General features: G+C 32.0%; 58 protein-coding genes, 1 pseudogene and 1 riboswitch (2 of these 60 cut by a window edge). Of the genes and pseudogenes, 6 read left to right on the forward strand and 53 right to left on the reverse strand.

Going from position 1 to position 57,671, the window contains the following annotated elements:
- The 29 genes from fliS to EV214_RS07835 all read right to left on the reverse strand — a co-directional run.
- On the reverse strand, window positions 1–176 hold the 5' end (the start) of the coding sequence (fliS, locus tag EV214_RS07695; protein WP_207669652.1) for a flagellar export chaperone FliS. Its footprint begins 202 nt before the window's first position; the window shows 176 of its 378 coding nt (coding positions 1–176); it begins with the start codon at window positions 174–176; the stop codon falls past the left edge of the window.
- Window positions 177–208: 32 nt separating this feature from the next.
- On the reverse strand, window positions 209–1,861 hold the full coding sequence (fliD, locus tag EV214_RS07700) for a flagellar filament capping protein FliD (RefSeq protein ID WP_132244408.1): 1,653 nt from the start codon (window positions 1,859–1,861) through the stop codon (window positions 209–211).
- Window positions 1,862–2,259: 398 nt separating this feature from the next.
- The gene (locus tag EV214_RS07705; protein WP_132244410.1) at window positions 2,260–3,411 is read right to left on the reverse strand and encodes a polysaccharide pyruvyl transferase family protein; all 1,152 of its coding nucleotides are present in this window, start codon (window positions 3,409–3,411) and stop codon (window positions 2,260–2,262) included.
- Window positions 3,404–4,966 (reverse strand): glycosyltransferase family 2 protein, encoded by a 1,563-nt coding sequence (locus EV214_RS07710; RefSeq protein ID WP_132244412.1) that lies wholly within the window; start codon window positions 4,964–4,966, stop codon window positions 3,404–3,406. The genes EV214_RS07705 and EV214_RS07710 overlap by 8 nt, the downstream gene beginning before the upstream one ends.
- A gap of 17 nt (window positions 4,967–4,983) precedes the next feature.
- Window positions 4,984–5,805, reverse strand: a complete 822-nt coding sequence (locus EV214_RS07715; RefSeq protein WP_132244414.1) for a radical SAM protein — start codon at window positions 5,803–5,805, stop codon at window positions 4,984–4,986.
- Between the two features lie 31 nt (window positions 5,806–5,836).
- Window positions 5,837–6,664, reverse strand: coding sequence for a radical SAM protein (locus tag EV214_RS07720; protein WP_132244416.1), 828 nt, complete (start codon window positions 6,662–6,664; stop codon window positions 5,837–5,839).
- 13 nt (window positions 6,665–6,677) lie between these two features.
- A complete protein-coding gene (locus EV214_RS07725; protein ID WP_132244418.1) occupies window positions 6,678–7,481 on the reverse strand; it encodes a radical SAM protein in 804 nt (267 codons plus the stop codon).
- Window positions 7,478–8,587, reverse strand: a complete 1,110-nt coding sequence (locus EV214_RS07730; RefSeq protein ID WP_165916296.1) for a Coenzyme F420 hydrogenase/dehydrogenase, beta subunit C-terminal domain — start codon at window positions 8,585–8,587, stop codon at window positions 7,478–7,480. Before EV214_RS07730 ends, EV214_RS07725 begins: the two co-directional genes overlap by 4 nt.
- A gap of 2 nt (window positions 8,588–8,589) precedes the next feature.
- The gene (locus tag EV214_RS07735; protein WP_132244422.1) at window positions 8,590–9,210 is read right to left on the reverse strand and encodes an acyltransferase; all 621 of its coding nucleotides are present in this window, start codon (window positions 9,208–9,210) and stop codon (window positions 8,590–8,592) included.
- Window positions 9,207–10,259, reverse strand: coding sequence for a glycosyltransferase family 2 protein (locus EV214_RS07740; protein ID WP_243116594.1), 1,053 nt, complete (start codon window positions 10,257–10,259; stop codon window positions 9,207–9,209). Before EV214_RS07740 ends, EV214_RS07735 begins: the two co-directional genes overlap by 4 nt.
- Window positions 10,260–10,292: 33 nt before the next feature.
- The gene (gene rfbF, locus EV214_RS07745) at window positions 10,293–11,069 is read right to left on the reverse strand and encodes a glucose-1-phosphate cytidylyltransferase (RefSeq protein ID WP_132244424.1); all 777 of its coding nucleotides are present in this window, start codon (window positions 11,067–11,069) and stop codon (window positions 10,293–10,295) included.
- 189 nt (window positions 11,070–11,258) lie between these two features.
- On the reverse strand, window positions 11,259–13,595 hold the full coding sequence (locus tag EV214_RS07750) for a glycosyltransferase (RefSeq protein ID WP_132244426.1): 2,337 nt from the start codon (window positions 13,593–13,595) through the stop codon (window positions 11,259–11,261).
- A gap of 88 nt (window positions 13,596–13,683) precedes the next feature.
- Window positions 13,684–14,451 carry a flagellin N-terminal helical domain-containing protein gene (locus tag EV214_RS07755; RefSeq protein WP_132244428.1) on the reverse strand — a complete coding sequence of 256 codons (768 nt, stop codon included), beginning with the start codon at window positions 14,449–14,451 and terminating at the stop codon, window positions 13,684–13,686.
- Between the two features lie 191 nt (window positions 14,452–14,642).
- Window positions 14,643–14,816: a carbon storage regulator gene (locus tag EV214_RS07760; protein ID WP_132244430.1), complete on the reverse strand. Its 174-nt coding sequence runs from the start codon at window positions 14,814–14,816 to the stop codon at window positions 14,643–14,645.
- A gap of 427 nt (window positions 14,817–15,243) precedes the next feature.
- Window positions 15,244–16,482 carry a flagellin lysine-N-methylase gene (gene fliB, locus EV214_RS07765; protein WP_132244432.1) on the reverse strand — a complete coding sequence of 413 codons (1,239 nt, stop codon included), beginning with the start codon at window positions 16,480–16,482 and terminating at the stop codon, window positions 15,244–15,246.
- 85 nt (window positions 16,483–16,567) lie between these two features.
- A complete protein-coding gene (locus EV214_RS07770; RefSeq protein ID WP_132244434.1) occupies window positions 16,568–17,335 on the reverse strand; it encodes a flagellin N-terminal helical domain-containing protein in 768 nt (255 codons plus the stop codon).
- Window positions 17,336–17,470: 135 nt separating this feature from the next.
- Entirely contained in the window at window positions 17,471–17,698 is a 228-nt protein-coding gene (csrA, locus tag EV214_RS07775) for a carbon storage regulator CsrA (RefSeq protein WP_132244436.1), read from the reverse strand.
- Window positions 17,699–17,710: 12 nt separating this feature from the next.
- A complete protein-coding gene (gene fliW / locus EV214_RS07780; RefSeq protein ID WP_207669653.1) occupies window positions 17,711–18,148 on the reverse strand; it encodes a flagellar assembly protein FliW in 438 nt (145 codons plus the stop codon).
- 59 nt (window positions 18,149–18,207) lie between these two features.
- Window positions 18,208–18,774, reverse strand: a complete 567-nt coding sequence (locus EV214_RS07785; RefSeq protein ID WP_132244440.1) for a DUF6470 family protein — start codon at window positions 18,772–18,774, stop codon at window positions 18,208–18,210.
- A gap of 20 nt (window positions 18,775–18,794) precedes the next feature.
- Complete coding sequence (gene flgL, locus EV214_RS07790; protein WP_132244442.1) at window positions 18,795–19,769, reverse strand: flagellar hook-associated protein FlgL; 975 nt, start codon at window positions 19,767–19,769, stop codon at window positions 18,795–18,797.
- 13 nt (window positions 19,770–19,782) lie between these two features.
- Window positions 19,783–21,588 carry a flagellar hook-associated protein FlgK gene (flgK, locus tag EV214_RS18935; protein ID WP_207669654.1) on the reverse strand — a complete coding sequence of 602 codons (1,806 nt, stop codon included), beginning with the start codon at window positions 21,586–21,588 and terminating at the stop codon, window positions 19,783–19,785.
- Between the two features lie 12 nt (window positions 21,589–21,600).
- A complete protein-coding gene (locus tag EV214_RS07800) occupies window positions 21,601–22,098 on the reverse strand; it encodes a flagellar protein FlgN (RefSeq protein WP_132244444.1) in 498 nt (165 codons plus the stop codon).
- Window positions 22,099–22,163: 65 nt separating this feature from the next.
- Entirely contained in the window at window positions 22,164–22,439 is a 276-nt protein-coding gene (locus tag EV214_RS07805) for a flagellar biosynthesis anti-sigma factor FlgM (RefSeq protein WP_207669655.1), read from the reverse strand.
- Between the two features lie 89 nt (window positions 22,440–22,528).
- A complete protein-coding gene (locus tag EV214_RS07810) occupies window positions 22,529–22,939 on the reverse strand; it encodes a TIGR03826 family flagellar region protein (RefSeq protein ID WP_132244446.1) in 411 nt (136 codons plus the stop codon).
- A 23-nt stretch (window positions 22,940–22,962) separates the two neighbouring features.
- On the reverse strand, window positions 22,963–23,706 hold the full coding sequence (locus EV214_RS07815) for a ComF family protein (RefSeq protein WP_132244448.1): 744 nt from the start codon (window positions 23,704–23,706) through the stop codon (window positions 22,963–22,965).
- A 109-nt stretch (window positions 23,707–23,815) separates the two neighbouring features.
- Window positions 23,816–24,112 (reverse strand): hypothetical protein, encoded by a 297-nt coding sequence (locus tag EV214_RS07820; RefSeq protein WP_132244450.1) that lies wholly within the window; start codon window positions 24,110–24,112, stop codon window positions 23,816–23,818.
- A gap of 61 nt (window positions 24,113–24,173) precedes the next feature.
- Window positions 24,174–26,396, reverse strand: coding sequence for an SF1B family DNA helicase RecD2 (recD2, locus tag EV214_RS07825; protein ID WP_132244452.1), 2,223 nt, complete (start codon window positions 26,394–26,396; stop codon window positions 24,174–24,176).
- A gap of 75 nt (window positions 26,397–26,471) precedes the next feature.
- Complete coding sequence (metK, locus tag EV214_RS07830) at window positions 26,472–27,662, reverse strand: methionine adenosyltransferase (RefSeq protein WP_132244454.1); 1,191 nt, start codon at window positions 27,660–27,662, stop codon at window positions 26,472–26,474.
- 99 nt (window positions 27,663–27,761) lie between these two features.
- Window positions 27,762–27,862: riboswitch (SAM riboswitch) on the reverse strand.
- A gap of 67 nt (window positions 27,863–27,929) precedes the next feature.
- A complete protein-coding gene (locus tag EV214_RS07835; protein ID WP_132244456.1) occupies window positions 27,930–28,400 on the reverse strand; it encodes a COG2426 family protein in 471 nt (156 codons plus the stop codon).
- Window positions 28,401–28,749: 349 nt separating this feature from the next.
- Here EV214_RS07835 and EV214_RS07840 point away from each other — a divergent pair, with 349 nt between their 5' ends.
- Both EV214_RS07840 and yyaC read left to right on the forward strand, forming a co-directional pair.
- A complete protein-coding gene (locus EV214_RS07840; protein ID WP_132244458.1) occupies window positions 28,750–29,463 on the forward strand; it encodes a tRNA 2-thiocytidine biosynthesis TtcA family protein in 714 nt (237 codons plus the stop codon).
- 66 nt (window positions 29,464–29,529) lie between these two features.
- Window positions 29,530–30,072: a spore protease YyaC gene (gene yyaC, locus EV214_RS07845; RefSeq protein ID WP_132244460.1), complete on the forward strand. Its 543-nt coding sequence runs from the start codon at window positions 29,530–29,532 to the stop codon at window positions 30,070–30,072.
- 158 nt (window positions 30,073–30,230) lie between these two features.
- Here yyaC and galU read toward each other — a convergent pair whose 3' ends face one another.
- Both galU and EV214_RS07855 read right to left on the reverse strand, forming a co-directional pair.
- Window positions 30,231–31,100 carry a UTP--glucose-1-phosphate uridylyltransferase GalU gene (gene galU, locus EV214_RS07850; RefSeq protein ID WP_132244462.1) on the reverse strand — a complete coding sequence of 290 codons (870 nt, stop codon included), beginning with the start codon at window positions 31,098–31,100 and terminating at the stop codon, window positions 30,231–30,233.
- A gap of 21 nt (window positions 31,101–31,121) precedes the next feature.
- The gene (locus EV214_RS07855; RefSeq protein ID WP_132244464.1) at window positions 31,122–31,700 is read right to left on the reverse strand and encodes a hypothetical protein; all 579 of its coding nucleotides are present in this window, start codon (window positions 31,698–31,700) and stop codon (window positions 31,122–31,124) included.
- A 495-nt stretch (window positions 31,701–32,195) separates the two neighbouring features.
- On the opposite strand from EV214_RS07855, the gene pyrB reads away from it, so the two are divergent.
- Window positions 32,196–33,125 (forward strand): aspartate carbamoyltransferase, encoded by a 930-nt coding sequence (gene pyrB, locus EV214_RS07860; protein WP_132244466.1) that lies wholly within the window; start codon window positions 32,196–32,198, stop codon window positions 33,123–33,125.
- 1 nt (window position 33,126) lies between these two features.
- Complete coding sequence (locus tag EV214_RS07865) at window positions 33,127–33,555, forward strand: aspartate carbamoyltransferase regulatory subunit (protein ID WP_132244468.1); 429 nt, start codon at window positions 33,127–33,129, stop codon at window positions 33,553–33,555.
- Window positions 33,556–33,699: 144 nt separating this feature from the next.
- Here the strand turns inward: EV214_RS07865 and EV214_RS07870 are convergent, their stop codons facing one another.
- The 7 genes from EV214_RS07870 to EV214_RS07900 form a co-directional block, all read right to left on the reverse strand.
- Window positions 33,700–34,683 carry an acyl-CoA dehydratase activase gene (locus EV214_RS07870; protein WP_132244470.1) on the reverse strand — a complete coding sequence of 328 codons (984 nt, stop codon included), beginning with the start codon at window positions 34,681–34,683 and terminating at the stop codon, window positions 33,700–33,702.
- Window positions 34,658–35,767, reverse strand: a complete 1,110-nt coding sequence (locus EV214_RS07875; RefSeq protein WP_132244472.1) for a 2-hydroxyacyl-CoA dehydratase — start codon at window positions 35,765–35,767, stop codon at window positions 34,658–34,660. The genes EV214_RS07870 and EV214_RS07875 overlap by 26 nt, the downstream gene beginning before the upstream one ends.
- Entirely contained in the window at window positions 35,721–36,725 is a 1,005-nt protein-coding gene (locus tag EV214_RS07880; RefSeq protein WP_132244474.1) for an acyl-CoA dehydratase activase-related protein, read from the reverse strand. Before EV214_RS07880 ends, EV214_RS07875 begins: the two co-directional genes overlap by 47 nt.
- 139 nt (window positions 36,726–36,864) lie before the next feature.
- On the reverse strand, window positions 36,865–37,095 hold the full coding sequence (locus EV214_RS07885; protein WP_132244476.1) for a glutaredoxin family protein: 231 nt from the start codon (window positions 37,093–37,095) through the stop codon (window positions 36,865–36,867).
- Between the two features lie 80 nt (window positions 37,096–37,175).
- Window positions 37,176–37,685 carry a 4Fe-4S binding protein gene (locus tag EV214_RS07890; protein WP_132244478.1) on the reverse strand — a complete coding sequence of 170 codons (510 nt, stop codon included), beginning with the start codon at window positions 37,683–37,685 and terminating at the stop codon, window positions 37,176–37,178.
- Between the two features lie 602 nt (window positions 37,686–38,287).
- Window positions 38,288–38,887 carry a hypothetical protein gene (locus EV214_RS07895; RefSeq protein WP_132244480.1) on the reverse strand — a complete coding sequence of 200 codons (600 nt, stop codon included), beginning with the start codon at window positions 38,885–38,887 and terminating at the stop codon, window positions 38,288–38,290.
- A gap of 257 nt (window positions 38,888–39,144) precedes the next feature.
- Complete coding sequence (locus tag EV214_RS07900) at window positions 39,145–40,740, reverse strand: NAD(P)/FAD-dependent oxidoreductase (RefSeq protein WP_132244482.1); 1,596 nt, start codon at window positions 40,738–40,740, stop codon at window positions 39,145–39,147.
- 226 nt (window positions 40,741–40,966) lie between these two features.
- On the opposite strand from EV214_RS07900, the gene EV214_RS07905 reads away from it, so the two are divergent.
- Entirely contained in the window at window positions 40,967–41,140 is a 174-nt protein-coding gene (locus tag EV214_RS07905; protein WP_132244484.1) for an H-type small acid-soluble spore protein, read from the forward strand.
- Window positions 41,141–41,235: 95 nt separating this feature from the next.
- Here EV214_RS07905 and EV214_RS07910 read toward each other — a convergent pair whose 3' ends face one another.
- Both EV214_RS07910 and EV214_RS07915 read right to left on the reverse strand, forming a co-directional pair.
- Window positions 41,236–41,622 (reverse strand): VOC family protein, encoded by a 387-nt coding sequence (locus EV214_RS07910; protein ID WP_132244486.1) that lies wholly within the window; start codon window positions 41,620–41,622, stop codon window positions 41,236–41,238.
- 12 nt (window positions 41,623–41,634) lie between these two features.
- Window positions 41,635–42,582 carry a sugar kinase gene (locus EV214_RS07915; RefSeq protein WP_132244488.1) on the reverse strand — a complete coding sequence of 316 codons (948 nt, stop codon included), beginning with the start codon at window positions 42,580–42,582 and terminating at the stop codon, window positions 41,635–41,637.
- A 168-nt stretch (window positions 42,583–42,750) separates the two neighbouring features.
- Here EV214_RS07915 and EV214_RS19645 point away from each other — a divergent pair.
- Window positions 42,751–42,840: pseudogene (locus EV214_RS19645) on the forward strand (hypothetical protein); the annotation flags it as partial.
- Window positions 42,841–42,906: 66 nt separating this feature from the next.
- Here the strand turns inward: EV214_RS19645 and EV214_RS07925 are convergent.
- From EV214_RS07925 to pglX, 13 genes are all read right to left on the reverse strand, one after another.
- Entirely contained in the window at window positions 42,907–44,394 is a 1,488-nt protein-coding gene (locus EV214_RS07925) for a UxaA family hydrolase (RefSeq protein ID WP_132244490.1), read from the reverse strand.
- A complete protein-coding gene (locus EV214_RS07930) occupies window positions 44,394–45,839 on the reverse strand; it encodes a tagaturonate reductase (RefSeq protein WP_132244492.1) in 1,446 nt (481 codons plus the stop codon). Before EV214_RS07930 ends, EV214_RS07925 begins: the two co-directional genes overlap by 1 nt.
- Window positions 45,840–45,856: 17 nt before the next feature.
- Window positions 45,857–46,879, reverse strand: a complete 1,023-nt coding sequence (locus tag EV214_RS07935) for a zinc-binding alcohol dehydrogenase family protein (protein WP_243116595.1) — start codon at window positions 46,877–46,879, stop codon at window positions 45,857–45,859.
- 37 nt (window positions 46,880–46,916) lie between these two features.
- Window positions 46,917–47,573 (reverse strand): GntR family transcriptional regulator, encoded by a 657-nt coding sequence (locus EV214_RS07940; protein ID WP_132244494.1) that lies wholly within the window; start codon window positions 47,571–47,573, stop codon window positions 46,917–46,919.
- A gap of 242 nt (window positions 47,574–47,815) precedes the next feature.
- Entirely contained in the window at window positions 47,816–49,105 is a 1,290-nt protein-coding gene (locus tag EV214_RS07945; RefSeq protein WP_132244496.1) for a TRAP transporter large permease, read from the reverse strand.
- A 2-nt stretch (window positions 49,106–49,107) separates the two neighbouring features.
- Window positions 49,108–49,611, reverse strand: coding sequence for a TRAP transporter small permease (locus tag EV214_RS07950; protein ID WP_132244498.1), 504 nt, complete (start codon window positions 49,609–49,611; stop codon window positions 49,108–49,110).
- A gap of 65 nt (window positions 49,612–49,676) precedes the next feature.
- Complete coding sequence (locus EV214_RS07955) at window positions 49,677–50,708, reverse strand: C4-dicarboxylate TRAP transporter substrate-binding protein (RefSeq protein WP_243116596.1); 1,032 nt, start codon at window positions 50,706–50,708, stop codon at window positions 49,677–49,679.
- 253 nt (window positions 50,709–50,961) lie between these two features.
- Window positions 50,962–51,987, reverse strand: a complete 1,026-nt coding sequence (locus EV214_RS07960) for a sugar kinase (RefSeq protein ID WP_132244500.1) — start codon at window positions 51,985–51,987, stop codon at window positions 50,962–50,964.
- Between the two features lie 12 nt (window positions 51,988–51,999).
- Entirely contained in the window at window positions 52,000–52,641 is a 642-nt protein-coding gene (locus tag EV214_RS07965; RefSeq protein WP_132244502.1) for a bifunctional 4-hydroxy-2-oxoglutarate aldolase/2-dehydro-3-deoxy-phosphogluconate aldolase, read from the reverse strand.
- 268 nt (window positions 52,642–52,909) lie between these two features.
- Window positions 52,910–53,584: a FadR/GntR family transcriptional regulator gene (locus EV214_RS07970; protein WP_165916297.1), complete on the reverse strand. Its 675-nt coding sequence runs from the start codon at window positions 53,582–53,584 to the stop codon at window positions 52,910–52,912.
- Window positions 53,585–53,752: 168 nt separating this feature from the next.
- Window positions 53,753–54,523 (reverse strand): acyl-CoA dehydratase activase, encoded by a 771-nt coding sequence (locus EV214_RS07975; RefSeq protein ID WP_132244506.1) that lies wholly within the window; start codon window positions 54,521–54,523, stop codon window positions 53,753–53,755.
- 232 nt (window positions 54,524–54,755) lie between these two features.
- A complete protein-coding gene (locus tag EV214_RS07980) occupies window positions 54,756–55,862 on the reverse strand; it encodes an amidase domain-containing protein (protein WP_165916298.1) in 1,107 nt (368 codons plus the stop codon).
- Between the two features lie 68 nt (window positions 55,863–55,930).
- Window positions 55,931–57,671: the 3' portion of a BREX-1 system adenine-specific DNA-methyltransferase PglX gene (gene pglX, locus EV214_RS07985; protein WP_165916299.1), read on the reverse strand. The gene runs 1,487 nt beyond the window's last position; the window shows 1,741 of its 3,228 coding nt (coding positions 1,488–3,228); its start codon lies beyond the right edge, outside the window; it ends in the stop codon at window positions 55,931–55,933.

The raw sequence follows: 57,671 nt of genomic DNA on the forward strand, positions 1-57,671 counted from the left end.
TCTTGGGCTCTCATAAGTACATTATGCGATTTTTGTATATTTTTCTCATCCATAAATAATTTAGCTTGATTAATAAACTTGATTGCGCCATTATACAACATCAACGTTAATTCTTCCGGACGTGCTGCCATAATAGCGTTATTTTGATATTTTTCATAAGGATTCTTCAAAGCCACCAAATCACCTTCTCTCTTTGCTTTTTTTACATTTAGCCCAACATAGAAGCTAGAGATGCACTCTGTGACTGCATATTAGCTATAGCCTTTTCCATAGCAGTAAACTTTTTCCAATAACTATTTTCTAGCTTTGTTAAACGATTATTCATGTCACTTATTTTTTTATTTACACTAGTTATATCTTTATCAATCATACTGATACTACTATAATTTTTTACAAAATCAAGGAGCATATTTGACTGAACATTTCTATATAATGTAACATCATCTCCCGTTCCTGCTTTATTGATGACTTCCTTCATTCCATCTATCATGGTATCATAGAGCCTCGTTACTAACCCACTATTCTGTCCAACTGCCTTTTCTTTCTCTGCATCAGTCATCACATCATAACCAGCTATTGATGAAGTATCTGCTTGTTTAAATAAAAGATCTAATACGCCATCTGCATCGTTTCTTATTGCTTCTTTTAAATCCTCTTCATCTATTTGAAGCTTTCCACCTACTGTGCCAGTAGCATATTTTTCTGTCGTGATGCCTATATCAAATAGATTTTCATAGCTTCCAGATACACCCTCTACAGCTTCATAAAGTCCGATTCTCATATTAGACATAGTCCTTGTATATGTATTATCACTTCTTAAAAGACCACTTTTAGCCTTGCTTTCCCATCTCTCAACGTCCTTGTCTGAAAGTTCTTTTTTCTGATCAGCAGTTAATGGCGCATAATCTCTGTACTTTTTCTCAACTAATTTTTTCCCTGTTTTGTCAATCAAAGCATTATACTTTTCAACAAAACTACTTATCTTTGCATATATCGCATCCACATCTGTATCCGTCTTCACTGTAATACTTCCCGTACTCTTTAAATTTAGATCTATTCCATTGATCGTGAATTGATTGGATGATTGGGTTATATTGGTAGCAGCACCAAAATCTATTAGTGCATCTTCCCCTAATTTTTGCGTATTATTTTCAAGATCCGTTAAAACGCCCCCGTTATCATAAGCAAGCTTTAATCTATCATTTATAAAATTCTTTCCGTCTATAGAAGTAGTATCATTTATCTTAATCCAGTTTTCAGATCCAGTCTCCTCTGTTTGAATAAAAAATCTATCTATACTACTATCGTAAACTGCTGTTACTCCTAAATCAGCATTGTTGATTTCCTTTACAATATCATCCATAGATTTTGTTGTAACATCAAAAGTAAATGTTTGAGGTGTTCCTTCATTTTTTTGAGTTTCTATGCTAAATGTTACAGTACCAGTCGTTATATCACTAAACTGATTTGCAATAGATGTTTTGTCTGTACCTGTAGTAATATTACTTTTACTAGCTGCTGAGAAAGTATCTGCCAATTTATGTACAGTTATATTATATGTACCATCTATCGCATTTGCCGCTGCACTTGCAGTAGCTATACTTTCATTAGATGATGTAACCCCCTTCACCCAATCTAGATTGCTTACAGATGTAGTCGTGAGTCCAAAGTCCTTCTTCGTATCTAATATAAAGTTTGCAAAATCTTTATTTAAATCATTATACGCTTCTTGTCTCCATAAAGTCAGCTGTTTAGATTGTTCTACCTTATCTACCTTCGCACTTTCAGCTTTCATGAGCTCTTTTACCATTGTCTCCGTATCCATCCCCGAAGCCATTCCACCTATTCTTATACCACTCATTTGTTTGTCGACCTCCTTTGTGCAATATATGCACGCCTCTAAAATATGCTTCTATTTATTTTATCGGCAAAAATTTATGTAACTTTAGATGTTGTTTAAAATCTAATACTGAACACTTGCTACCATGGTAAGATCCACTCCCACACGAATGCCAATTTAAAAAAATAACGACTAATCAAATCACTGATATCCGCTACTTTTAAAATCTGTCCCACACTGTAGCCATAATTCTTTATTTGACTTGTAGTTCATGAAAAAATACACCTCCTAATGTTTCTTTCGGTGTATTATCTCATACTATCAATATTTCTGATATATAGGTATAATTTGACGCTTATATTTGAAATTTAATAAATAATACATGGCAAATATTTTAAAAAAATTACACTTATCGAAAGTTATTTCTGAACATCTAGAACCTTTTGAAAAGGATTAATAGGAATCACAGAAACTCTAGTTTTTATATCTTGTATCTTTTCTCTCAAGATTTCCTTTATTTCAATTTCATTTCTTTCCATTCTTTTTATCATCGTTACAATATCGTCCTTTTTTCTTATATTTTCAATGGGTAAAACATATTCACTAAGACCCAAATCTTTAGCAATTCCTCTTGCTTTTATAGAATACCCGATTGCTAGTGTAGGAATAAGCGATGAATATGATGCTATTGACGCATGCGTTCTTGAACAAATACTAAACCTACAGTTTGAAAAAATATATTTGTATTCTGCTGCCTCTAAACCATCACTTATTATAGTTACTCGATCTGGTCTATGTACCATCTTATATATCCGATTTAACACTTCAAAATCATTATCTGTTGGCATCACAACATGCGGTATTAAAGCAATATTCATTGAAGTATTTTCAATAATATACTCAATTGTGTATATTATATTTTCAACAACAATTCCACTTTGTTCTTCTCTTCTCATTACTAAAGGGCTTACATTTATTGCCACAGTATCTCCGCTTTTTATAAGTTTATTCAATTTAATTTCTTTTGGTTGTAACATAAAAGCTATATCTGGACACAAAACCAAATTTGTCAATCCATTTTCTTTAAGCAACCCATAAGTCAAGCTTTCTCTTACTGTAATTAAATGATGACTACTTAGTACTTCTATCATTTCATCATTTAACAATGATGGATCAATGGAACACCCCCATAGAATACTTTTTGCACCACATTCTATTGCATATTCATGTATTATTTTCCACCGATGCCAATTATCATAACAATAATTATCTCCCCCTACTGATACGCAGATTGTATCTTTATCAATTACTTTCAATGTATCTGCATATATTTTTTTATCATTTATTCCTTTTCCTTTTGTCTTTTTATCATATACCAAAAGTTCATAATCAGGTTCGCAATATTGATTTACTGGCATACCAAACAAGCAATCTTGTTTTTTAAAGTGTGTAGATAATATAATATATGCATTTGAGTCAAAGGCTTTAATCCACTTAATTGTCTCTTTAGTTATTGCCTCTGCTCCGTGATTATACGATCCTCCATGTCCATATAATAAATACTTATTCATACATTGAACCCTCCCAAACGTTTTTAAAATTAATTACATCTTCATCATCTGGGCACATATCCATCAAATCTCCTAACACAATCTTTGCTTCCTCATATTTTTTATTTTTTAAATAGTAATCACATTGAATTTTTTTAGCATAAATAAAAAATTCTTCATTTTCAACATAAGCAGCAGTGTTCACAAAAAGAAATAGTAGTTTTTCTTCATCTTGAACTTCTTTATTCCTTGAAATATAATGATACATCTTCTCTAGGGCAAATACATTTTTATATTCAAACAATTCAAAAATAAACTCACGATATCGTACAACAAACGATTTACTATCAATCCAACCTAACAAAGTATATTTGCTAAATATTTCTTTGATAGATTCCCATAACACTTCTCCTAACAATTCATCCTCTAATAAGTTAATCGATGTTTTAAATAGTGATTTGTTATCAAAACTTATTGTCTCAACTAAAAAATTCTTCTCTTTTAAATACAATTTAATTGTTTGCGTATTAACAAATTCTTTATAGTTATTATTTAATAACAATAATAAATCAACTACTGTCTCGATTGGAATTTCTTTAGTTAACAGTTGCGTATTTATCTCAAATACTAACTGCATTATTTTTACTTTCGTTGTGTTAAGTCGTTCGCTTTCATGAATAGCTCCAATAACTAGACGAGACAAATTTTCTTTTAATATTCTATTGATTTCTACTATTTTATCTGCATTGGATAAATTTGAACGCAAAACAACTTCAAGAGAATCAATCATGGCATTCATATATACTAAGTATACAACGCTATAATTTTCTACACTTATTTCCCCAAATTTTTTTAGATAATTTTCAGCCTTTTTAAATAAAAAAACATCAGATTTTACTCTATTATTATTAAACATAGACGATGTGGATCGCCTTCTTACTAAATAATGATGTAAAACTTTATCTGTAATTCCTATGTGGTTTGTTAGTTCTAATGCATCAAAACAGTAAACTGTATCACCACCATAGCCAGTTTTATAGATTTCTTCAAAATCAGAAAATTCAATTTCTTTAATGATGTTCATTCGGAATACTTTCCCCCATACAGTTCTCAAAAATTGATATAAAACTCCAAAATGATAAGTCATTGTACTTTGATCTATCGTTAACTCACTATCAATTTTCCTGTATCCTTTTTTACCTATTTCTTCATAGTGAAAACATGATCCGGCTACTGCAATATCTATTTTTTCTCTTTCCATAAAACGAATAAGCACTTCCAAAAAATCATTTTCAATCCAGTCATCTGAATCCAAGTTTGTAAAATATTCGCCTTTTGCTTCCTTCTTTACAAATCCAGGCCAAAACCCTCTTATATTGTCTTCAAAGCGAATCGCTCGAATTCTACCATCTTGTTTTGCATAGTCTTGAATAATTTTTTTAGTTCCATCAGTAGAACCATTATCTACAATAATATACTCGAAATCATCAAGTGTTTGATTCAAGACACTTTCTATACAGCGAACTATATAATCTTCGGTATTATATGCTTGAGTAAAAATCGTTACTTTTGGCATTCTTTTTCTCCCCAATTCTATTCAAGTTGCTCCGCTGCACGAAATCTCAGGGAATCCTCACACATACCATTACAAAAAGCACATGCTTGCAATGACTTTAAATTTTGCATTTTACAAATTCTTTGTTGCTTTTCATGAATCGATATATCTTCAAATAAATCCACATATTCTTCTGGTATTTTTTTAATCTTGCCTAATTCAATACATCGATATGAGGGCCCACAAGGATGAATTTCGCCCTGTTTAATTGTAAAACAAAATTTCATTTTTTGAGGAATAGCACATTTTTCGAATAATTTTTCTTTCTCTTCATTTGTATATAATTTCTGACTGAAATCACCAAAATCAATCCATCCACCACAATGACCATCTTCAGTCACATGATTTCTAACCTGATATTGTATTTTAAGTTCATCAAATATATTACTTATTTCATCTACTTTAATTGATAAATCTTTGCCATAATCATCTATTAAAAACTTAATTTTACTTCTTTTTTCCATAATCGCATCAATCAACTTTTCATTTGGTACAACCGTACCGTTTGTAATAATCTCGATAAAACCGATTTTCTCAGAATAACGTATAGTATGGCTTATTATTGAATCTAACTCTTTATGAACCATCGGTTCTCCACCTGATATCGTAAACTTTTCAACATAATCAACAATTTCAAAGTATTTATCAATTGATTTTTTAAGTTCTTCAAAATTAAAATGAGGGGGTATTTCGTAATAAGGCGAATATGCAGTACATAGTTTACACCTTAAATTACATCGATATGTGATGATGATTCCACACCTATGCATCTTAAATAATCCACTTTTTTCTATGTTCAAAAAAACACCTCCATACTTGAGTATTATTCCATTACTCACTTAATTGTTCAGCTGGTACAAACCTTTCTGAATCATCACATAATCCATTGCAGTAGGCACATGCAGACAAATAACTTTTGTTAAGAATTGAAATAAACTTCTGTCTTTGTTCCTCAACAGATACTTGTTCATCAAACAAGTCAATATATTCACTTTTATCTTTCTTAATAATTCCTAATTCCATACATCTTCTAGATGGTGTACATGGATGAATTTCTCCATTCATAATTGAAAAACAAAACTGGAGCTTTCTTGGATATGCACATTTATTAAATTTTTCAATAGTTTCTTCTTCTGAATAATGTTTGCGACTAAAATCACCAAAATCCACCCAGCCTCCACAGTGTGGATTCTCTTTACCATAATTTCGGATTCTATAAGAAATCTCTTTTTTATCAAAGCAAGCCTTAATATCTGCTACTTTTTTTGACAAATCACCATATTCATCAATCATGATATTGACCTTTTCCTTAAATTTAGCCATCGTTCTTATTAACTTATCATTTGGTATAATTGTGCCATTAGTAATTATTTCAAAGATATCTATCCTATCAAAATAGTTTGAAATATGTTCAATAATTAAATCAAGTTCTTGATGCAAAAAAGGTTCCCCACCTGATATTGTGAACTTTCCAACATGATTGACTATCTCAAAATATTTATCCACTGTTCTCTTTATTTTATCAACAGTAAAGTGCAGTGCTGGATTATAATAAGGAGAAAACGTACAGCACAATTTACATTTTAATGAACAACGCAACGTACTAGTCAATCCTGTTCCTTTTAGATTAAGCTGATGATTCGTATTAACATGTTCCATTAATTCTCACTCCTTATAGTTGTTCTGCCGATGGGAATCGTTCTGAATCCTCACACAAACCATTACAATAGGCACATGATGTAGTACTCACTGATTCATACATCCTATTAATTCTTAGCCTTTTCTCTTCAATTGATACTTTCTTATCATTTAAGTCAACATATTCATTTGGATTCTTAGGGATAATGCCTAACTCCATTCTTCTCATAGATCTTCCACAACTATGCAGTTCCCCATTTATAACTATTGAAACCTTCCTATTCCTGATAGCACATTTTCTAGCTTTTTCATCAATTTCTTCTTGTGTAAAGTGTTTCTTCTTATGATCTCCATAATCTACCCAACCATCACAGAAAGTATTATTACCACTATATTCTATAACTCTATATGATATATTATTTTTTTCTAATTCATTAACTATATGATCTACTTTAGATGACAATTTACCATAGTCACTAATAGTTACATGACACTTTTTATTGCTTTTTATTACATTAATAACATCATCAGAAAACTCTATAGTTCCATTTGTTAAAATTAAAATTCTTCCAATTTGATCACTATATTCAATAACACTTTTTAGAATTTTATCTAAATCTTTATGTAATAAAGGCTCTCCACCTGTAATTGAAAAATCTTCAACATAGTTTATGATAGAAAAATAATTCTGAACCGTTTCTTTAATCTCTTCATATGAAAAATGTGGTGGAATAGCATAATATGGTGCGTAACCACCACATAATTTGCACTTCAGCGTACATCTAAGCGTAATAACTATACCACTTCTTAATAAGTTTAATTCATCCTTTTTATTCATTGTTTTGCCTCCATATCAGTTATCTTATTAATCAAATCTAAAAAATCAGTTTCTTTTACTTTTTCAAAAAAGTAATTGCGATATTGACCAGCTTTTGTTGATTCTATCGCGCAAAGATTGTTAGTTATTGCCTCTTCTAAAGAACTTTCTTCTAAATAAATATTACTTTTAATTTCATCAATTATTTTTAGGGCCTTCTCACTATGAGCAATAATCAACGATGTCCCTTTTTCTATATCTAAAGACTCGTCCCGCAATTTAACTCCCCAATAGTCTGCAAGTGTTATATCCGAATTTCTTTCAACCGACTTAAACTTACATTGATGACAAGATGGCCGCATATAAAGATTATGTTTTAAATATCCCACCATAAAAGGATCTTTATATCTGTCAGCGAAATAGTATTCCCCATTTAAAAAATCAATCTTCGTTCCAAATTTATTCCATCCATTTTTCTTGTTCTTAAACCAAACTCTTTTTATTTCAGAGTCATACTCATTCATTAAGCTTTCTAAGTAACATTTGAATGCTTTTCCTGAATTAACACCTCTACAGATAAAATCTACTAAAATTAAATTATCATATTTCTTTGTTAAATAGTTAGATAATCCTACTACTTGACATGGTGTTCCAACAAAAAGAACCCACCTATCCTCTTCTAACTTTTTCTTAATTAATCGATATATATAGCCAATTTCACTTTGAACATATTTTGACTGCATTAGTTGATGAAGTTCACTTTCAATATTAATCAAATCATGTTTAACAACAAACCCTTTAGTATATTTTGCTCCTGAAACACAACCACCCTTTTGTAAAACTTTAAGCGCTAATTCAGAAAAAATACCCCCCGAGGTACTTAATAGTCGTATTTCATTATTGTTTGACCATGCGGCAAATGTTCTTAATCGTGAAGTTTTTTGTTCTTTTTGTTCATTGATTACTGGGCAAACTTTTAGGCATTGTTCACATTTTATACATATCGTACTATCAAAAAAAGGATATAAAAACCCTTCTTGATCATAATCCATTTTTATTGCGTCTACTGGACAAATATTACTACAAGCTGCACACCCATTACATATTTCTGACTGAATATTAATCATATTTAACCCCATCTTTGAATATATTTTATTATTTTAGCTGGTACACCTGCTACTATAGTATTTGGTGGAACATTTTTTGTAACCACAGATCCAGCTGCAACAATTGAACCTTTGCCAATATCAACTCCTTTCAATATTACCGAGTTTGTTCCTATCCAAACATTTTCACCAATAAATATTGGCTTCGAAGGATTCAATGTATTGCCTTTGTCATCTTGTATTTTATGATGATCTCCATCATATATATATACTCCTCTTGCAATCGTTGCTCCATCACAAATACAAATGTTTTTACTACAAGCAATAACAGAATTTGAATTAATATATCCTTTTCCAATAGTCAATTCAGCATCTTTAAATATTTGTATGGTGGAACCATAGAAAACTTTAAATTCACCATTAACATGCAACTTAGAATTTTCATGCATCTTTAAATAGCCTTCTGCCTTCGAACCTTTAAAATGGTACATATTCATGTGCAAATCAGCATTTAGATCAATCTTAGCTGTGCTATGTAAATCTAGCTTCGCACCTCTATATATTTTTAACTGCCCATTTTTACAATTTAAATTTCTTGAAAACGAATTAATTAAGCATGTCTTAATCAAACTATAGTCTTTCATTTTCTACCTCTAGGAAAAGTATTTGTTTCATCCATACAATTATTAACAACATAAGCAAGTTGATTTTTGGAGTAATTTTCATATTTAAAATCTCTAGTCTTTTCCAAATATTCATCACCTCTAATATACATATTCATCAATTCTTTTTCAAAATCTTCAATAAACTCACTCTTGTAGAGTTTATCAAAGTTTTGAGCAAGAGTTTTTTTAACATACTTTAATTGTTCTGAACACTGAACAAGCCTATTTCTAGTAATTTTATTACACATTGAAATCATATAGGACCATTCTGTATATTGTACAAAATCAGCAATTTCAGGAAGTTTATTAGAAAGATATATAGTTCTTTCTCGAAAGACCTTAAAATATTCCTCCAGTTGATTAGGCGTAATATATAGATCATTAGTGGTGAATTTAGAGTTATTGTTTGCGTGTCTTAGAATAAGATACTTTGGTTTTCCATATGCCACAACCAAATTAGAAGAAGCAACTAATTTGTATCCAATTGCAATATCGTCATATTTACTCAACTCATTAAATCTAATTTTATCAAATAAATCTTTTCTGAACAACTTTGTAGGCATGCCTACACTATATTTCTTTCGTTTCAACATCTCAACAACAGCCTGAGCAGCATTCATGACTAAATACTCATCAAAAACATAATTGAATAATATTTCGCCATTTACCTCCTTCATTGAGCCACATATTGAAATTTCAGCATTATTATCTAGAGCAAGTTTATATAAAAATTCTAGCATATCTGGTTTCGCAACATCATCATCATCAATAAAAGTTATATACTCTCCTTTTGCATTATCCAAACCTGTATTTCTACCTGTACCAATATTGCTTTTTTTTATATTAACTACCTTGATTCTACTGTCCCGTTTCGCAAATTCTTTAGCTATTATACCACTCTTATCTGTTGAACCATTATCAACAATAATAAACTCAAAATTTTTAAATGTTTGTCCAATAATTGATTCTATCGCTTTATCTACATAATTTTCTCGATTATATGTAATCATAATTACACTTATTTTCAAAACTAGTCCTCCTTTCAACAGCTATCTATCTTGCTACCAAACCTTCCATTTTGCATTATTTTCTGCCCATAATCTTTCAAGCAATGCTTTATCTCTTTGAGTATCCATACATTGCCAAAACCCATAGTGCTTATATGCATTTAGCATTTCTTTTTTTGCCAAATTTTCTAAGGGTTCCTTCTCCAATATAATAGTATCCCCTTCAATGTAATCGAAGATTCCTGGTTCTAAGACCATATACCCACCATTAATCCAACCACCATCTTCTTTCGCTTTTTCTACAAAAGATTTAATTGTTGTATTATCATCTTCTATATCTAATACACCAAATCTTCCCCCTGGCTGTATTGCTGTTAGTGTTGCTGTTTTTCCAATTTGTTTATGAAACTTTAACAAATCAGTAATATTTATATCAGATACACCATCCCCATATGTAAGCATGAAAGTTTCATTTCCTATATATTTCTTTACTCTCTTTATTCTTCCACCCGTCATGGTGTGAAGTCCTGTATCTACCAAAGTAACCTTCCAAGGTTCTGATAGATTATTGTGAATCGTCATTTTATTTTCATTTGAAAAATCAAAAGTCACATCTGACATATGCAAATAATAATCTGCAAAAAATTCTTTAATCATATAGCCTTTATAGCCAAGACAAATAATAAAATCATTATATCCATAATAACTATAACTCTTCATGATATGCCATAAAATTGGTTTGTCTCCAATTTCTATCATAGGCTTTGGTTTCAAATGACTTTCCTCGCTTATTCTTGTTCCAAATCCGCCTGCTAAAATGACTACCTTCATGTGCTCATCTCATCCTTTATATTTTTTATAATTTACACCAAGTATAAATTATCGTCAAAAAGTTTAATTCCTATCATCTATATTAAAAAAATAAAACACCACTATCATTAATTTTCTGATTTAAAACACTTTTTTCATACTCTTTTATGTATTTTTCTCCGTTATCGACCATAATAGTTATCGTTATTACTAGTACTCTTTTATATGCTTTCCTTGTTCATTTTTATATGCTCTAACAGCTTCTATCTTTTCTAATTCTTCTATTTTTTTTATAACTTCATCTATCATTTCTTCATTTGCAACTTTGATAATCTTTTTATACTGTTTATATGCTTTTATAAATTTTTCTTGTGCTTCATATACATAAGCAAGGTTATATAACACATCACAATGAAAAGGTTTTAACTCTAACCCTTCCATTAAAATCTGCTCAGCTTCATCTAAATCATTGACCATCATAGCGATTACTGCTTTTATATTAATAATTTCAATATCCGCACTTACTAATTTTTCATATTCAATGATGATACCTTTGGCTTCTATCAGATTTCCTTCTTCAACAAGTTTTTTAATACTCCTTTTGATTTTTGTTTTATATGCTCCAAACTCTTTATTTGCTCTAATTTCTTCATTTTTCAGTTCATTTATTTCCTCTATTATTATTTCTACTCCTTCACACATATCTGGATATACTTTCAAACTTTTTCTTATGTATTGTATATATTTAACTTGATCACAATTTTTATATCTTTCTGCTATAGTCATGTACATAAAAAAAGCATCTTCATCATTTCGTGCATTATAAATTAATTCATGCTCAAGAATATACTTGCTGTATATTTGTTGTATATAATTAGTTCCTTGTTCTATATATTGTTTGAAAACATATTTATAATCTTCTTTCTTTAATTTTCCTAAAACCAATATATTTTTTTGTAAAACCTTATTTATTCTTAATATATTTAGGTCATTTGATATTTCTTGATTATTTAAATGTATTAAAATATAATGACTCAATTCATCATACTGCTCTGATAAATAGGTTATAAAGTTTTGTATTTTATATTCTGGTACCTTTGATAATATATTGGTTAATAAATATTTTTCCTTTAATAGATAATATATAACATCACCATAGTAGAATGGCAAAGTGTTAAAGTCAAGGTTTTTTATTTTTGTTAACAGTGTTTCTCCTAAATCTTTTTTGTGATTTATCATTTTCATTCTTATTTGATTTAAAATCGAATAATTTTCTTCTCCATCACTAAAAATCTTTATGATTTCTTTATTTTCTTTTTCACTAAGATTTAATCTTATATGTTCTAGACTCATTAAAAATTCATTGATTACATCTTTATTTTGGTTCAAAATTTCTCTATCATATTTGTTTTTTAAATCCCTATATTTGTCTAATTTTATATATGCTTTTATAATCTGTGAGAATACTTTTTTTGAATACCTACTATCTTTAATTTTAGAAGCATATAATAAAACCTTATCATATGCTTCTAACCGATCGTACAATCTAGTTAGTTCAGCATATGCATGATCACTAAACCCTATTGAATAAGCTCCTGAAGGAATATTTTTCATACCTTCAGATTTATAATGATCTAGCATTTTAAAATATATATGATAATTTTTCACTGCTTCTTCATTCTTAAAATTTTTCATCTGTGCTTTTGCTAAAAAGAAATACAGATCTATATGTCCACCACTTTCTTTTATTGCTTCTTCACATATTTTTTCTAATTCTTCATACTGACCATTCCAAAAATATGCTGATACTAACTGTATATAAATATACATACTTTTATTCAACTTTCTTTTTTCTTTCGCTACTTCATAAGCTTTCAAAGCATATTCTAATGCTTTTTCATATTCTTCATAAGCTACATATGATTGTGACAATTGAAACCAATAATAGTCATGCTCAGGATTTTCTTTTAATTGCTCTTTAAGAAGAGATACATTCCTTTCAAACTTTCTTTTTATTTGTTCTTTATCGGTTTTTATATACCCATAATGTGTAAACTCCGTTTTCAATCTATATACTGGCTTTTTAAATACTGGTTGTTCATGGATAACCCCTTCATACTTTAATTCGTCATCTTTTTTAAATAATCGAATCAGTGAAACTGTTATATATTTCAAATTTTTATTTTCATCTGAAATGCTTTTTATAATCACAGATGCTGAATTGTATTTTTTGTATTGATCTGTTTTAAAAAAGGAAATCATTTCGCTCGGGTCATTTACTATTTCATCTGCATCAAGAATCCATACCCATTCCCCTGTAGTATAACTGATACTTATATTTCTCATCTCTGCAAAATTATTATTCCATGGTTGAAAATAGACTTTATCTGTATACCTTCTGGCTATTTCTACCGTATCATCTTTTGATCCTGTATCTACTATAATCAACTCAGAATCTATCTCATCCATGATAGGCTGTAAGCTTTTGAGACATTGGTCTAGATATTTTGATTCATTCTTTACCATCATTGCTATACTTAATTTCATGTCATCACCCCTTAGCCACTATAATAAAAATATCCTTTCTTATAAAAAAAGAGAGTGGAACCATCCACCCTCCTCTTCTTATTTTTTATTATCTTAATAACTGAATTACTCCTTGAGGAGCTTGGTTTGCTTGTGCAAGCATTGCTTGAGAAGCTTGAAGTAATATATTGTTCTTTGTTAATGTACTCATTTCCTTTGCCATGTCTGTATCTCTGATACGTGATTCTGCAGCTTGTAGATTTTCTGCAGTTGTGTTTAAACTCTCTACTCTATGCTCTAACCTATTTTGATGTGCACCAAATGTTGATCTTGCTGTATTAATAGTATTAATTGAAGTTTCTACATTTGCAGTAGTTGATGTAGATGTTAAAGTTTGACCAGCTACATTGATTCCAACAGCAAGCGCATCTGTATCATCATCACTTACTACTACGCTGATCGTTCCAGCAAACACCTTTGTACCGTTGAATTCTGTTTTACTGATAATATCATCAATTTCAGTTCCAAGTTGTGTCATCTCAAGCTCTAAGTTTGTTTTATCATCAGCATTATATGTTCCATTCGCCTTTTGTACTGTAAGTTCTTTTAATCTTGTCAACATAGAACTAACTTCATTCAATGCACCCTCAGCAGTTTGAATATAAGATACACCATCTTGTGCATTTTTTGAAGCTTGCTCTAAACCTCTGATTTGTCCTCTCATTTTCTCTGAGATAGAAAGTCCTGCAGCATCATCTGCGCCTCTATTGATTCTTAAACCTGATGATAATTTTTCCATACCCTTTGAAGCACTGTTTGTAGCTACACCCATTTGTCTGTGCGTGTTGATTGCCATTAAGTTGTTGTTAATTCTCATTGTTTATTCCTCCTTGAGTTTTGTTTTTGTGAGCTTCCATTCTCACATTTTATATAATAAACATCACAACTTATAAGTTGTTAAGATGCTTATTGGTAAAATAAAAGGACGAGCTAATTTATATGACCCTATCTGAGCATCCTGCCCCCATAGTCATAAAAATCAACTCGTCCCTGAGCTAAAATTTTCAATTATCTTGCTTGTTGCATATTTTTTTCTTCATAGAGCTCTCCACGAACAATTCTTATGTCTCTTGGAGCATCTATCGCAAGTCTTAAATCTCCATCCTTGCTTTTTACTACCTCTACTTTTATGTTGTTGTTGATCATAACATATTCTCCCGGCTTTCTGCCGATTACTAACATAATATTTCCTCCTCGAAACATAACTCCTTAATATATTTAGCACTAAAAGACTATATACATAATAACATATCTTTGTGTCGAACCATGTAGAATTTTGGTTTTATTTCATTATTTTTCTTTATTTTATATATATTTACAAATATAAAATATTTATTTCTAAATATTCTATACCAAAAGACGAGTTAGCAATTCTTGTTTTATGCATTTGCAAAAACAAGAATTGCCAACTCGTCCCTGAGTTGAATAATCATCCATGATTGTTTGTTGTTCATATATTATATCGGCTGTTTTATAATTATACTTTAGTAGTAATTTAAACTTTTTTTCATTTTTATGTTAAAAAATATTCATATGATATTTTATGTTTGCTCTCATTAAATATATCGACCCTTTTGTTACTATACTTTAGTCTTACTTAAAATTTCCCTTAGTTTTTTATTAAAAGAAGCAGATACGTTAATGTTAAATATTTATTTTCTTTTAAAAACTCCATGATTTCTCCTAAAAACGCTTGATCATGCTCTACTACTTTAGAAAATGATTGTATGAGTTTCACCACATACTCTGTACAAAATGCATTCTTATGAAAAGCTGCCATTCCGACAAGATACATTTTTATCAGTGCATAATGTATGATCATCAAGGTATACTCTTCAAATAAACTTTTGTTTTTAGAAAATGGAAACAATAAACGAAATACATAATTTACCAAATAATTTTCTAAAATATATTCCTGCTTGTTCATATATGGATGATAATATAATTCATAAGCTTCCTTATAATGCTTGATTATTTCATTTTCATCATTTTGTTTAAGCTCTTGTACAAATTCATTATGACATTCAATAAATCTTTTATTACTAAAACCTTTTTTCGTTCGTTTATTCATAATCTCCTTTAACAATTCAATCTGAATATTCTCATTCACAGGAATTTCTTCTAATAATGTATCAAATATGCCTTTTTCAATTCCTTCTATATACTCTTCAATCAACATAGGAATTTCTTCAATCTTATTTTTTTGAATAATCTCTTCTATTCCATGATAAAAATTTCCTAAAATAATCAATCTTTCCCATAATTCATATTCTCTTGCTTGCAGCACTTGGATGGTAAATATTCTAAGCTCCCAAAAGTATTTTTGTTCCTTATTTTTACAGCTATGATTATTGGTATTGACTATTTTTCCATGAACTTTTTCAAGATCTATTTCTTCCTCTACTTGCTCAAACTCCATTTTTGCTGGATTTAACAATGCAAGACGGACAACTTCAGGGCAGGATGTTTCACCAGATTTTTCTATGACGCCATTCACCATACTATATTTTCTTGGGTAACCGGTGCAGGTATTACAAAGATATTCTTCCCCTAGTTTAGCATGTATGTTGCACCATCCATCTTGCGTTAAAAATGTGCATCTACCCTCTTCTGTTAATTTGAATTGGGCATAACTATAATCTGTAGGTTCTTTACGGTTTCTAACTATATTTTTATCAAATTCTTTTTTCAATTCTGACTGACTGCATTTTTTATATTTCTTATATGCTTTTTTATCTATTGTAATTCCCCATCCTGCACAACATGTATCTTCGCAATCAGATCCTATACATTTAAATTTCTCCATATACTGTGGCATTAATTGGGTTATTTTTTTCACATTTGTCATTATGCTTTCACTTCCTTTAGAAAACTTTATGCGTCTTATTATAGGAAAAGAGTCAGAGAATAATTCCCTGACTCCTTATATATCATTATCTCAATAACTGAAGTACTCCTTGAGGAGCTTGGTTTGCTTGTGCAAGCATTGCTTGAGAAGCTTGAAGTAATATATTGTTCTTTGTTAATGTACTCATTTCCTTTGCCATGTCTGTATCTCTGATACGTGATTCTGCAGCTTGTAGATTTTCTGCAGTTGTGTTTAAACTCTCTACTCTATGCTCTAACCTATTTTGATGTGCACCAAATGTTGATCTCGCTGTATTAATAGCATTAATTGAAGTTTCTACATCTGCAGTTGCTGATGCAGATGTTAAAGTTTGAGCAGCAACCACAGCTCCAACAGCAAGCACATCTAGATCGTCATCGCTTACTACTACATTGATTGTTGCAGCAAACGCGTTTGTACCGTTGAATTCTGTGTTAGCGATAATATCATCAATTTCAGTTCCAAGTTGTGTCATCTCAAGTTCTAAATTTGTTATATCATCAGCATTATATGTTCCATTAGCCTTCTGTACTGTAAGTTCTTTTAATCTTGTCAGCATAGAACTAACTTCGTTCAATGCACCCTCAGCAGTTTGAATATAAGATACACCATCTTGTGCATTTTTTGAAGCTTGTTCTAAACCTCTGATTTGTCCTCTCATTTTCTCTGAGATAGAAAGTCCTGCAGCATCATCTGCGCCTCTATTGATTCTTAAACCTGATGATAATTTTTCCATGCCCTTTGAAGCACTGTTTGTAGCGATACCCATTTGTCTGTGTGTGTTGATTGCCATTAAGTTGTTGTTAATTCTCATGCTAATTCCTCCCTGAATTATATTTTTTGGCATCCCTGCCATTTTTTTATTAAAACAATACTTTTTCGGCCGATAAAAAGTATTATTTTCTTATATTATAGTTATCGGACAAAACAATTTCTACTTTATAGTTTTTTATTTATTTTTTAATTTTTTTTTTAAGTCTCCAAGGTTTATTTGAATATTTGTCGCATCCATATTTTCTTTTTGAATTTCAACATATACTTCTTTTCTCAATATTTCAATATCCTTAGGCGCTTTGATGCCTAGTTTCACTTTTCCATCAGCGATTTGTAACACTTGAATTTCTACTTTCCCATCAATGATAATGCTTTCTTCTTTTTTTCTTGTCAGTATTAGCAAATCAACGCCCTCCTAACCTTTTTTTTCTTGAAAGATATAATATTTCAGTGGATAGCGTTCATCCTCTAATACGAATTGTTTTCCTATTTTTTTATGAATATTGATAATAACAGGTGCTTTAAGATTTGCCGTGATCTTTTCAACATTTTCGGGTATCACTATAATAGATAAAATCATCACGTCTTCATATTTTTCTATTTGAAGCTGTTTTACAATCCTGTCAGGTATTTCAAAATCATAATCCTCTTTGATTTCAAAAGGATTCACCACTACAAATGTTAAATCTGAATTATCTACGCACTGTAGCCAGTGAAAGTCATTTTCTGTATCTGGGTTTTTGATCACCACATATTGCTTAAAATCCTCAAATGCTGGTATTCCTTCTGGAAAATTTATAATGGTTTCATCTTTTATTTCTATTTCTCCAAAATGTCTTGTTTGAATGATCAATTTAAACCACCTCTCCATACATTAAGGCCATTATAAAAATCATATAATGACCTTAATGATTAAATTTTATGATTTAGCTTTTTGCCAACATATTCAATGTTTATGCTGTTTTTTTGTCTTAAGTATACTTCTACATTTCCTCTAGTATAGTTAAGCGTAGGTTTATTTACTTTCACCTGTAGATTGACTTTTCCTTCAACTACATTGATTTCCACATTTCCACCCGTAAAGTCAATATTAGGCCTACTTTTAGGAACACTCCCAAAGTTAAATTCTTTATCAAATAAATGATACGCATTTTCCTCTGCCTGTTCTGCGACAGCATCAGTTTTGTTTTGAATCGCTGCAAATTGATTGCCTTGCCTTACAATCCGTTCAATTCCCTGCATTGCCTTTTGTTTAGCAAAGACTGCTGTATCCTTTAATAAATCTATATTATTCTTTAGCCCTTCTTCTGCACGACAAGGATATTGATCGATTTGTACTTTCCCTTGTTCTGTATGGATTTCTAATTTGGGCTGTTCTATGTTCATCTGCATATCTGCTTGTTGCTGATGCAGTTCAATCTTTGCTGAATTTGTTTGGATTCCTATTAATGCTGGCGTTGTGGTAATGCGTAAATCCATTTTTTCACCTCCAGTAAAAACTACCTTATAAAGTCAACAAGACTCGGCTGAATCACTTTTGCTCCTGTTGAAAGCGCAGCTCTATATACATTTTCATCATTTTTAAACTTCATAATCACTTCTGCCATATCCGCATCTTCATTTTTAGACAATAGTGCAGTAAAGTTTATAATATCTTGCTCAATTCTATCGATGCTCATTTCCATCCTTCTCGTTTTTGCTCCGATTTCACCTCTGACACTTAAGACATTATCCAAATGCTTTTCTATTCTTCCTATCGACTTTCCTATATCCGTTTGATTGTCATCTCCTAATGCCTTACTTAAGGCTTCAAAGACTCCAATAAGCTGTGCTGTTTCTCCTGCATTTGCGCCATCATTAGGTGTAGTCCCACCCGTATTTACTGTATCTAAATCTGCTGGATTTGGTACATTTGGTGCTATCCCAAATAATTTATGTCCCAATGTATTTACATCAATAGTATCTCCAATACTTACTTGATAGTCCATCTTTTCTTTGTTTTTTATCTCATTGATATACTTTCCATTTTCATCCAATAATTTTTGTTCTGTTCTATAACCTGAAAAAACATGTTTTCCTGAATAGCTAGTATTCGATAAATTGACAAGTTCCTCTGTCAATTGATCAATCTCAACCTTTATCTTTTCCTTATCCACCTTTGATTCTAACCCATCTGCACTAACAGCCAATTCTTTTGCTCTGAGTAGTATATTGCTTACCTCTGCCACTGCAGTCTCTGTAATTTGAAACCACGATGTAGCATCTTCTGCATTTTTCTTGTGTCTCTCTAGCTGTGCTACAGCTGTATTAAGCGCTAAACTCTTAGATACCCCTATTGGATCATCTGAAGGCATAGAAAACTTCTTTCCTGTAACCATTTGTGTGTTTCCTTTATTCATTCGTCTTAAACTATTATTTAAATTCATAAGCATAGTACTGCTCATCATAGAATTTGTAATTCTCATTTCAATCATTCACCTCTCTCTTTTATCTTCCTACTACACCCATTCCATTGATAATCTTATCTAGCATTTCATCAGCAACAGTAATCATTCTTGCACAAGCATTATATGTTTGCTGGTACTTGATCATATTCGTCATCTCTTCATCTAGCGATACACCCGATATTGATTGACGTGTATTATCAATTTGCGTAACCAATGCCAGTTGATTGTCTGTCATTCTTTGTGCTTCTTGCCCATCTACACCAAGATTTGAAATCAGAGATTTAAAATAGTCATCTGGTGTTCCCCAAGAAAATATATCCTCATCATTTCTCAGCGCGTTTAAAGCCAATGCATTGCTTCCATCTCCTGCTAATGCACTATCTAAAATGCCATCAGGAGGATTACTGCTGTCATATCCTTTTTTACCTGCTGCAATATTGTTTAAATCCTTATGAATTTCATCAGAAATATCGATATCTCCAGCTTTCACCATTTTCACCTTAAGCCATATACTTCCAGATGCTCCTTCTGCCTTAAAAAGCGTATATCCTTTGTTCTTCTCTTCAAATTTCTGAATAATATCTGTATCTGTGGTTCCACCTAAAGCAGTTATATCCGCATTTGATACAGGTTCCATGCCGCCATCACTTAAATCTTTAGTTATATAGAAGTTTCCATCTTTATCTTGAATTTTAGTTCCAGCTGTATCTGTAAGATATTTATATCCTGTTGGAACAGGTGTTGGTGTTGGTGGTATTGTTGGTGGATCAGTCTCAGGTACCTTCATTAAATAAGCACTATTAAAAAACGGAATACCTGTTCCTGCTCCAGCTAATCCATATCCCGAGCCATGCTGCATATTAAACTCAGCTGCAAATACTGTAGTAAATTTATTGAGTTTATCCATATAGTATGGGATTCCTTTTTCTTTTCCATCTATATTGTCCCTCATATCTAAAAGACCTTTTAATTTACCTGATTTGCAGTGAAACATGTCGCCATTTTCCCATTCAATCTCCAGAAGTTTTGGGTTATCTACATAATTTTTCTCCTCGCCTACTTCTCTAGACGTAGTTTTTAAAGCATTATAATTTTCATGAGAAACCAATATATTCCCACCAAGCATAATTTTCATTTTAGAAGATATATTCCCTTCATCCCCAACAGGTGTTTCCGTTACTTCAATATTTACCAAATTAGACAGTTCATCAATCAATAAATTTCTCTGATCTCTTAAATCATTCGCATTGCTACCATCTAACTCATATGTAAATATTTGCTTGTTTAATTTTGAAATTTGCTTTGTATATCCATTAATTTGATCTACGGTTGTCTCAACAGCAAAATCTGTATTTTTCTGCATATCTTTAAATTGATTGTACATCTTGTTTAAAGTCTTTGTTAAAGCAATTCCTCTTTCCCTTACTTGTGTTCTTACTGTAAGATTATCTGATTTTTCTCCTTCACTTAATTCCTGTATGGAAGAAAAAAATTCATCCATGACCTTTCTTATTCCACTATTAGAAGGTTCATTAAAAGTTGCCTCTAGCTGCTGTAGTGATTCTAACCTTGTTTCCCATTCTCCGCTGGTTGTAAATTCTTTTCTAATCTTAAAATCCAAAAATTCATCCCGAATCTGTCGTATACTTGTAGTATCAACACCTGATCCTAGCATACCTTGTCCGCCAGATAGTGTCATTGGGTTTGATTCTGTAACATTTAATCTTTGTCTACTATATCCTGGTGTACCCGCATTTGCGATATTATGTCCAGTTACATTTAACGCTCTTTGACTGGCAAACACTCCCGATTTTGCAATATTTAATCCAAAAAAAGCTCCACTCATCTTTATCCCACCTTATATTTTTGCATCAAATAAATTTGGCCTTTGTTTTAAATCTTTGTCATCTGCCTTACTCCCATAAGTGTTTCCTTTTAACTCAACACTTGTCAATAAATTCACATTAAAATCAATATAATCTAAGGATTGTTGGATCAGTTTGCTATTAAATTCATTTATATGCTTTATTTCTTGTAAAAGTATTCCTAGGTTTTCTTTTAAATTTATTAGTTCTGTTTTTGATGATTCATCAAAATAGTTCGTCAATTCTGTTATATTTTCTACCCAATCTATTTTTTCCTCAAATAAGATATTCCCAATAATGGTTATCCTAATTTTCTCGATTTTTCCCATATTGGCAATCATATTCTGTTCTTTTTTTGTAAGCTTATCTAACGCCTTCATATTTCCCTGTACAACCATGTCTCTCTTCTTTTTCGCCAATACTAAATAATCTTGATAAATCTCATATTCTTTGTTTAGTGCAAGGATTAACTGTTCAATCGATTTAGACATTTCATCTCCTCCTTAAAAAAGAGAATGTATAAGAAAATTTGAAGGTATATTGACCTTCAAAAGTTCTAAATTTTTCTATCAAATATGCTGTTGACAACTTCTTCTGCTGAAGGATTATAATTTTCTGACGCGATTTGTTCTTTGATCAAATCTACCTTTTCTTTCCTAATATTAGGAAGATTTTTATACGCATTCCGTGCAACTTGAAACGCTCTCGCATTTTCAGAAATCTCTATTTTATCCTTTTCTTGTTTCAATTTCTCAGCTTTATTCACACCTTTTGTATTTTTCTTGTATTCACCCATTATTTTTTGTATATTTTGATTGTTACTAATTTTCATAAAAACACCTCACTTTTACCGATTCTTTCTGTACTTAGTATCGGCAAAAGTGAGGTTTATGTTTACATTTTTTATATAATTTTATGATTTTAACTTCTTTTTTTTCTTTCTGCTGTATACATTTTTTCTGATTTTCTAGCTTTTATCTCTTTTGTATTTGTAAATCCACTCTTGAGCTCTTTCTCTAATTCACGCGCACAAGCATCACAAAATCTACCCGTTTTAATTCCTTTCCCGCATCGCTCACATTCTAATATTAAAGCTGAATTTTCTCCTGTGATTTCTAATCTTCCTTCTCTTAAAAATTGAAGAATCTTATCCTCATCTACGCCTGTTTCTTCAGACACCTCTGTGATCGTAGCGCCTTTATTCTCATATATATATTCTCTTACGCTTTTAAAATCATCTTCCCTTTTTCTTTGACACTTCGTACATATTTTGCTAAATCCATTATATTGAAAAAGTCGACCGCATTCTTTACAATTTCGTATTTCTGCCATTTTATTTCCCCCTAGTACTTGACTTATATATTTTTCCCTGTAGCAAATGACATGATAAAAATTCCTCTTGGCTTTGCTTTTAATATTTCTTCGCTACAAGCATTCATTGTACTTCCTGTGGTATATACATCATCAATGATGAGTATTTTTTTATCTTTAAATGCATCTTTTGAGACGACATAAAAAGCATCTTTTAGATTGTTTTTTCGTTCATCCTTTGATAATTGATTTTGTGACTGCGTCTCTTTTGCTTTGATTAAACTCTTTCTATCTACTTTTAAATTCATCGCTTTTCCTATGTACTTTGCTAAAAGATACGCTTGATTAAACCCACGTTTTCTTTCTTTTTTTTTATGTAATGGTGTAGGTATAATCAGATCAATGTCTTCTACTCCTTGTTTTTGTAGCTTTTCTATCATCATTTCTGCCATGTGATAAGATAAATATCTATCGTTTTTATATTTCAGTTTATGCACTAACTTTTTCGTATAATCATCATATTCTACACATGAAAATCCTTTTGTATAGGCGTGGTTGGTTTTTATACAATCAGGACACTTACTTTGGAAATATAACTCCGCTAAGGGTTTACCACATTTTTCACAAGAATGATCATCAATAAACTTTATTTTTTCTCTACATGCATTACACAGGGAATACTTTTCAGTTTTTTCAATACTTTTTCCACATAAGATACAATAAATATTTCGAGGATATATAAAATTAAGTACTGTATCTATATATAAACTAAACCTTTTGTCATTCATTTCATTTTCTCCTTGCTGTAGGCAAGGTTTTTATTTTTATATGTATAAAGAAACCTTGCAAAATAAATATCTATTATCTATTCTACAAAGTTTTATCATTTATTATTCTTTATTTGGCACCTTTTATTACCTGCAATCTTATTTCTTGATGCTCCACTTTATCTGTTAATTTCTTCATTTCCTCTTTTAGTATATATATACCTTCCCTGTTTTGCTTGTATCCATCGTATAACGCCTTATGATTATCATCCATTTTATTTTCAAGTCTAACAAGGTTTTGACTAACTTCGTGTATGTCTCCTTTAAGCTCTTCTCGAAGTTCTTTCACTTCTCCTCTTATGCTTTTAAACCCTTCCTGCATTTCACCATATATCTTCGATAATAATTCGAAAGTTTTATCCTCCATTGTATCAACTCCTTATTAGAATTTTACCATCATTTAAGCATCTTGTCTAAACTTTTTATGGTCAAAACTCTATCAAATTCTCGGTTAAAAATCTTTTTAATCGTATTCCAAGACCTGAGTTTCTCTGAATGATCCTATGATTGTCTACCATATTCTTCAGACTTGCTTCGATGCCTACCATCACCACCAATTGTTTTGCCCTTGTAACGGCTGTATACAATAAGTTTCTCGTAAGTAACATTGGCGGTCCCCAGAAAGTTGGCATAATAACAATAGGAAATTCTGATCCTTGGCTTTTATGAATGGTAATGCAATAAGCCAGTTCTAATTCATCAAGCTGTGAAAAGTCATAATTGACCCATTTTTCTTCATCAAATAAAATACTCATTTCTTTTTCTTCTACATCAATGCTTTGTATATAGCCAAAATCTCCATTAAAAACGCCTTCTCCGCTCGTACCTTTTTCTGTTTTCCACTTTAAATTATAGTTATTTTTCATCTGCATCACTTTATCCCCTACACGAAAAATCTTATCCTTCATCTTTTTTTCTTCTTTAAGGGGACTTTTAGGATTTAATATTTCTTGCAAAGCATTGTTTAGTTGAAACATCCCTACTTGTCCTTTTTTCATAGGCGTTAATACTTGTATATTTTTCACAGGATCACAATGGTTAAATTTGGGCAATCTTTCTTTGCATAACTCTTTTATAGTTTGTACAACATGCTCTTGACTTCTTTTCTTGATAAAATAAAAATCTTTTTCTTTTTTATTAATATAAGGATATTCCCCTTTGTTTATTTTATGGGCATTTACTATAATCATGCTCTCTCTGGCCTGTCTGAAAATCTCATCTAGTTTAACAACTTTTATAACACTACTGTCTATAATATCTCTAAGTACATTGCCAGGCCCTACCGATGGGAGCTGATCCACATCTCCCACTAAAATCAATCTCGTTTCTGGTAATAATGCTTTTAATAATGCATGCATTAGTCTTATATCTACCATAGACATTTCATCAATAATCACAACATCTGATGCTAACGGTTCCTCTTCATTTTTTCCAAAGCTCATGCCTCCGCCTTCATCCATATAGGCATATTCTAATAATCGATGAATCGTTTTTGCTTCTCTGCCTGTTGCTTCACTCATTCTTTTTGCAGCCCTTCCTGTAGGTGCTGCGAGTGCCATGGTAAGGTTGTGGTTTTCAAACATTTTTATAATACTATTGATGGTTGTGGTCTTCCCAGTTCCTGGTCCTCCAGTGACTACAAGCACACCGTTTTTCGTAGCCTCTTTTATTGCATTTCTTTGGTTGTTTGCCAAAACAATATCTTCATTTTTTTCAATTTCTGCTATTTCTTCATCCAGATCTTCCGAAAGAGATTTTAGATCTACCTGCGCCATTTCAATCAATTTTTTACATACATAGGTTTCTGCATAAAAAAGAGGCATAGCAAATACAACGATTTTGCCTTCTAGATTTTCTAAATGAATCTCATGCGCTATCGCTAATTGCATGATGGCATCTTCTACAAGTTCTTTTTTTACCTCTAATGTTTTTGCTGTGTCTTCCATCAATTCTTCTCTTGGTGTAAAGGTATTTCCCTCTAGGTTATATTGAGCAAGTATAAACTTTACCCCACACATGATCCGATAAGGTGATGTTGGATTTAGTCCCATTCTTTTTGCAATGGCATCTGCGATCTTAAAACCAATGCCAAAGATATCATCTGCTAAACGATAAGGGTTTTCTTGTATATACGCAATCGTATTTTCTTTATACTGTTTATAGATTTTTATAGCATACTTAGGGGTAACTCCATATTCTTGAAGAAAGAGGATTACTTCACTAACCTCTCGTTGCTCTCTGAAAGCCTCTGCAATTTTTTTCGCCTTTGCATCCCCTATGCCGCTTACTTTAGTTAACAAATGGGGGGTGTATTGCATCATATCAAGGGTCTCTTTCCCAAATTGATCTACAATTCGTTTTGCAGTTTTAGGTCCAATTCCTTTAATGATGCCTGAAGCTAGATACTTTTCGATTCCTTCTATTGTATTTGGCATGATTCTTTTATAAGATACGATTTCTAATTGTTCTCCATATGTAGGATGCACAATCCATTTCCCACAAAAATTAAATGTTTCTCCTGTATTGATCATGGGCATATATCCTACGATTGTAGCCTGTGCTTCTTCCGTCTCAACAATAGCAACTGTATAGCCATTTGATTCATTTTTAAATATAATTTCTGATAAAATACCTTGTATTTCTACGGACATAATTTCCTCCCAAAGGATTTGATAAATACATTATAGCATAAAAAAAGTTGAGGACTCTAGTCCTCAACTTTTTTACTATGCTCCTAATCCTTCTTTTCTTAACATTTCTGCTTTATCTGTCTTTTCCCATGGAAGATCAATATCGGTTCTACCAAAATGACCATAAGCTGCTACTTGTTTATAGATCGGTCTTCTTAAATCTAAATCTCTAATAATTGCGGCTGGTCTTAAATCAAAATGTTTGTTTACAAGTTCTTCTATTTTTTCTTCTGCTATTTTCCCTGTTCCAAATGTTTCAACAAATACAGATACAGGTTTCGCTACCCCAATTGCATAAGCAAGCTCTATTTCACACTTATCTGCAAGGCCTGCTGCTACAATATTTTTGGCAACATATCTTGCTGCGTAAGCTGCAGAACGGTCAACTTTTGTTGGGTCTTTTCCTGAGAATGCACCGCCGCCATGTCTTGAGTAGCCACCATAAGTATCTACAATAATCTTTCTTCCTGTTAAACCAGCATCTCCTTGTGGTCCACCAATAACAAATCTACCAGTAGGATTGATATAGTATTTCGTTTTTTCATCTAATAGCTCAGCTGGTACGATTGTTTTCACTACATATTCGATTAAATCTTTTTCTATTTGATCACGCGTTACTTCTTCACTATGTTGTGTAGAAATAACGATTGTATCTACTCTAACAGGCAAATCATTTTCATATTCGATAGTAACTTGTGTTTTTCCATCTGGACGTAAGTATTTTAATGTGCCATTTTTTCTAACTTCTGTTAATCTTCTAGCTAGCTTATGCGCAAGTGCAATAGGCATTGGCATCAGTTCTGGTGTTTCATTACATGCAAACCCGAACATAAGCCCTTGATCTCCTGCACCAATCGCTTCTATCGCATCATTCATTTCACCTTTTTTACTTTCTAATGCTTCATCTACACCCATAGCAATATCAGCTGATTGCTCATCTATAGAAGTTAAAACTGCGCAAGTTTCCGCATCAAATCCATATTTTGCTCTTGTATAACCAATTTCTTTAATTGTATTTCTTACTACTTTTGGAATATCTACATAACAGTTTGTAGTAATCTCTCCTGCAACCAATACAAGCCCTGTTGTTACAGATGTTTCAGCAGCAACACGTGCATTTGGATCTTTTTCAAAAATTGCATCTAATATAGAATCAGAAATTTGATCACATATTTTGTCTGGATGTCCTTCTGTTACTGACTCTGACGTAAATAGTCTTTTTGCCATTTGTAATCCCTCCTCAACTTTATAACTCTTTAGTGTATTTTACCCTAAAAATCGTTTAAAAAAACCTCTTCTTTACAAGAAGAGGTTTACTTTTCATCGCCCTCATCTTTCAGAAATAAATTCTGCAGGATTTAGCACCGTGTACATTACCGGTTGCCGGGTTTCATAGGGCCTAGTCCCTCCACCACTCTTGATAAGGCATCAAGATTTTTATTCAATTTTATCATAAAAAATATATCATATATCTATAAGTGTGTCAACAATTTTCTATAAATTTACTGCTACATGGCTTAAAGTCATGACAATAAAGGCTGCAATGCAGTTTCCAACCAATATAGAAACAAATGCATATCTCAAAGGTATATTTAATAAGGCTGCTGCAATAGACCCTGTCCATACACCTGTAGTTGGTAAAGGAATAGCTACAAAGAGTAATAATCCTAGACTTTTATATTTTTGAATTTGTTTGGTTTTTCTTAAAGTTCTTTGAGTAATGCGATTAATAACTTTTGTCCAGTATGGACTTTTTCGGAGTTTTATAAAAACAGGCTTTAATAATATTAATAAAAATGGCACTGGGATCATACTCCCTATTAATCCTAAAATCGCTGCATGAATCGGACTAAGCCCTAAAGATACCCCAAAAGGAATTGCTCCCTTTAACTCCATCACAGGCATAGCCCCCATTAATAGAACCATTATTTCATTAGATGCAAATTCGAGTATTTGATTTATCATAATTTCCCTTATCCTTTAATTAAAATTTATTTTTTAAATATTTTATCTAGAATTACTTCTCACCATAGTAGACAAAAAACTTACATACAAATTTGAAATAGTGAAAATCAATAATACAATAAAACGATTTTGACTTTTACATTTACTATAATCATTATATAGTAATTATCATCTTTTATGAAGTAATATTTCTTTCATTGTAATAAGATTTTAATATCTATTTTTTTATGTTATTAGATATAATAAAATTTATATTTACTATGATTAAATTTCTTTGTAGTCTACACATAATCTATTTCAACAAAATAATTTACAATTCTTTATCTCTAAATTAGAAAGGAATCTCTTTATGCGAAAAATACTAGGATGTATCAAAAAAGCTGTAACTGATTTTAATATGATTCAAGAAGGAGATGTAGTAGGTGTTGGTGTTTCCGGTGGTAAGGATAGTACCGCACTTCTTTATGCTTTAAAATTATTTCAAAATTTTTCACCTGTAAAGTATGAATTGAAAGCTTTGACCCTTACTTTAGGATTTGATAATTTCGACCTTACTCCTTTAAAAGATCTATGCGCCAAATTAGAAATCCCCTATATCATCCAACCCACTCAAATTGGGAAAGTTATCTTTGAAGAACGTAAAGATAAACATCCTTGCGCCATGTGTGCTAGAATGAGAAGAGGAAAAATTTATTCTCTTTGTAATGAAACAGGTGTCACCAAACTAGCACTTGGTCATCACGGGGATGATGCTATTGAAACATTATTTTTAAGTATGTTTTACGAAAGTAGAATCAGTACTTTTGACCCCGTTACTTTTTTGGATAGAAAAAATCTAACCATGATCAGGCCACTCATTTACGCATCAGAACAAGATATCATTTCTGCTGTAAAAAAACACGCTTTACCTGTTGTAAAGAGTCCGTGCCCTGCCAACGGAAATACTCAAAGGCAGTATATGAAAGGTTTATTAAATAACATCTATAAAGATATCCCGAATGGACGTGAAAGAATAATCAGCGCACTGAAAAATGGAGAGCAATTAAATATTTGGACAAAATAATAAGTATTTTTTAATCATATTTTTCACTTCCTTCATATATATATCATATAAGGGGGTGTTTTCTCTTTGAAAGACGATTTTCATAAATACCCATATAAATCACGTATACACTATTTACAAGAGAATGCTGTGCCTATCTTATCCCAAGTAATAAAAGAAAGGATCTTTGATAAGGCTGTAGTCATATGTATTGGTACAGATCGATGCATTGGTGATTCCTTAGGTCCGTTAGTTGGTACAATGCTTAGAAATAAAAATTTTAGATTTCCTGTTTATGGTACTTTAGATGAACCGATTCATGCAGTCAACTTAATAGAAGCAACAAGAAAAATCAAGCAAAATCATCCTGATGGCTTCTTTATTGCAGTAGATGCCTGTTTAGGTGCTGAAGATTTAATTGGTTATATACATATAAAAAAAGGTCCTATTTCCCCTGGTAAAGGTGTCGGGAAAAAACTTCCTGGAGTAGGAAAAATATCTGTTGTTGGTATTGTTGATAAAATCAATAATGATGATTGTTTTTCCATACATAACATTCGCTTAAATCTTGTGATGAAAATGGCAGAAACAATCGTAGATGCTTTCATGCTTGCTACATATTTGTCTTAAAAAATTCGTATGCAGTTATCGTAGCTGCTCATTTCGCCAACGAAATTCTTAGAGACTATTTCATATTCTAGTAATCAAACTGATAAGAAAATGTGTCCTTTCTTTGTAAGTAAAAAAGGTTGTAGGTAAAATTTTAATTCTTTTGCCTACAACCTTTTTTATTTTCCCTTTGTAATCCCCTTCAAATACTGCATAAATTCATCTTTTAAATCCTCTCTTTTTAACGCAAATTCTACTGTGGCTTGTAAAAATCCTAATTTATCTCCTACATCATATCTTTTCCCTTCAAATTTATAGGCATACATCGCTTCTTTTTTCGCTAATTCTTTCAATGCATCTGTAAGCTGTATTTCTCCACCTTTTCCAGGCTTTGTGTGTTCTAGGATTTCAAATATTTTAGGTGTAATAATATATCTTCCTAAAATCGCCATATTCGAAGGTGACTCTTCTATTTTGGGCTTCTCAATTAGGTCTTTTACTTTATATACGTTCGCTTCAATATCTTTTCCTTTTACAATCCCATATTTATCTACCTCTTCTATTGGTACATCCTGTACCCCTAGAATAGTTGTCTTGTATTCATTATAAGCATCAATCAGCTGCTTTAGGCAAGGTTTTTGGGCATCAACAATATCATCCCCTAGTAGTACTGCAAAGGGTTCATTCCCAATAAAACTTTTGGCACAATAAATGGCATGACCCAGTCCCTTTGGTTCTTTTTGCCTTATATAATGAATATTTACCATATCCGATACCTTTCTAACAACCTCTAATAAATCTATTTTCCCCTTTTTCTCAAGCTCTAATTCTAATTCTACTGACTTATCAAAATGATCTTCAATGGATTTTTTATTTCTACCTGTAATAATTAAAATTTCTTCAATACCTGATGCCACAGCTTCTTCAATAATATATTGCAAAGTAGGCTTATCTACAATTGGAAGCATCTCTTTTGGTTGTGCCTTTGTAGCTGGCAAAAACCGTGTACCAAGACCTGCTGCTGGAATAATTGCTTTACGTACGATCATTATATAAAATCTCCTTTCACTTTATCTATATTTTTCTAAAAACTCCCATAATGCTTGATTGATGATCTCCTGCTGTTTCAATTCTCTGTGTCCGTCAACAAATTCATTAAATCCTTCTAAAACCTCTTCATATAATTTTATACTCTTTACATATAGATTTCCATCAAACTTTTTTATGTTCAGACTTCGGATACTTGTTGTTGCTTGTTCTTTCCAAATATTCACGATCGCCTTTAAATCCTCACGCATATCAACAATTTCTATCCATTGCTGGTACATTTCTTCTGTAATATTTATATTACTTTTTATTTCTTTTTTTCTTTTTACCGTATTTGTATTCTCTTTTACGCCTTCTTCCTTTTTAGTAATCTTTATATTACTTTCCATTTCTTTTTGTTCCTTCATATTTTGATCATTTTTTATATATTGATTTTCTTCCCTATTAAACACATAGTCGTTTTTTTCAAAGCGATTTCTTATGGTTGTTTTCCCAATCTTAAGTTCCTTACATGTCTTTCTGATACTCCTTTTTTTAAGTAGTTCATTAAAAGCTTTTACTTGTTTCTCTATGACTAAAAGATTAAATGATTCTCGATCCATACCAATCCCCCTTCCTATAAATACATAAACACCCTCTTTGCTTTTATGCTATTCTCTTAGTTATTTGTCTTATATATAAAATCAAGTATTTTATACCATCATTACTCTTTGCCAAGATATATTTTTTTATTTTAGTAATAAAAAGTAATTTTCAGTAATATTCTCTATTCTTAGCTTGATTTCCTTCTTAATCATATTATTAAAAATATCCTAAAATACACTTCAACGATTATTATAAAACTGAAAAGTACATCCTTGTAGCAGCAAGTAAACTTTTGTGCTCTATTTTTCATTGACATATAAAATACTATATGTTAATCTTTAAGTAAATAAATAGCCCTTTAAATTAACCCAGTGAGGTTAAAAAGGCTGAAAAATAATGATTATATATAAATATAATAAGTTATGTATATCCTTATGCCTTTTTACCTTATGGTAAAAAGGCTTTTTAAATACCTTTAAACTGATACTGCGAGATCAAAAAGGAGGAAAAAAATGATCCCTCAACCTATCAAACATCTTATTGAACCTGAAGATTTTACAATCGAAGAACTAAATACGCTCATAGCGCTTGCAAAAGAAATGTATACTTTTCCTGAAAAATATAGTGAAAAATGTAAAGGAAAGATTTTAGCTACACTCTTTTATGAACCTAGTACTAGAACTAGACTTAGTTTTGAATCTGCCATGTTAAGACTTGGTGGAAAAACATTAGGTTTTAGTGATGCAAATACAAGTTCCGTTTCAAAGGGTGAATCGATTGCAGATACAATAAGCGTGATTTCAGGATACGCAGATATTGCAGTCATGAGACATCCTAAAGAAGGCGCGCCAAAGCTTGCCTCTCAATATGCACACATCCCGATCATCAATGCCGGAGATGGAGGGCATCAACATCCGACGCAAACTTTAACAGATTTATTAACCATCAACATGCATAAAGGTTCTTTTGAAAACCAAACCGTAGCATTTTGTGGAGATTTGAAGTTTGGTAGAACTGTCCACTCATTAATCAAAACCCTTGCTCGATATAATATAAAAAAATTCATATTAGTCTCACCAGAAGAGCTCACTTTACCTGACTCACTCAAAACCAAGCTTCTTCGCGAGTATAATGTTGAACTCAAAGAAGTAAGATTTCTAGAAGAAGTCATTGAAGAAATAGATATATTATATATGACAAGAATACAGAAAGAACGTTTTTTCAATGAGGCTGATTATAATAGATTAAAAGATTCTTATATATTAGATTTACAAAAAATAAAAGCTGCGAAAGAAGATATGATTATTATGCATCCATTGCCTAGAGTAAATGAAATTGCCTATGAAGTAGACGCTGATCCACGTGCTGTATATTTTGAACAAGCAAAGCTTGGTGTATATATTCGAATGGCACTGATCACAAAATTACTGGGGGTGGAATAATATGTTAGAAGTTACAAGTATCCAAAAAGGCATCGTGCTAGACCACATTACTGTTGGAAATGGTTTGAAAATATTTAACAAATTAATGTTAGATCAAGTAGACTATCCAGTTGTACTATTAATCAATGTACCGAGTAAATTCATGGGTAAAAAGGATATTATTAAAATCGAAAATAATATTGATATCGATTTAGACTTCTTAGGACTTATTGATCACAATATTAGTGTAAATATTATTGAAGATGGTGCATTGACTCAAAAAAAGAAAGTAGCCATTCCAAATAAAGTGAAAGGCCTATTTTCTTGCCATAATCCAAGATGCATCACAAATTTTGATGATTATGTTAAACCAAAGTTTGAACTAGTATCCCCATCTACTTTAAGCTACCAGTGTGAATACTGCGAAGAAATCACAGAATATAGGCTCTAGTCAATTAAACCTACTCAACACAACATATGTGCCTAGAATCTTTGATTTATAATATTATTGATTCTTAAATTTATTTCCTTAACGCTAAAAAGCTGTGGAATGGTTAACCGATCCACAGCTTTTTATTCGATAAAATATACTCTTCTATGCCAATTTTTCATCTTTTGCAGTTTTATCATGGCTCCAACGGCCACACTTATCTCCCCATCTTGCAACCATTTTCTCATCTCTACGAAACTCTACTACTTCACACATATTTGGACAATATTCACATTCAAAGCTTTTCACAGTATAGTTACTATCAGCAACCTCAAATCCCTTAAATTTGCTCTCGCCAGCTTTGGCTGTTTCTTCCTTTGCCAAAAGCGCTGCGCCAATTGCACCCATAACATTTGCATGTGGCGGTACCATGACTTCATACCCCAATATTTTCTCAAAGGCTCTTTTAATGCCTATATTTGCAGCAACCCCTCCTTGAAATATTACAGGAGATTTTATTTCTTTTCCTTTTCCTAGATTATTTAGGTAGTTTCTTACAAGTGCTTCACATAAACCATTAATAATATCCTCTTGATTGTGTCCTAGCTGCTGTTTGTGGATCATATCTGATTCTGCAAAAACAGCACATCTTCCTGCAATTCTTACAGTTGATTTCGATTTCAAAGCCCATTTTCCGAATTCTTCTATAGGTATGTCTAGTCTTTCTGCTTGCCGATCTATAAATGATCCTGTTCCTGCAGCACATACTGTATTCATTGCAAAATCATACAATACCCCATCTCGCAGAAGAATAATTTTAGAATCTTGTCCCCCAATTTCTATGATTGTTTTTACATCAGGTACAAAGTTTAGTGCAGCAATACCATGGGCTGTTATTTCATTTTTTATTACATCCGCCCCAATCATAATGCCCCCAAGCTGTCTACCACTACCTGTAGTCCCTACCCCATAAATTTCAATGTCCTTATCTAATCGATTCTTTATTTGTGATAGTCCTTTTTTGATTGTCTCAATAGGTTTTCCTTGGGTTCTTATATATAATGTATCTAATATCTGTTCATCTGCATCCATTACAATAATATTTGTACTTACAGATCCAATATCAACGCCAAGATAACATTTTCTCATTTTTATGTTTTCCCCTCCTGTTTCTTAACAAATCAATATATGCTTCAAGCCTTGTAACATAGCCTGCTTCGCCTGTCATTTCATCAATAATCAATGTTAAAATAGGAATATTTTTATCATTTTGTATTTGTGGCAATAAACTCATAGCAACAATCTCAGGCATACAAGTAAAAGGCATTACCTGTATGACACCATCATACCCTTCTTCTGCATACAAAATGGCATTGCCTATGGTCTCTCTGCCATGTCCGCCTACCATTGTCTTCATATATGGATTTGCAGCTTTATATACTTTTTTTTCTCTCGTACTACCTATATTATTATAAAAAAGATGTTCAAAAATCCACCCAGACGCAGTGTGAGATTTATGCACCGCTACGCCAAGTTCATTTAATTTTTTTCCAATATCGATATTTGCAAAATCTTCTATGATTGTATAAATTTCTCCAATAATCCCAACTTTTAAAATTTCTCTATTTTTATCAAGTTTCACAGATTCTATATTTTCTTGGGTTTGGTCAATCACTTTGGCCATCTGATAAGTACCTGTACTTTTTTCTAAACTTTTTATTAGTGCGTTGTATAACTGATCCATCTCCCCTTTATTTTTTTCATAAGGGCGAAGTTTCAATATACTTTCTTCAACACGATCTAATTTTCTTAGTACTTTGATGCCATTTTTTAAAGCATTTGCGATCTTCATCATATTTTTTGTATTTGCAACCTTGCTTACACGATTGAAAAATTCCTTTTTATTCCCATTAGGTGCTTCTAATACGACAAATTCTGCATCATATCCTAAGTCCTTTAATATCTCTTTTTCCACTTCTACAAAGTAACCATATCTACAAGGACCACAGCTTCCTGTTACAATAATCGTATCTGCACCTTTTTCAATACTTTCTATATAATTTCCTAGATTTATTTTCATAGGTAAACAAATTAATTCTGGTGAATATTTTGTGCCGATTTCTAAAGTTTTTTTGCTGTTTTTAGGAGGTACTACAAATTCAACCCCCAAATCATCAAACATGGCTTTAACGGGTAGATAGGTTTTTCCCATATGTGGAAAAGTTATTTTCATTTTTTCCCCTCCATTTAATCATATCTACAAAGGCTTCGATCCTTGTATTAATTCCCGCTTCTCCTGTATGCTCATCTATAGTAAGTAGAATAAATGGTTTATCTGAATTTCTTCTCGTTCTACGTTCAATAATATCTGCAATCACAGAATCTATCCCACAGCCAAAGCTTGATAGATAAATAATCCCTTGAATATCTTTTTGCTCCATCGCGTAAAAAGCAGCACCTATTACCTTTCTTCCAAAACTCCAAAATATCTTTTTATCCATGATCGCTGCCTTTTCATTCATTACTTTCGTATCAAAACTATCTTGGGTAATCACATCCATATTATGCTCTCTTAATTTTTCAATGATATTCATACTAAGATAAGCATCATAAATATTATAAGGATGCCCTAATAAAAGGATCTTAACCTTTCGTCTATGAAGATTGATATTTTTAAAAATTTTATGATCCTCTAAATCAATAGGCAACATCCCATTTTTTATTTGCACTTTATAGCTTTCATGTTCCTTTAAAGCTTTTTCAAAAGCAAAGTCAATTTTTTTTCGATCCTTTGTAATATAATTACCCATTTCATATACAGTTTTCGATAATTTCTTCTTTGACTTATGAAAATCTATTGTGGTATCAATCATTTGAGGTAAATCCTTTATACCACTCCTTACCATTTCTGGTAAACCACAAAATTTAGGACAAATATATTCATCTTTATGAATACTCATCATTTTAGGTACAAAGATCAAATCAACCTGATTCTTCAAATCCATCACATGTCCAATATATACCTTTATAGGTAGACACGCATCATCTACTGTATTTTTTACACCATTATCTACAATTTTTTTATTTGTTTTTTTAGATATTAACACTTGTGCACCTAAAGTTTCAAAGAACTTCCTCCACAAAGGGTAGTAATAGTAATACAACAATCCTCTAGGGATACCTATTTTCATATAGACCTTTCCTCTCTATCTTTTGTCTCCTATAACATTCTTTACAATTTGGATAAATTTTAAACCCATTCATTATAATTTCTTATAATTCAAAAGACCGTGCTACGATTTTCATCATAACACGGTCTTTATATCTACATTATTTCAATAAATCATCTAATCTTTCTTTGTCAAACCCTTGGATGGTTTCTCCTTCTATTTCAATAACAGGTACACCCATAAATCCTTTTTTCATCAATTCTTTTCTAGCAACCATATCTGTAGAAACATTTTTTTCTGTATATGCAACACCTATTGAATGAAGATAGTCCTTTGCATCTTTACAGTATACACATGTATCACTTGAATATACTACTACATTTTTACTCATGTGAAATTCCTCCCTTAATTTTATACTTACTATTATTCTATACCCACTATCATGTGGATTTATTCATAAATTTAAATTATTTATTTCAATTCTTTCGTTGTACTCTTTATTTTTTTATCTTTACTTTCTTTGATTAACCCTGTCGCATGACCCATCGGGCAAACTTGACACCAACTTCTTGGTTTAAATATAACCCCCATCATCACACCTAGTACTAATGATACCATCATTAATCTAAAAACACCAAAGGCTACAGCTTTTATAATATCTGGTTGATGAAAAGCATGGTATAAAGATATGCTAAACATCACCATCATTACTGTTAATAATGTATTTTTTGCTCTTTTCCCTCTAAATGATTTAGGCAAATTATTTTCAAAGCTTATATTTTGAAGAAATTTAGCCAGTATAGATCCTCTCGGACAATATTTTGAACAATGAATCTTCCCATCACCTCTTAGCGCATGATAAATAGGTGCACCGATACAGACAAATCCTAACAATCCAAAACGTATATCAACAATGGACAATGTAATAAATAAAACCATTAAAATCCATGACCATGATTGATGCGATTTTTTTGTAGCCATTTTCTCACTCCTTTAAGAACAAGAGGAACCTCCTCTTCCCGCTATAATTGTAAATCCTTTATGAAGCCATCCAGCTGAGTAATCCACCGTAAAATCTTTAAATTGATTTAGCAAATCTTTTTCTACGATTATTTTTAATCCGTTTACTTCTTCATAATAATCCTTTTCATCATCCTTTGACCCTTCCAGGGTTATTCCAAATGTTGGACCACCTCATCCAATACCTTTGACAAAAATCCTTAAAAATGTATTTTTTCTATTTTTATCTTCTAATTGCTTTTTTATATTTTCTTGTGCTTTTTCAGAAATATGCATATACATATCCTAACCTCCTCTTTGTATATCCCCCTCCCTATAGGGGTGTATCTTTAATATCATTTTAGTATATTTTTCTATCTGTGTCAATACCCATTCAGAATAAATTTTTTTATACATATCATCACATACCGAAAGTTTCAAATGAAAAACGAAAATCTAAAATCAAATACTCGATCTATTCATGCAAACTTTATAAAGTACAAAACAAATAACTTTACATTTATAGTATTCCTCTAAAAATTAATTTTTAAAAAAATAAAAGTTTCTGCGTATTGCAGAAACTTCTATCGTTTCATAATTTCAATAATATCCTTTGCCTTATTCAACACTTCTCTTATTTCATATCCTTCATTAAATTCTAGTATTTCTAATATATCTGTAAGATTTTCAAACTCATTTATAATATTTTTCTTATTCTTAGCATTTTCCTTTAACCGATGTATTCTATCATTTACCATAAGTGCTTGATCTATTTTTTTCCCTCCCTTCCCATGTACATGTGGTCTTATCACTTCTAATACTTCAATTACGCTCTTTGCTTCTTGATGCTCTGTTTCATTATAAGTATTGGCAGATACAGATCTATTTTTTGCATATCCATCTAATGCATACATAATATCTAGCATATTTTCAGCTTTTCCAAGTACTCCTTTTAATTGATCTCCCAAATAAGATTTGACTTCTTTTTTTTCTTCTTTTGCTAATAAAGTAAATAATAGAATCGGAAGAATCTTATCATTACTAAACAGGCTCGTAATCATATTTGCTAAAGTAGTATTCGGTTTTTCTATATTTTTATCCTTTATTTCTTCCAACACTTTTAGATCTAACACTTCTGCATCTGCCTTTTGCAAATTCAGTTCCTCCCTTTTGTTATCTTCCATTGAATTCCCTCCCTTAAAAAGGCTAGTACACTGACTTTTACGATTTCATTATATAGTATGTTGCCTTTATCATTTTCGTGCATAGTTCTTCTAAAATTTCAAAATATTTGAATTTATTCTTAAGTCTGTACCATACGTGTAAAATGCAATATTTTATCTATCTAAAGAAGAAACGCTGTATTCTATAGAATAGCATCTTAAAGAAAATAGGTGCTCATTTTACAATTTTTCTATAAAAATAACCAGCAATATGCTGGTTATTTCTCTAAAGACCTATATTTTTTTATAATCATTTCAGCTACTTTTATGCCATCTACCGAAGCAGAAACAATTCCTCCTGCATATCCGCCACCTTCTCCGATAGGATACAGTCCTTCTACGTTTAAACTTTCTAAGGTATCCACATCTCTTTCAATCCGAATTGGCGCAGAGCTTCTTGTTTCCACCCCTGTCATCACTGCATCGTTCATTGCAAATCCCTTTAATTTTTTATCCATTTCAACAATAGCTTCTTTCATTGATTCTATCACAAAACCCGGAAGGCATTTCTCTAAATTTGCTAGCTTCACATTTGGTAAATACGAAGGTTTTACTGCTCCTATCTCGCATGATGCTTCGCCTCTTAAAAAATCACCCACCAATTGTACTGGCGCACAAAAATTACTACCTCCCAAAAGATAAGCTTCCTGCTCCCATTTTCGTTGAAATGCTACCCCTGCTAATGGATGATCACTTCCAAAATCATCTGTATTTACTTGCACAAGCAAGGCACTATTGGCATTTTCTTGATCCCGCCTATATTCACTCATACCATTTGTTACAAGCCTTTTTTCCTCTGAAGCTGCTGCAACAACACTTCCTCCTGGACACATACAAAATGTATAAACAGCTCTTCCCTTTACCGTCTGATAAGTCAGTCGATAATCAGCAGCACCTAATCGTTGATGTGTTGCAAATTCCTTATATTGCGCATGATCAATTACATGTTGTGGATGTTCAATTCTTACACCAATAGAAAAAGGCTTCTGTCTAATTTTCACTCCTCTTTCATGTAAGTTTTCATAAGTATCTCTTGCACTATGGCCTATAGCTAATATTACTTCTTGTGCATCTATTTTATCATTTCCATTAATCTCTAGTCCTTTAATTGCCCCATTTTCTATAAAGAAGTCTGTTACTTTATTTCCAAATCGAACTTCTCCGCCTAAATCCTCTATGGTTTTTCGCATATTTTTCACAACATTCTTTAAAATATCCGTACCAATATGAGGCTTTTGCACGTAGGATATTTCTTTTGGTGCACCCGCATTTATAAACTCCTCTAATACTTTTCTACATCTTATATCTTTGATTCTTGTGGTTAATTTTCCATCAGAAAAAGTCCCCGCTCCCCCTTCCCCAAACTGTACATTAGACGCTGGATTGAGTTTGCCCATTTTCCAAAAATGGTCTATATCTTTGCTTCTCGTATCTACATCTTGTCCTCGTTCTAATAATATAGGATTGTATCCCCTTTGAGAAAGGATTAATCCTGCAAACATGCCAGCAGGGCCCATACCCACTATTATCGGCCTATGTATAAGTCTTTCGTCTCCTGCCTCTACATCCTCATACGTTAGCCTTGGACTCTTTTTTACTTCTTTGTTTTTCTTTAAAACATGCGCTTCATTTTTAAGCATCACATCAATTGTATATACGAAAGAGATATTATTTTTTCTAGCATCTATGGATTCTCTAAAGATTTTATAGTCAATAATTTCTTCTGGCTTTACCTTTAACTTCTTTCCTATTTTTTCTTTCAAAATGTTTTGATTTTCATCTAGTGATAATTTCACTTCATTTATACGGATCATTTCATTTCTCCCTTTCCTTTTAACTATCACATATTATACCACATTGATTATAAAAAATTCACACGCTCCTATCGTAGCTGCTCAAAAATCTTTTTCTATTTATGTATATAAGCCTTTGGCTATTGAAAAACTAAAAACATAAAAATCTTTTTAATGAAATTCGTATCATCAACTTCAGATAATAACATTAAATTTATAAACTCAAAATACAAAGGAGAGATACACTATGAACATTCAAAGAGCACAAGAAATATTTCAATCCACTAAAAGCATTACCGTATTTCACAACGGGGAGTCTATTTGGATTGAAAAATTAGATCCAAGTACCAATACAGCTTATGTAAGAGCTATGTCTGGTGAAAAAAATGTACTCGTGAGTGAACTTCAAGAAGTTCATTAATACAAAACATCCAATCATTTTTATGATTGGATGTTTTGTATTAAAACACTATATTTTATATTCGCAAATTATGTTTTTGCCATGTCATCATTATACTAATACAAAGGCTCTGGTCTTTGGATAAAATGCATGATATTCCCTTCTAAATCTTTAAACCATGCTGTTTTAATGCCTTTTGAGCTTGTAGTCAATTCTTCAATGATTTCCACATCATTCTTTAGAAGATTTTCATATTCTTTTTCTATTTGATCTGTTCCAAAGGCTATATGGCGAATTCCTTGATATTTTTTTGTATCTTTTGGCGCAACAGCATGCTCCATTGGATAGATTTCTATCATGTTTTCATCTTCCATCAAAAGAAAATAGGTTGGTTTTTCTTTTTTATTGTCATAAACAATTTTAAAATCAAATACTTTCACATACCAATCTTTTAAACGCATTGTATCTTTTGCACAAATTCCTATATGTTCCATTGTTAACATAGTTAATTCCTCCTATCGATCAATATGTTTTTCTTTGCCCATAAACTGCATCACTTGTGAAATTGTTGGAAATCCTTCCATATCCCCTCTTACTAAAGTTGCCATAGCCCCTACGCCATTTGCCAACTGGGCACATTCTTTCAAACTTGATTTTTTCAACACCCCAGATAAAAACCCTGCTGCATATCCATCTCCTGCTCCAACTGTATCTTCAAATTTTTCAACAACATATCCTTTTACGAATTGTTCTTCGTTATTACTTGCAACATAACATCCTTCTTTTCCTAACTTCACAGCTACTATTTTGCAACCCATCTCAAGGAATTTTTTTGCAATCTCGTTAGGATCATCGATACCTAATAACAGCTCACCTTCAGAAATTCCAGGAAATATAATATCTACCTTTTTTGCTACATCTAAAAGTACTTGGCGCGCCTCTTCAATACGCCATAATTTCAGTCTTATATTCGGATCAAAAGAAATAAGTACATTCCCCTCTTTGGCAACCTCTATTGCTTTATATACTGTTTCTCTCGCACTTTTTGATAGTGCTAAAGTGATTCCTGTAATATGGAGTATTTTTGCTTTTTTGATATATTCATAATCTAAATCTTCTACACTTAAATTACTTGTAGCAGAATTTTTTCGATAATAATAAATATTTGGATCAACATGGGCAAATCTTTCTTTAAAAAGAAGTCCTGTACTTTTCTCACGATCTTCAACTACCCGTGAAATATCTACCCCTTCGCCTCTTATAACTGATTTAATATATCTACCAAATTCATCATTGCCAAGTCGCGAGAACCATCCTGCTTCATGTCCTAATCGTGAAAGGGCTATAGCCACATTAGATTCTGCTCCTCCTATAGATTTGCTAAAACTATGCACATATCTTAATGGCCCAGTAGAATCCGGATTAAAAAGTACCATCGTTTCTCCAAAGGTTATAACCTCCATATTCCCGCTCCTTCCAGATATATTTATTCCTAGTTATTTTGTATATAATTATTTTTCAATATTTTAGTTGTAGTTGTAGTTGTCTGATGTCTGTCATTATATTTAAATTATATACCAATTTTCGAAAAAATCAATATATAATTAGTAAAAAACACTCGATGTACTTTTGGAAATTCGAATCATTTCTATGATCTTTTCAAGAAAGCATACAACGTCACACCCACTAAATTTAGAAAAGAAACTGATTCAAAAGTTTAGTCCTATACTAAAAAATCGTTAAGGTTTTTTTAACCTTAACGATTTTTTGTCCTTGACCAAATGTACTTACACTGTAACGCCTGTTTTAAAAATAGCCATTTCTCTAAAATCATTTTTTTCATTATTTACAAATGTACCACTAGCCACTTCTATTATATAATCAATAAAATCTTCTAAAACCTCGTCCATTCCTTTGTCTTCTACTAAAACCCCTGCATTGTAGTCAATCCAATGTGTCTTTTGTTTATATAGTTGTGAATTTGTAGCAATTTTCATAGTGGGCACAAAGCTTCCAAAAGGTGTTCCTCTACCTGTTGTGAAAAGCACCATATGGCATCCTGATGCTGCTAGAGCTGTTGCAGCAACTAAGTCATTTCCAGGAGCACTCAGTAAGTTTAACCCTTTTGTTTTTAATATTTTCCCATATCTTAGTACATCCATAACAGGGGCATCTCCCCCTTTTTGTGTACATCCTAATGATTTATCTTCAAGAGTTGTGATTCCTCCAGCTTTATTCCCTGGTGATGGATTTTCGTATACAACTTGATTATGTGATATAAAATATTCTTTAAAATCATTAATTAAATGTACCGTCTTGTCAAACACCTCTTCATTGATACATCGATTCATCAAAATCGTTTCTGCACCAAACATCTCTGGAACCTCCGTAAGAATTGTGCTTCCTCCTTGTGCAATTAAAAAATCTGAAAATGCACCAAGTAATGGGTTTGCTGTAATCCCTGAGAGTCCATCAGATCCTCCACATTTTAGTCCAATGTTTAGTTCTGATAAAGGAAGTTCTTCTCTTTTGTCTTTCATCATATTTTCATACAATTCTTTTAAAAGCTTTACACCTTCTTCAATTTCATTATCTACTTCTTGTGCCACTAAGAATCTTACTCTATTTTTATTATATTCTCCTAAGCTTTCTTTAAAGGCTTCCATATAATTGTTTTCACAGCCAAGTCCTAATACCAAAACACCGCCTGCATTTGGATGCTTTACCATATTTCCTAAGATCGTTCTTGTATTTTTATGGTCCTCTCCAAGCTGAGAGCATCCATAATTATGCTTAAATACTTCTACCCCATCAATTTTTTCTGTATTCACTTCTTCTCTGAATTTTTTAATGATTAATTCACCAATGCCATTGACGCAACCTACTGTAGGTACAATCCACAATTCATTTCTTATGCCTACTTTTTTATCTTCTCTTTTGTATCCTTTAAAAGCAAGATTTTTATTTTCTGTATTTAATGATGCTATATTTTGATTAAAAGTATAGTCTAAAACGCCATCTAAATTGGTTTTTGTATTATGGGTATGCACCCACTCACCTACTCCAATCTCTTTTATAGCATAGCCAATAGCATAGCCATACTTTATAACATCATCCTCTTTTTTGATATCTACTAAAGCAATCTTATGGCCTCTTTTAACAGCTTGTTTTAACTGGATTTCTTCATTTTCTACTGTCAAGACAGTATTTTTTTCTAAATCCTTAAGTGCAACTACCACATTGTCTTTTCCATTGATTTGGATATATGGCTTCATTACATCACCTCATTTAGGGCTTTTCGTACTCCATTTTTCTCTATTTGTGATAAATAATAAGTAACTTTATCTGTAAGTCCCTCTACTTTATTTAAATCTATCTTCCAAATTTTTTCTTGCGCAAGTACAGTGGTTACAATGTTTCTTAATCCTTCTTCTGTAACATCATATGCACCCCAAAGCTTTTCATACATATCTAGGATCTCTGGGCTATCTTTTAATGCTACTACTTCTCCATTGATTTCTCCTTTAAATAAGTACATCATTGATGCTAACGAAAACACTAATTTGTTTGGCAATTCACCTGTACGTTTTTTATACTCAAGGACAGAAGGAAGCACTCTTGTTTCATATTTAGAATTAGAATTGAGCGAAATACTCATTAAGAAATGCTTGATAAATGGATTCTTGAAACGATCCAATACAGCATTTGCAAAATAATCTAATTCTTCCTTTGGTAGATCAAGGGTTGGTACAATTTCATCATAAATTGCTTCTTTTACAAAACGTCCCATTACTTGGTCTTCCACTGTTTCTCTTACTGTTTTTATTCCATATAGCAAAGATACAGGTACCATGCTTGTATGTGCACCATTTAATATTCTTACCTTTCTTGTTCTATAAGGGGTTAAATCATCTGTAAAGATCACATTGAGTCCACACTTCTCTGCTGGTAGTTCTTCTTTAATCCACTGAGGACCTTCAATCACCCATAGATGAAACTGTTCTCCTTCTACCACCAATTGATCCTCATAACCTAGTTCCTTTGTAATTTTCTCCATTTTATCTCTTGGATATCCTGGGACAATTCTATCTACCAAGCTATTGTAAAAAGTGTTTGCTTCATGCATCCATTTTATAAATCCTTCTTCTAAATTCCAAAGTTTTGCGTATTTAAGAATAATTTCTTTTAGTTTTTCTCCATTTTTTTCAATCAATTCACAAGGAATCAAAATAAGTCCTTTGTTTTTATCTCCATCAAAAGCTTTATATCTTTCGTATAAAAGCGCTGTTAATTTTCCTGGATAGCTATTTTGTGGACGATCTTCTAATCTATCTTTTTCATCAAATGCAATACCTGCTTCTGTCGTATTTGATATAATAAATCTTAGTTCTGGATTTTTGGCTACTTCTAAGTACCCTTCATATGCATCATACGGATTAATAGCACGGCTAATCGCTTCAATTACCGTATGTTCACTAACCACTTCTCCATCCTTAATGCCATTTAAATAAAGTGTATATAATCCATCTTGTTCATTTAATTTATCCACAAGACCTTCCTTTAATGGTTGTATCACAACTACACTGCTGTTAAAGTCTGCTTCTTTATTCATCTTATCGATCATTCCATCCACAAATGCTCTTAAAAAATTTCCTTCTCCGAATTGCAAAATTCTTTCTGCATGTTTTTCCTTTTTATGTATTTCTCTTCCTAATCTCATTTCCTCGCCCCCTACCCTTAGTCAAATTTTACAACGACTTTTAATTTTGACCCGTCATTATGAATTAATGTTTCAAATGCATCTGTCACTTTATCTAATTCAAATTCATCTGTAATCATTGGGTCAATCTCTACTTTTCCTTCTGCTACTAAATCAATCAGTGGTCTAAAGTCATTTAAACTATTTCTTGATCCATAAACATCTAACTCTTTTTTAAGCAAGATAGAATGATTAAAAGTTGTCTCCATTTTACCGTTTCCAATTAAAATGATTTTTGCACCAAAAGCAGCATTCTCTATGCAACTTAAGAAGGTTTCTGGACGTCCAACTGCTTCAATGCATACATCCATACCATTGCCGTTTGTAATTTCTTTTACCCGTTCTTCTAAGTTTTCTTTATTTGCATTAATCACGCCATTTGCGCCTAATTTTTTCGCTTTTTCAAGTCTTCCATCAAAAACATCTGAAATATATACATTTGCACCTCTTAATTTTGCAGCAATCATAGCAAACATACCAATAGCCCCTGATCCAATAACAAGTACATTGTCTCCCTTTTGAACATCGCCTCTATTTACTGCATGATAGCTTATAGAAAAAGGTTCAATCAATGCTAATGTCTTTGCTGATAATCCTTTTCCATCTCGAAGTCTCTCAATCGGCATAGTAATATATTCAGCAAAAGAACCATCTCTTTGAACACCCATCGTTTCATTGCTTTCACAACAATTCACTTTTCCTCTTTTGCAAGAATAGCACTTCCCACAATTAAAATATGGATTTGCTGTTACAATCATCCCTTCTTTAAATCCTAAATCATTTTTCTCGATTTTTATAATTTCTGCTGAAAATTCATGACCTGGAATTCTTGGATAACTTGCAAAAGGTTGATTTCCTGTATATGTTGCAACGTCTGATCCACAAATCCCACAATATTTTATTTTAATTAAAGCTTCACCTTTTTTAGGCTTTGGGATCGGCTTCTCTATCACTTCTATTTTCCCTGCTTCTTCTATATGTACAACACGCATTTGTTCCATAAATATCATTCCTTCCCTTCCAATTAAGCACATATGCTTAATAAACAATTTTCAATGCAGCACTCCGTGCATTTTCTATATGTTTTCGAATTTTTTTTTCTAGTGTATCTTCATTTTTTTCTAATAAAGCATTAATAATGCCTAGATGTTCTGGTCTATTTCTCTTTCTTTCCTGTTCATCTGATCTCGTAGTCATTACACGAATTCTATAATCCTGATCATAAATTTTATTCATAAATTCAATTAAGCGATTATTATTTGTACTATCTACAATATATTTATGAAACTCAATATCTAAATCATAAAATTCTTTCTCACTGATGAGATTTCCTTCTATTCCTAATTTGTCAAACCTAGCTTGAAATTCCATCAGTTTTTCCCTAGCAATAGATTTACAAACAATTTTAGCAGATTGTATTTCAATCATTTCTCGAATTTGAAAAACTTCGTAAATATCTTTAATCGTTATATAAGATACAATAATTCCTTTTCTAGGATAAATATTTACAAGTTTTTCTTGTTCTAGTCTTAGCAATGCTTCTCTAACAGGCGTCCTACTGCTTCCAATTTCTTTTGAAAGTTGTTCTTCGGATATATCCATCCCCGGCATCAACTCACATTTAATTAATTTATCTTTAATCAACCGATATGCTTTCTCTTTCAGTGGTAATTCATCAATTTTTATCCTATTCACTTTTCAATTCCTCCATCTAATGCTTAAAAGTTTAGTTTATAATCTATGCATCCTTATCCTATTCTTTCTGTTTCCTAGTATGAGACTCTTTACTTATCATTATTTTACTATATTTCATAACATCCTGTATGTCTTTTTGTAAGATCCTTCTATCTATACTAATTTTATACTCATTCTTTGATACTTTTAAATATTGATGGATGAATTTTTAAGTCATAATAACAAATATTACTCTATTTTATTTAGTATAATAGATCAACAATACCTGTTGAGAACACTGGAACAAATGTTAATAACATCAGACATATAAAAAGAAGGATATAAAATGGCACCGCTTCTTTAATAAAATTATTAATTTTACACTTTGTTATCCCACATGTTACAAACATGAGTGTCCCCATTGGTGGGGTGATACAACCAATAGCACTATTAAATATAAAGATCATTGCAAATTGAATTTCATCGATCCCATATGCTTTCGCTACGGGTGCTAATAAAGGTACCAATACAATCATCGATGCATTTCCTTCAATAAACATGCCTACAAAAATCAAAAATATATTAACGACCATAAGAAATATATACTTATTAGAAATCATTTCTATAATTAACTCCGTTATTTGCTGTGGAATACGTTCTTTTGTTAAAATCCATGCAAATGCAGATGCTGCACCCACAATCAACATAATAGATGCTGTACTATTGATCGTTTCTTTTATCCCACTTACTGCGTCTTTAAATGTCATCTCACGGTAAACAATCCCAAGCATTAGTGAATATATGATCGCAACAGCACCCGCTTCAGTTGGTGTAAATATACCAAGACGAATCCCGCCAATAATAATGACTGGTAAACAAAGTGGCAATGCTGCATTTTTTAATGCAACCATAAATTCTTTTGGCGCTATAAACTTTTCTCTTACCGGTTTATATCCACGTTTTTTAGAAATAATAGATACTAGTAGCATCATAGATCCACATAGTAATATCCCCGGTCCAATACCCGCTATAAACAATTTACCAATGGAAACATTTGCTATAGATCCATAAATAATCATTGCAATTCCTGGTGGAATTAAAGGTGTAATCATTGCAGAAGAAGCCGTAACTACTGAAGAAAATTCTTTTGTGAACCCTTTCTTCTCCATTTCAGGAACTAACATTTTTGCCTGCATTGCTGCATCTGCGAGATTAGATCCTGATAAACCTCCCATTAAAGTAGATAACAATACATTTACCTGTGCAAGCCCTCCTGACATATGGCCTGTAAGTGCTTCAGCAAAGTTCATAACACGCTTTGTTACACCAGAATAATTCATATATACACCAGCACAAATAAAGAATGGAACTGCAAGAAGCGGTATACTCTCAATACCAGCAATCACACGCTGTGCAATAATTTGTGTAGGTATATTTGGCGAAAGCGCAAAATATACAACTGAACCCGAAAGAACAGAAGTAAAAACAGGGACTTTTAAAAACAAAAATACCAACATAACAACAGCTGCTATACCAACAACATTCATCTCCATTTTTATTCACCACCTCTTGTATTCACATACTTATTTGATAATGATTTTGCCATAATCATACTATAATTGATCATCATTAGTACGCAACCTGTTGGAAATGCCCCATATATGATAGGATAAGGTGTATGTAATATATTTGTATTTCTTCCCGTATGAAATAATTGTTTTACAAGATTTGTTCCATGCACCAATAAATAGGCTAATACAAACATAGATACCAGATATCCAAATATCTCTACAATTTTTCTTGCAGTAGGGGGCATACGATCTACTAAAACATCAATGGCTACATGACTCCCACTACGAAAAGCTGCGCCTCCTCCAAAAAATACAACCCATGTAAAACACCAAAGCTGAACTTCTTGTAACCAAACAAAAGGGTCATTAAAGAAATAACGCATGATGACACCAAAGAATGTTATCAATACCAGTATTATTAAAGAAATGCTTGCAATAAGCATATCTATATTTAATAAATAATTAAAACCTTTATGATTTGTTTTCATGCATTTCCTCCTTTCAATCATAATATCCGGAGGCAATGATTGCCTCCGGGTACTAAATGTATCCTTTACTTCATAGCCTTTTTAACAGTATCATATAGTCCTTCTGACCATTCTGATGTAATCTCTGGAAGAGAATAGAACTTCATTGCAGCTTCTTTAAATTCTTCTTTATTAATATCAATCACTTCAACACCTTCAGCTTTTAAACTTTCTAGTGCTTCCGTATTCAATTTTTCTTGAATTTCATTGTTATATATACCCGCTTCTCTACCTGTTTCCATTAAAATTTCTTGTTGTTCTGGCGTAAGTGTATTGAAGAAATCTGCACCAGCAATCCAAGTAGTAAAGTTTTTAACGTGTGCATCTAATATTAGATACTTCGCAACTTCATGGAATTTTCCATTATAAAGAACTGTTAATGGATTTTCTAATCCATCTATTGTACCTTGTTGTAATGCTGTATAAACTTCTCCAAATGCCATAGGCGTAGGTGTTGCACCTAAAGCCTCAAAACCTTTGATTTGTATGGTATTATCTGGAACACGGATCTTCATTCCCTTAAGGTCCGCTACGGATTTTACAGGCTTTGTTGTAAGTGTATGACGATCTCCATACATCCAATTGGAAGCTAATAATTTTAAACCTTTTTCTTCAAGTTTGGCACTTTGATCCTTATACCAATCACTCTCAGTAAGTTTCCAACATTCTTCCCAACTATCAAATAGATAAGGTCCGAATACAATTCCAAAATCTTTCACACCGCGATCTGCATAAAAAGCACCATCAGCAAGTGTTATTACTGAATCTCCTGCTAGCATTTGATCGATCAAATCATTTTTAGATCCAAGTTGAGCTGATGGAAATAACTCGATCTTCATCGTTCCATTGCTCTTTTCTTCAACAAGCTTCTTCCACTCATTTGCGGCAAGGTCAATTGGCTCACCAGGATTATTTCCATACCCTATTTGAATTACAACAGGTTTAGTCTCTTCAGTCTTTTGCGCTGTTTCTGATGCATCTTTAGCTGGAGCTCCACATGCAGTCAATAAAGATAATACCAATAAAGCCACCATTAAAATAATACTCTTCTTTTTCACGTTCTTGTTCCTCCCTTAATATGTATTTTTTGTGCCACTGCACATAAAAAAACTGCAATACGAGTACAAAAGTGAAAACATTTTCCTTTGATATTAAAAACATATCGCACTGATATATCAGTTCAATATTAGTATACATGAACTTACATATTTCGTCAATAATGAATATAGATTAAAAAACAGCATCTGCTATATATAGCAAATGCTGTTTTTTAATCTATATTAATTTATGGGGAACAAATATTAAAAAGTATTATCTTTGTACTCTTCCTGATGCATCTCCTTGAATCAATGTTTCTACTTCGTCAACCGTTACAAGGTTAAAGTCGCCATTAATTGTATGCTTAAGTGCTGAAGCCCCTACTGCAAACTCAAGTGCTTGTTTGAAGTCATCCTTTGCAAGTAATCCATAGATTAATCCTCCTGCAAATGAATCTCCGCCACCCACTCTGTCAACGATCCTCACATCATATTTTTTAGAATGATAGAACTCTTCTCCATTATAGATGAGTGCTGACCATCCATTATCAGATGCTGAATAACTTTCTCTTAATGTTGTTACTACATACTTAAATCCAAATTGTTCTTTCATTTGCTTGAATATATCTTTGTATCCTTCAAGCTGTAATTCACCTTTTGTTACGTCTGTTTCGCCTGGTTTGAATCCTAATACTTTTTCTGCATCTTCTTCATTTCCAATGCATACATCAACATACTGCATTAGATTACTCATTACTTCTTTTGCTCTTTCTGGTGTCCATAATTTTTTTCTATAGTTTAAATCAACACTTACAGTAACATTGTTTCTTTTTGCAGCTTTTAACGCCTCTTCTGTAAGAACAGCAGCTGTTTCACTAAGCGCTGGCGTAATCCCTGAGAAATGGAACCACGCTGCATCTTTAAAAATTGCATCAAAATCAAAATCTTTCGATGAAGCTTCTGCAATAGATGAATTTGCGCGATCATATACAACCTTTGAAGGTCTCATAGATGCACCTGTCTCTAAGTAGTAAATCCCTACACGTTCTCCACCTTTTGCTATATAATCAGTGTTTACACCAAATCTTCTTAAATGATTAATTGCACTTTGCCCAATTGGATTTTCTGGAAGCTTTGATACAAAATGTGCATCAAATCCGTAGTTTGCAAGTGATACAGCTACATTCGCTTCTCCTCCACCATACACGACATCAAAAGATTCTGCTTGTGTAAATCTTTGGTATCCTGGAGTAGATAATCTTAACATAATTTCTCCCATTGTAACAACTTTTTTAGCCATTTCTATTCCTCCTTAAGCTCTCGCATTTTTTACTGCTTCTACGAACTTTTTAGCAGTTTCTGTTACTAGCGCATAATCTCCTGTTTTCGCACCACTTGTTAAATCTCCACCTGTTCCGATTGCAACGGCTCCTGCTTTGATCCACTCTGCTGCATTTGCTAAGTTTACACCACCTGTTGGCATGAAGTTTCCTTGTGGAATAGGCCCTTTGAATGCTTTGATAATAGATGGACCATATGCATTTCCTGGAAACACCTTAGCAATTTCGACGCCTGCTTCAAATGCTGTTAAAGCTTCTGTAACGGTCATAATTCCAGGCATTACAGCGATTCTATATCGATTACATAATTTTACTGTTTCAAGATTTAAAGCTGGACTTACAATATATTTTGCACCTGCTAAAATACAAGCTCTCGCTGTTTCTGGATCAAGTACTGTTCCTGCTCCAATAATTACATCTTCATCTTTATACATTTCTGAAAGCTCTTTGATAATATCTACAGCTCCTGGCACGGTCATTGTAATTTCTAATGCTTTAATTCCACCCTTTTTTACTGCCTCTATCATTTTCATTCCTTGTTCTTTGGATTCTGCTCTGATTACAGCAACTACACCACTTTCTGCAATTTGCTGAATAATTTCCATTCTTTTCATATGATTTCCCTCCTAAAATAGTTTGCCTCTATTTATTATCCGTTGTCTGATGTCTTATACCTCTATTATATATCCCTTTCAGAAAAAATCAATAGGCTATTTAATATTTCATTAACTTTTTTCAAAAAATCATAAACAGTTCGCACCCTACTCCAGATGCTTAATCTCTTAAAAAAAATTATACTTTTCTAAGTAAATAAAAAACCCTATCCATGAACACATTTTCTTATTGTATCCATGGATAGGGTTCTCATTTATATCTTCATATTTATTTTTTTCTAATTTGACCCATTCCATTTTCTATGTGTTCCTTCATGTATTTTTTTGCAGCTTTTTCATCTTTATTTTTAATAGCATCCAGTACCTTTTCATGATAGTAAATGACTTTTTCTCCACTTTCAGGAATATCTTTTGTTTCTAAATACCCTTCCTTAATACAATCATTAATAATGGGAACAATTCTTTTGATAATTGGATTTTGACTGCTTTTGGCAATGATGTTGTGAAAATCCATATCTGTCTCTGTATGGTCCTTCCCTTCTAAAATATCTTTTTCCATTTTCATAAATGCCACTTCTAAAGCTTCCACATTTTTCTCCTTCGCTCGTTTAGCAGCTAATGCAGCGATCTCTGGTTCAATGATTAATCTTGTTTCAAACAAATATAATAGCAAATCTTTTTTGTTCATAAATGTAACCCCAAGAGGATCTGTAGCAATCCCTGGTTTTTCACATACAAAAGTCCCTTTTCCTCTGCGTATTTCTAATATATTCATAGACACCAAAATTTTAACAGATTCTCTAATAGTAGACCTGCTTACATTTAGAATCTTTGACAATTCGATTTCATTTGATAGCTTATCACCAGGCTGTAGTTCATTATCTATAATTAATTTTTTTATATTATTCGCCACTTTTTCAGAAAGCAGTACTTTATCAAACATACAAACCATACACTCCTCAGTTTCATTTTTCTATGAGTAGTATACCATATATTTTATTTAAATCATAAAATAAGTATTAACAAGCTTGTTTATAATTATTCTGTAGTTACTCATTTCTCCATCGTAATTTAAAAAAGGAAGTATGTACAATCATACGACCTTTCGTTTTTATCTATTGATTATATTCCACCCTACTACCGCAGCCCCTAAAGCTCCAACAGTCTGTGAATCCTGTGCTCTATAAATAGGCTTTGTAATTTTTTGTTCTATTGCTTTTTTTACCACATTGCTTTTTGCAACACCACCTGTGAATGCAACTTGATCAGAAACATTTATTTTGCTAAGAAGTGCTGCTGCCCGATTGGCAATAGATTGTATAATGCCTGCAGCAATACTCTCTTTACTCGCACCATTTGCTAATAGACTTATCACTTCAGATTCAGCAAAAACTGTACACATGCTCGTAATCGACTCAGGGACAGCTCCATCTGCTAAAATATCAATCTTTTCTATTTCTTCTCCTAGCAAATTTATCATAACTTGTAGGAATCTACCTGTTCCTGCAGCACATTTATCATTCATTAAAAAATCTATCACATTTCCATCTTGGTCTAAACTGATTACCTTGCTATCCTGGCCCCCTATATCAAGAATCGTTCTTGTCTCTTTTTTTAGAAAATGGGCTCCTTTTGCATGGCAAGTAATTTCTGTAACCACTTTATCTACAAAATCCATAGAAATTCGCCCGTATCCTGTTCCAATGATTTTTTTTACTGCATCTTTTTCTATACCCGCATTCTTTAACAAAGTTTTAAAAACTTCCTCTGATGCAGATTTCGGACTCCAACCTGTAGGAATAATTACAGTTTCAACAACTTTACCATTAAATAAAACTCCTTTTGTTGCTACAGACCCTGCGTCAATCCCTACTGAAAACAAATCTATTCCCCCTTATAAAAACCAGTTTCTTTTCATCGTATGCATCCATTCTATCTTAAATTATAATATATTGTCTCACAAGCTTTTATATATATAGAAAAATATTATATATCATTATTGTACTATTGATAATTTCTATATTGCAGGGGTAATGTTATGGAGAATTCTAAATTATGTGTCTTAGGAAGCATATAAGAGAATAACAAAAACTATGCCATAGAAGGCATAGTTTTTAGAAATGTACATGAACCAACCAAAACTTTACACCTTTATCATTCCATCCAAGATCCCAAGGTACCCGATATCTATCTGTATTATGAGAATTTACAAGTGTATATCCTTTTGAATCTGCTCCTGTTACAACTGAAATATGCGTAACTTTTCCTTTTTTTTCATAAGCAACAAAATCACCTGGACTAAGCTTATAAGCTGCTTTATATATCTTGTCATAGGTTCCATGTGCAACAACCGATGCTCTTCCGCTATAAACCATATAATCTTTAAACCCATGGGCATTGACCCAAGCTTTCGTCGCACCTTTTCCATAATTCCATGAATGGTTTTTTCTGAATTTTCCTCCCTCATATAGTATTTGAGAAGCAAAATTTGCACAATCTCCACCTTGTGGATTATAATTTTTATATTTTTTGTTATATGTATATTTTTTATCTCCTGCCCCACCACAATATTCATCTGCATATGCTAAAGCATTTTTTCTTCTTTCGATCATATTTGAAAAATCTCGACTACTTTGAGATAAAACATATTCCTTTATCTCTTCTGACTTCATCTCATCTATATGCATTGAATCTGCAAATGGATCTGTATACCATTCCCTGACAATCACCCATCCCTCACCTTTTTCCTTAATATCTAAAGAATGATAGGTTCCTATTCTAAAGAAATTGACTTTCTCTGGATTATTTTCGTAATGATATTTATATTCTGAACAGACCATAAGGTTTATTGTTATAAGGTCTCCTTTATCCTTTACCCATTTAATCATAGCTTTTGAATCAATATCTGTAAATTTTATGCCTTGCTTATCCGACCAACTATGCAAATACTTCATTTTTTTCAATTCATGCTCATATGCCCATATCCCATATTTTTTTGATTGCTCATACAAATTCCCAAGTGATTTCATATCTTTATTTAAAATTGATTCACTTCTTTCATTAAAGATTTTTTGTATTTCTTGTGAAAATTTTTCCTCTACGAAAACCGTAGATACTAGTGGAGTATAATACCAAAATGATATCAATAAAGCACAAATAATTACAATCCCTAATATAATAAACAACAATTGTTTTTTCTTAATCGTAACAAATAAAACCACCCTACTCCCTCCTCAAAAGTTCTACATAAAATTATATGTAAAGAGACAGAAAAGTAGGATGAATTTTTTTATATTTTTTCTAGTACTTTATCAAACTTTTGATAATTTGTAGATACCCCATCATCTAAGTCGATCTCTATTTTCATATTTTCTATTTGTTTCATAGTTTTATCATATTCCTTTAGCTCACTTAATTGCTTTTTAATAAAAATGATGTTTTTCAGAATCTCCTTATTACATTCTCTTTCTTCACGTAATTTTTTTTCCATAATCCGTTTTTCAATAGCTTTTCTTTCTATAATCTTGTGCAGATATTTTTTTCTTATATTATTTATCGTATCTTTATCAAATCTATGCACATACACCAATGCCTGAAAAGCTTTATTTTTTCCAGATGTAAATAGCCAGTAGATTGGATGTTTTTTATATGTTTTTACATGATCTTTATAAAAATCATACATGAAATATCCTCGAATACATGCCATCGAACTTTCTTTTTTTCTTCCTAGTGCATCTGCAATAAAGGATAAATTTTCGTTTAATGCATCTTCTCCAAATGTAATCTTTAAAAATGCTATAAACCTTGATACAATATCCTTCCCAAAATCATCCTTAATGAGCATAATTCCACCTTTATCTACTTCCAAAACTACGTCTAACCCCTCTTTGTCTAAGGAATATCTCCCAAACATACATCCCACAGCAAATGAAATAAATGACCGTACATCTCTTTCTTTATCTGCTCTTTTAATGGTAACAGCTCCATCATCCACATTAGGCATCAAATCTTTTTCAAGTTGATACATATCAATAAATATTTTATTTAATTTTTCCTCATGCTCTTTTAACTTTTCAAACTGGTTTTGCTTAAATACGTGCCAGTTCTCAAAGGCTTTTTCAATTGTACATGCTCCTTTTTTATACATCAGAAAAGGATGCTTCTGAAAATCCCATGAATGCTCATACGCATCCCAATCATTTTTAGATATATGGATACATGCTCTTGCCAGATAATCTATTTCTACCTTTATTGCTTCATCCTCTGGAAAGAGTACTGGGAGCATGGCAATATTCCCTGGTTGAAAATTCAGCGTGGGGTTTAATATCATCAGATACACATAAGTAACCTTTGAACACAAAAGCGCAATCAAAAAGTAAATTTGTTCTTCTGTTGGAAACGCAGATGATCCTGCTGTATCAAATAAAAATCCTTCTTCTGTAATCCTTACGCCAAACTTTGCAGAACTTACAAAAGACCACGTAATTCCTTTTTTAAAATAATAAGCTGTATTGGCAATACCTATATTTGAACTTCTTGAAGCATTCAATTTTCCATTATATGTACGAATTGCAGCTCCATCATTTTTCCAATTTACAACATATGTATGATTTCCATACCATTTTCTAAAATGCCCACCTTTATTATATGGAAACCATTTATATTCACTATTTTTAGCACTTTCTCTGTCTTTAAAACCAAATCCAATGTGATTTCTATCCACCTCATACCAAAGCCTAACAAATCTTTTATTATTACTTGTCTGAAGCCCCACCCGCGCATCTGCAATAGCTTCTAATGGCAATCCCTTCTGGAATCCAGCTTTCACCTCATCACTCACCCAATACGCAATGGGCATGCCTGGAATTTTTTCAAAACTCTTCGTAGCGCGTCTATACCGATAAGTAGTTCTTTTATTTTTTATGGCTTCTAGGGCCTTTATTGGCTGATTTTGTTCTCCTTTGAAATCTGATAACTTAATAAAATCTCCTAAATCTTTTTTTGAATTATTCCTTAAAACAAATGTGCAA

It is taken from the genome of Marinisporobacter balticus, from assembly GCF_004345705.1.
In the GTDB taxonomy this organism is placed as follows: domain Bacteria; phylum Bacillota; class Clostridia; order Peptostreptococcales; family Thermotaleaceae; genus Marinisporobacter; species Marinisporobacter balticus.

Coding starts and splice junctions, on each gene's coding strand:
- EV214_RS07805 (WP_207669655.1), bottom strand. CDS start 22,439: ATGAAAATTAGTAACAATCAAAATATACAAAAAATAATGGGTGAATAC.
- EV214_RS07910 (WP_132244486.1), bottom strand. CDS start 41,622: ATGTTAACAATGGAACATATAGGAATTTGTGCAAAAGATACAATGCGT.
- EV214_RS07875 (WP_132244472.1), bottom strand. CDS start 35,767: ATGAAAATAACTTTTCCACATATGGGAAAAACCTATCTACCCGTTAAA.
- EV214_RS07835 (WP_132244456.1), bottom strand. CDS start 28,400: ATGATAAATCAAATACTCGAATTTGCATCTAATGAAATAATGGTTCTA.
- EV214_RS07785 (WP_132244440.1), bottom strand. CDS start 18,774: ATGGATTTACGCATTACCACAACGCCAGCATTAATAGGAATCCAAACA.
- flgL (WP_132244442.1), bottom strand. CDS start 19,769: ATGATTGAAATGAGAATTACAAATTCTATGATGAGCAGTACTATGCTT.
- EV214_RS07705 (WP_132244410.1), bottom strand. CDS start 3,411: ATGAATAAGTATTTATTATATGGACATGGAGGATCGTATAATCACGGA.
- EV214_RS07950 (WP_132244498.1), bottom strand. CDS start 49,611: ATGAAAACAAATCATAAAGGTTTTAATTATTTATTAAATATAGATATG.
- EV214_RS07810 (WP_132244446.1), bottom strand. CDS start 22,939: ATGGCAGAAATACGAAATTGTAAAGAATGCGGTCGACTTTTTCAATAT.
- recD2 (WP_132244452.1), bottom strand. CDS start 26,396: ATGTCCGTAGAAATACAAGGTATTTTATCAGAAATTATATTTAAAAAT.
- EV214_RS07890 (WP_132244478.1), bottom strand. CDS start 37,685: ATGGCTACAAAAAAATCGCATCAATCATGGTCATGGATTTTAATGGTT.
- pyrB (WP_132244466.1), top strand. CDS start 32,196: ATGATCCCTCAACCTATCAAACATCTTATTGAACCTGAAGATTTTACA.
- EV214_RS07855 (WP_132244464.1), bottom strand. CDS start 31,700: ATGGATCGAGAATCATTTAATCTTTTAGTCATAGAGAAACAAGTAAAA.
- EV214_RS07770 (WP_132244434.1), bottom strand. CDS start 17,335: ATGAGAATTAACAACAACTTAATGGCAATCAACACACACAGACAAATG.
- EV214_RS07840 (WP_132244458.1), top strand. CDS start 28,750: ATGCGAAAAATACTAGGATGTATCAAAAAAGCTGTAACTGATTTTAAT.
- rfbF (WP_132244424.1), bottom strand. CDS start 11,069: ATGAAGGTAGTCATTTTAGCAGGCGGATTTGGAACAAGAATAAGCGAG.
- galU (WP_132244462.1), bottom strand. CDS start 31,100: ATGATCGTACGTAAAGCAATTATTCCAGCAGCAGGTCTTGGTACACGG.
- EV214_RS07930 (WP_132244492.1), bottom strand. CDS start 45,839: ATGAGATTAGGAAGAGAAATACATAAAAAGGAAAAACATGCAGAAAGA.
- EV214_RS07820 (WP_132244450.1), bottom strand. CDS start 24,112: ATGGAGGATAAAACTTTCGAATTATTATCGAAGATATATGGTGAAATG.
- fliD (WP_132244408.1), bottom strand. CDS start 1,861: ATGAGTGGTATAAGAATAGGTGGAATGGCTTCGGGGATGGATACGGAG.
- metK (WP_132244454.1), bottom strand. CDS start 27,662: ATGGCAAAAAGACTATTTACGTCAGAGTCAGTAACAGAAGGACATCCA.
- EV214_RS07945 (WP_132244496.1), bottom strand. CDS start 49,105: ATGGAGATGAATGTTGTTGGTATAGCAGCTGTTGTTATGTTGGTATTT.
- EV214_RS07935 (WP_243116595.1), bottom strand. CDS start 46,879: ATGGAACAAATGCGTGTTGTACATATAGAAGAAGCAGGGAAAATAGAA.
- EV214_RS07725 (WP_132244418.1), bottom strand. CDS start 7,481: ATGAATAAAAAGGATGAATTAAACTTATTAAGAAGTGGTATAGTTATT.
- EV214_RS07710 (WP_132244412.1), bottom strand. CDS start 4,966: ATGCCAAAAGTAACGATTTTTACTCAAGCATATAATACCGAAGATTAT.
- EV214_RS07885 (WP_132244476.1), bottom strand. CDS start 37,095: ATGAGTAAAAATGTAGTAGTATATTCAAGTGATACATGTGTATACTGT.
- EV214_RS07905 (WP_132244484.1), top strand. CDS start 40,967: ATGAACATTCAAAGAGCACAAGAAATATTTCAATCCACTAAAAGCATT.
- EV214_RS07815 (WP_132244448.1), bottom strand. CDS start 23,706: ATGAATGACAAAAGGTTTAGTTTATATATAGATACAGTACTTAATTTT.
- EV214_RS07730 (WP_165916296.1), bottom strand. CDS start 8,587: ATGATTAATATTCAGTCAGAAATATGTAATGGGTGTGCAGCTTGTAGT.
- EV214_RS07915 (WP_132244488.1), bottom strand. CDS start 42,582: ATGGAGGTTATAACCTTTGGAGAAACGATGGTACTTTTTAATCCGGAT.
- fliB (WP_132244432.1), bottom strand. CDS start 16,482: ATGACAAATGTGAAAAAAATAACCCAATTAATGCCACAGTATATGGAG.
- EV214_RS07880 (WP_132244474.1), bottom strand. CDS start 36,725: ATGAAAATAGGTATCCCTAGAGGATTGTTGTATTACTATTACTACCCT.
- EV214_RS07925 (WP_132244490.1), bottom strand. CDS start 44,394: ATGAAGCCATATATCCAAATCAATGGAAAAGACAATGTGGTAGTTGCA.
- EV214_RS07960 (WP_132244500.1), bottom strand. CDS start 51,987: ATGGCTAAAAAAGTTGTTACAATGGGAGAAATTATGTTAAGATTATCT.
- EV214_RS07865 (WP_132244468.1), top strand. CDS start 33,127: ATGTTAGAAGTTACAAGTATCCAAAAAGGCATCGTGCTAGACCACATT.
- EV214_RS07750 (WP_132244426.1), bottom strand. CDS start 13,595: ATGAAATTAAGTATAGCAATGATGGTAAAGAATGAATCAAAATATCTA.
- EV214_RS07900 (WP_132244482.1), bottom strand. CDS start 40,740: ATGATCCGTATAAATGAAGTGAAATTATCACTAGATGAAAATCAAAAC.
- EV214_RS07895 (WP_132244480.1), bottom strand. CDS start 38,887: ATGGAAGATAACAAAAGGGAGGAACTGAATTTGCAAAAGGCAGATGCA.
- EV214_RS07760 (WP_132244430.1), bottom strand. CDS start 14,816: ATGTTAGTAATCGGCAGAAAGCCGGGAGAATATGTTATGATCAACAAC.
- EV214_RS07870 (WP_132244470.1), bottom strand. CDS start 34,683: ATGAGAAAATGTTATCTTGGCGTTGATATTGGATCTGTAAGTACAAAT.
- EV214_RS07800 (WP_132244444.1), bottom strand. CDS start 22,098: ATGTCTAAATCGATTGAACAGTTAATCCTTGCACTAAACAAAGAATAT.
- EV214_RS07720 (WP_132244416.1), bottom strand. CDS start 6,664: ATGGAACATGTTAATACGAATCATCAGCTTAATCTAAAAGGAACAGGA.
- flgK (WP_207669654.1), bottom strand. CDS start 21,588: ATGAGTGGAGCTTTTTTTGGATTAAATATTGCAAAATCGGGAGTGTTT.
- EV214_RS07970 (WP_165916297.1), bottom strand. CDS start 53,584: ATGTTTGATAAAGTACTGCTTTCTGAAAAAGTGGCGAATAATATAAAA.
- EV214_RS07965 (WP_132244502.1), bottom strand. CDS start 52,641: ATGAAAAGAATGGAAATTATTCAGCAAATTGCAGAAAGTGGTGTAGTT.
- EV214_RS07735 (WP_132244422.1), bottom strand. CDS start 9,210: ATGAAAGACTATAGTTTGATTAAGACATGCTTAATTAATTCGTTTTCA.
- EV214_RS07755 (WP_132244428.1), bottom strand. CDS start 14,451: ATGAGAATTAACAACAACTTAATGGCAATCAACACGCACAGACAAATG.